Origin of the sequence: Streptomyces sp. Qhu_M48 (assembly GCF_051305195.1) — a bacterium.
Taxonomy (GTDB): Bacteria; Actinomycetota; Actinomycetes; order Streptomycetales; family Streptomycetaceae; genus Streptomyces.
Genome location: NZ_CP195432.1, coordinates 5,206,699 through 5,264,369, shown reverse-complemented (window position 1 = coordinate 5,264,369; position 57,671 = coordinate 5,206,699). Strand labels below are relative to the sequence as shown.

At 72.3% G+C, this 57,671-nt stretch carries 46 protein-coding genes, 1 tRNA gene, 1 pseudogene and 1 riboswitch (1 of these 49 running past the window's edge); of the genes and pseudogenes, 34 read left to right on the top strand and 14 right to left on the bottom strand.

Going from position 1 to position 57,671, the window contains the following annotated elements:
- Positions 1–7 precede the first annotated feature (7 nt).
- Together ACRRSS_RS23775 and ACRRSS_RS23770 are read left to right on the top strand one after the other, a co-directional pair.
- On the top strand, positions 8–718 hold the full coding sequence (locus tag ACRRSS_RS23775; RefSeq protein WP_435973148.1) for an HdeD family acid-resistance protein: 711 nt from the start codon (positions 8–10) through the stop codon (positions 716–718).
- Positions 719–812: 94 nt separating this feature from the next.
- Positions 813–1,370 (top strand): ATP-binding protein, encoded by a 558-nt coding sequence (locus ACRRSS_RS23770; protein WP_435973147.1) that lies wholly within the window; start codon positions 813–815, stop codon positions 1,368–1,370.
- On the opposite strand, the gene idi is transcribed toward ACRRSS_RS23770, so the two are convergent.
- The 3 genes from idi to ACRRSS_RS23755 all read right to left on the bottom strand — a co-directional run bounded on the left by idi (position 1,336) and on the right by ACRRSS_RS23755 (position 4,497).
- Positions 1,336–1,956, bottom strand: a complete 621-nt coding sequence (gene idi / locus ACRRSS_RS23765; protein ID WP_435973146.1) for an isopentenyl-diphosphate Delta-isomerase — start codon at positions 1,954–1,956, stop codon at positions 1,336–1,338. The genes ACRRSS_RS23770 and idi overlap by 35 nt on opposite strands.
- 152 nt (positions 1,957–2,108) lie before the next feature.
- Positions 2,109–3,356 carry a GNAT family N-acetyltransferase gene (locus ACRRSS_RS23760; RefSeq protein WP_435973145.1) on the bottom strand — a complete coding sequence of 416 codons (1,248 nt, stop codon included), beginning with the start codon at positions 3,354–3,356 and terminating at the stop codon, positions 2,109–2,111.
- Between the two features lie 199 nt (positions 3,357–3,555).
- On the bottom strand, positions 3,556–4,497 hold the full coding sequence (locus tag ACRRSS_RS23755; protein WP_435973144.1) for a cation diffusion facilitator family transporter: 942 nt from the start codon (positions 4,495–4,497) through the stop codon (positions 3,556–3,558).
- A gap of 416 nt (positions 4,498–4,913) precedes the next feature.
- Between ACRRSS_RS23755 and ACRRSS_RS23750 the strand changes: the two genes are divergently transcribed.
- The 18 genes from ACRRSS_RS23750 (at position 4,914) to ACRRSS_RS23665 (ending at position 23,696) form a co-directional block, all read left to right on the top strand.
- Positions 4,914–6,704 carry a DUF5941 domain-containing protein gene (locus ACRRSS_RS23750; protein WP_435975410.1) on the top strand — a complete coding sequence of 597 codons (1,791 nt, stop codon included), beginning with the start codon at positions 4,914–4,916 and terminating at the stop codon, positions 6,702–6,704.
- Positions 6,701–7,438, top strand: coding sequence for a sugar phosphate nucleotidyltransferase (locus tag ACRRSS_RS23745; RefSeq protein WP_435973143.1), 738 nt, complete (start codon positions 6,701–6,703; stop codon positions 7,436–7,438). Before ACRRSS_RS23750 ends, ACRRSS_RS23745 begins: the two co-directional genes overlap by 4 nt.
- Positions 7,426–8,487, top strand: coding sequence for an iron-containing alcohol dehydrogenase family protein (locus ACRRSS_RS23740; RefSeq protein WP_435973142.1), 1,062 nt, complete (start codon positions 7,426–7,428; stop codon positions 8,485–8,487). Before ACRRSS_RS23745 ends, ACRRSS_RS23740 begins: the two co-directional genes overlap by 13 nt.
- Positions 8,465–9,244 carry a CDP-alcohol phosphatidyltransferase family protein gene (locus ACRRSS_RS23735; RefSeq protein WP_435973141.1) on the top strand — a complete coding sequence of 260 codons (780 nt, stop codon included), beginning with the start codon at positions 8,465–8,467 and terminating at the stop codon, positions 9,242–9,244. Before ACRRSS_RS23740 ends, ACRRSS_RS23735 begins: the two co-directional genes overlap by 23 nt.
- A gap of 47 nt (positions 9,245–9,291) precedes the next feature.
- On the top strand, positions 9,292–10,137 hold the full coding sequence (locus tag ACRRSS_RS23730) for a glycosyltransferase family 2 protein (protein WP_435975409.1): 846 nt from the start codon (positions 9,292–9,294) through the stop codon (positions 10,135–10,137).
- A gap of 48 nt (positions 10,138–10,185) precedes the next feature.
- A complete protein-coding gene (locus ACRRSS_RS23725; RefSeq protein ID WP_351906089.1) occupies positions 10,186–11,115 on the top strand; it encodes an ABC transporter permease in 930 nt (309 codons plus the stop codon).
- Positions 11,108–11,893 carry an ABC transporter ATP-binding protein gene (locus ACRRSS_RS23720; protein ID WP_351906092.1) on the top strand — a complete coding sequence of 262 codons (786 nt, stop codon included), beginning with the start codon at positions 11,108–11,110 and terminating at the stop codon, positions 11,891–11,893. The genes ACRRSS_RS23725 and ACRRSS_RS23720 overlap by 8 nt, the downstream gene beginning before the upstream one ends.
- A gap of 109 nt (positions 11,894–12,002) precedes the next feature.
- Positions 12,003–12,662 (top strand): TetR/AcrR family transcriptional regulator, encoded by a 660-nt coding sequence (locus ACRRSS_RS23715; RefSeq protein ID WP_435973140.1) that lies wholly within the window; start codon positions 12,003–12,005, stop codon positions 12,660–12,662.
- A 313-nt stretch (positions 12,663–12,975) separates the two neighbouring features.
- Complete coding sequence (gene hpnC, locus ACRRSS_RS23710; RefSeq protein WP_435973139.1) at positions 12,976–13,887, top strand: squalene synthase HpnC; 912 nt, start codon at positions 12,976–12,978, stop codon at positions 13,885–13,887.
- A complete protein-coding gene (gene hpnD, locus ACRRSS_RS23705) occupies positions 13,884–14,834 on the top strand; it encodes a presqualene diphosphate synthase HpnD (protein ID WP_435973138.1) in 951 nt (316 codons plus the stop codon). The genes hpnC and hpnD overlap by 4 nt, the downstream gene beginning before the upstream one ends.
- A gap of 148 nt (positions 14,835–14,982) precedes the next feature.
- Positions 14,983–16,458 carry a hydroxysqualene dehydroxylase HpnE gene (gene hpnE / locus ACRRSS_RS23700; RefSeq protein ID WP_435975408.1) on the top strand — a complete coding sequence of 492 codons (1,476 nt, stop codon included), beginning with the start codon at positions 14,983–14,985 and terminating at the stop codon, positions 16,456–16,458.
- The gene (locus ACRRSS_RS23695; protein ID WP_435973137.1) at positions 16,455–17,555 is read left to right on the top strand and encodes a polyprenyl synthetase family protein; all 1,101 of its coding nucleotides are present in this window, start codon (positions 16,455–16,457) and stop codon (positions 17,553–17,555) included. The genes hpnE and ACRRSS_RS23695 overlap by 4 nt, the downstream gene beginning before the upstream one ends.
- A 107-nt stretch (positions 17,556–17,662) precedes the next feature.
- The gene (gene shc, locus ACRRSS_RS23690; protein WP_435973136.1) at positions 17,663–19,648 is read left to right on the top strand and encodes a squalene--hopene cyclase; all 1,986 of its coding nucleotides are present in this window, start codon (positions 17,663–17,665) and stop codon (positions 19,646–19,648) included.
- The gene (locus tag ACRRSS_RS23685; protein ID WP_435973135.1) at positions 19,648–20,319 is read left to right on the top strand and encodes a phosphorylase family protein; all 672 of its coding nucleotides are present in this window, start codon (positions 19,648–19,650) and stop codon (positions 20,317–20,319) included. The genes shc and ACRRSS_RS23685 overlap by 1 nt, the downstream gene beginning before the upstream one ends.
- 7 nt (positions 20,320–20,326) lie before the next feature.
- A complete protein-coding gene (gene hpnH, locus ACRRSS_RS23680) occupies positions 20,327–21,349 on the top strand; it encodes an adenosyl-hopene transferase HpnH (RefSeq protein WP_435973134.1) in 1,023 nt (340 codons plus the stop codon).
- A gap of 13 nt (positions 21,350–21,362) precedes the next feature.
- Entirely contained in the window at positions 21,363–22,748 is a 1,386-nt protein-coding gene (locus tag ACRRSS_RS23675; RefSeq protein ID WP_435973133.1) for an aspartate aminotransferase family protein, read from the top strand.
- 113 nt (positions 22,749–22,861) lie between these two features.
- Positions 22,862–23,491 carry a helix-turn-helix domain-containing protein gene (locus ACRRSS_RS23670; protein ID WP_435973132.1) on the top strand — a complete coding sequence of 210 codons (630 nt, stop codon included), beginning with the start codon at positions 22,862–22,864 and terminating at the stop codon, positions 23,489–23,491.
- A gap of 49 nt (positions 23,492–23,540) precedes the next feature.
- The gene (locus ACRRSS_RS23665; RefSeq protein ID WP_351906128.1) at positions 23,541–23,696 is read left to right on the top strand and encodes a DUF6126 family protein; all 156 of its coding nucleotides are present in this window, start codon (positions 23,541–23,543) and stop codon (positions 23,694–23,696) included.
- A 12-nt stretch (positions 23,697–23,708) separates the two neighbouring features.
- Here ACRRSS_RS23665 and ACRRSS_RS23660 read toward each other — a convergent pair whose 3' ends face one another.
- The gene (locus tag ACRRSS_RS23660; protein WP_435973131.1) at positions 23,709–24,530 is read right to left on the bottom strand and encodes a tyrosine-protein phosphatase; all 822 of its coding nucleotides are present in this window, start codon (positions 24,528–24,530) and stop codon (positions 23,709–23,711) included.
- A 389-nt stretch (positions 24,531–24,919) separates the two neighbouring features.
- Positions 24,920–25,079, top strand: a riboswitch (cyclic di-AMP (ydaO/yuaA leader).
- A gap of 4 nt (positions 25,080–25,083) precedes the next feature.
- Between ACRRSS_RS23660 and ACRRSS_RS23655 the strand changes: the two genes are divergently transcribed.
- Positions 25,084–26,076 (top strand): M23 family metallopeptidase, encoded by a 993-nt coding sequence (locus tag ACRRSS_RS23655; protein ID WP_435973130.1) that lies wholly within the window; start codon positions 25,084–25,086, stop codon positions 26,074–26,076.
- A 163-nt stretch (positions 26,077–26,239) separates the two neighbouring features.
- Positions 26,240–27,034: an SGNH/GDSL hydrolase family protein gene (locus ACRRSS_RS23650; protein ID WP_435973129.1), complete on the top strand. Its 795-nt coding sequence runs from the start codon at positions 26,240–26,242 to the stop codon at positions 27,032–27,034.
- Here ACRRSS_RS23650 and ACRRSS_RS23645 read toward each other — a convergent pair.
- The 5 genes from ACRRSS_RS23645 to ACRRSS_RS23625 are packed head-to-tail and all read right to left on the bottom strand — an operon-like array spanning position 27,021 to position 32,252.
- The gene (locus ACRRSS_RS23645; RefSeq protein WP_435973128.1) at positions 27,021–27,899 is read right to left on the bottom strand and encodes an STM4011 family radical SAM protein; all 879 of its coding nucleotides are present in this window, start codon (positions 27,897–27,899) and stop codon (positions 27,021–27,023) included. The genes ACRRSS_RS23650 and ACRRSS_RS23645 overlap by 14 nt on opposite strands.
- A gap of 9 nt (positions 27,900–27,908) precedes the next feature.
- Positions 27,909–29,243 carry an STM4012 family radical SAM protein gene (locus ACRRSS_RS23640; protein WP_435973127.1) on the bottom strand — a complete coding sequence of 445 codons (1,335 nt, stop codon included), beginning with the start codon at positions 29,241–29,243 and terminating at the stop codon, positions 27,909–27,911.
- Positions 29,240–30,061: an STM4013/SEN3800 family hydrolase gene (locus ACRRSS_RS23635; protein ID WP_435975407.1), complete on the bottom strand. Its 822-nt coding sequence runs from the start codon at positions 30,059–30,061 to the stop codon at positions 29,240–29,242. Before ACRRSS_RS23635 ends, ACRRSS_RS23640 begins: the two co-directional genes overlap by 4 nt.
- 11 nt (positions 30,062–30,072) lie before the next feature.
- Positions 30,073–31,296 carry an STM4014 family protein gene (locus ACRRSS_RS23630; RefSeq protein WP_435973126.1) on the bottom strand — a complete coding sequence of 408 codons (1,224 nt, stop codon included), beginning with the start codon at positions 31,294–31,296 and terminating at the stop codon, positions 30,073–30,075.
- Positions 31,293–32,252: an STM4015 family protein gene (locus ACRRSS_RS23625; protein ID WP_435973125.1), complete on the bottom strand. Its 960-nt coding sequence runs from the start codon at positions 32,250–32,252 to the stop codon at positions 31,293–31,295. The genes ACRRSS_RS23630 and ACRRSS_RS23625 overlap by 4 nt, the downstream gene beginning before the upstream one ends.
- Positions 32,253–32,450: 198 nt before the next feature.
- Between ACRRSS_RS23625 and ACRRSS_RS23620 the strand changes: the two genes are divergently transcribed.
- From ACRRSS_RS23620 to ACRRSS_RS23610, 3 genes are all read left to right on the top strand, one after another.
- Complete coding sequence (locus ACRRSS_RS23620) at positions 32,451–32,777, top strand: hypothetical protein (protein WP_435973124.1); 327 nt, start codon at positions 32,451–32,453, stop codon at positions 32,775–32,777.
- A gap of 25 nt (positions 32,778–32,802) precedes the next feature.
- Entirely contained in the window at positions 32,803–33,939 is a 1,137-nt protein-coding gene (locus ACRRSS_RS23615) for a DUF6745 domain-containing protein (RefSeq protein ID WP_435973123.1), read from the top strand.
- A gap of 145 nt (positions 33,940–34,084) precedes the next feature.
- Positions 34,085–34,858, top strand: coding sequence for an SIMPL domain-containing protein (locus tag ACRRSS_RS23610; RefSeq protein WP_435973122.1), 774 nt, complete (start codon positions 34,085–34,087; stop codon positions 34,856–34,858).
- 295 nt (positions 34,859–35,153) lie between these two features.
- On the opposite strand, the pseudogene ACRRSS_RS23605 reads toward ACRRSS_RS23610, so the two are convergent.
- Together ACRRSS_RS23605 and ACRRSS_RS23600 are read right to left on the bottom strand one after the other, a co-directional pair.
- Positions 35,154–35,759: pseudogene (locus tag ACRRSS_RS23605) on the bottom strand (TetR/AcrR family transcriptional regulator); the annotation flags it as partial.
- A 63-nt stretch (positions 35,760–35,822) separates the two neighbouring features.
- A complete protein-coding gene (locus ACRRSS_RS23600) occupies positions 35,823–37,001 on the bottom strand; it encodes a Glu/Leu/Phe/Val dehydrogenase dimerization domain-containing protein (RefSeq protein WP_435973121.1) in 1,179 nt (392 codons plus the stop codon).
- Positions 37,002–37,154: 153 nt separating this feature from the next.
- Here ACRRSS_RS23600 and ACRRSS_RS23595 point away from each other — a divergent pair, with 153 nt between their 5' ends.
- The 6 genes from ACRRSS_RS23595 to ACRRSS_RS23570 all read left to right on the top strand — a co-directional run bounded on the left by ACRRSS_RS23595 (position 37,155) and on the right by ACRRSS_RS23570 (position 42,727).
- Positions 37,155–38,438: an MBL fold metallo-hydrolase gene (locus ACRRSS_RS23595; protein WP_435973120.1), complete on the top strand. Its 1,284-nt coding sequence runs from the start codon at positions 37,155–37,157 to the stop codon at positions 38,436–38,438.
- Positions 38,439–38,827: 389 nt separating this feature from the next.
- Positions 38,828–40,744, top strand: coding sequence for an ATP-binding protein (locus tag ACRRSS_RS23590; protein WP_435973119.1), 1,917 nt, complete (start codon positions 38,828–38,830; stop codon positions 40,742–40,744).
- Between the two features lie 7 nt (positions 40,745–40,751).
- Complete coding sequence (locus tag ACRRSS_RS23585) at positions 40,752–41,186, top strand: roadblock/LC7 domain-containing protein (RefSeq protein WP_351906169.1); 435 nt, start codon at positions 40,752–40,754, stop codon at positions 41,184–41,186.
- Positions 41,186–41,557, top strand: a complete 372-nt coding sequence (locus ACRRSS_RS23580; protein ID WP_435973118.1) for a DUF742 domain-containing protein — start codon at positions 41,186–41,188, stop codon at positions 41,555–41,557. Before ACRRSS_RS23585 ends, ACRRSS_RS23580 begins: the two co-directional genes overlap by 1 nt.
- Positions 41,535–42,158 carry a GTP-binding protein gene (locus ACRRSS_RS23575; protein ID WP_435973117.1) on the top strand — a complete coding sequence of 208 codons (624 nt, stop codon included), beginning with the start codon at positions 41,535–41,537 and terminating at the stop codon, positions 42,156–42,158. The genes ACRRSS_RS23580 and ACRRSS_RS23575 overlap by 23 nt, the downstream gene beginning before the upstream one ends.
- Positions 42,155–42,727: a GAF domain-containing protein gene (locus tag ACRRSS_RS23570; RefSeq protein ID WP_351906178.1), complete on the top strand. Its 573-nt coding sequence runs from the start codon at positions 42,155–42,157 to the stop codon at positions 42,725–42,727. The genes ACRRSS_RS23575 and ACRRSS_RS23570 overlap by 4 nt, the downstream gene beginning before the upstream one ends.
- Positions 42,728–42,810: 83 nt before the next feature.
- Here the strand turns inward: ACRRSS_RS23570 and ACRRSS_RS23565 are convergent, their stop codons facing one another.
- Entirely contained in the window at positions 42,811–44,019 is a 1,209-nt protein-coding gene (locus ACRRSS_RS23565) for an acyl-CoA dehydrogenase family protein (RefSeq protein WP_435973116.1), read from the bottom strand.
- A gap of 575 nt (positions 44,020–44,594) precedes the next feature.
- Between ACRRSS_RS23565 and ACRRSS_RS23560 the strand changes: the two genes are divergently transcribed.
- From ACRRSS_RS23560 to ACRRSS_RS23550, 3 genes are all read left to right on the top strand, one after another.
- Positions 44,595–44,668, top strand: a tRNA-Pro gene (locus ACRRSS_RS23560).
- Positions 44,669–45,612: 944 nt separating this feature from the next.
- Positions 45,613–50,412, top strand: coding sequence for a DUF6531 domain-containing protein (locus ACRRSS_RS23555; protein ID WP_435973115.1), 4,800 nt, complete (start codon positions 45,613–45,615; stop codon positions 50,410–50,412).
- A 30-nt stretch (positions 50,413–50,442) separates the two neighbouring features.
- Positions 50,443–51,450, top strand: a complete 1,008-nt coding sequence (locus ACRRSS_RS23550; RefSeq protein ID WP_435973114.1) for a hypothetical protein — start codon at positions 50,443–50,445, stop codon at positions 51,448–51,450.
- A 541-nt stretch (positions 51,451–51,991) separates the two neighbouring features.
- On the opposite strand, the gene ACRRSS_RS23545 is transcribed toward ACRRSS_RS23550, so the two are convergent.
- Positions 51,992–53,707 (bottom strand): RICIN domain-containing protein, encoded by a 1,716-nt coding sequence (locus ACRRSS_RS23545; protein WP_435973113.1) that lies wholly within the window; start codon positions 53,705–53,707, stop codon positions 51,992–51,994.
- Between the two features lie 162 nt (positions 53,708–53,869).
- Positions 53,870–57,671, bottom strand: the 3' portion of a protein-coding gene (locus ACRRSS_RS23540; protein WP_435973112.1) for a non-ribosomal peptide synthetase/MFS transporter. 2,252 nt of this gene lie beyond the right edge of the window; 3,802 of the gene's 6,054 nt are visible here — the last part of the coding sequence; its start codon lies beyond the right edge, outside the window; it ends in the stop codon at positions 53,870–53,872.

Here is a 57,671-nt window from a genome sequence, read left to right as displayed (position 1 = left end):
GCACGGCATGGCCCAGGACGCCCGCGAGACGCACGAGGACCCGGACCCCCTCCGGGAGATGGCCCGCGAGGGGAAACGGCTCAACCGCAGCTTCGGCTGGCTCGCCGCGCTGGGCATCCTGCTCGTCATCGGCGGTGTCGTCGGTCTGGTCTACACGGGCCTCGCCACCCTGACCTCGATGCTGCTCTTCGGCTGGCTGCTGCTGATCGGCGGTGTCGTGGGGCTGCTCCAGGCGATCCAGTCGCGGGGCACCAGTTACTTCTGGCTCGCCGCGGTGGTGGCCGCCCTGAACATCGCCGCGGGCGTCGTGGTGATCCGTCACCCGGAGGGCTCGGCGGAGGCGCTGACGATGTTCGCCGCCCTGCTCTTCCTGACCGGTGGTGTCTTCCGGCTGGTCGGCAGCGTGGTGGTGCGCGGTCCGCAGTTCGGCTGGACGCTCCTGCAGGGGGCCTTCGGCCTGCTCCTCGGTCTGCTGGTCCTGTTCGACTGGCCGCACAGCAGTCAGTACGTCCTCGGGGTGTTCTTCTCGCTCGCGCTGCTCTTCGACGGCCTCGGCCTGATCGCTATCGGGGTGGGCGGCCGAAGGATCGTCAGCATGGTGGCCCCGGCAGCCCCGGCCTCGACCGCTGTGACACCCCCGGCCCCGGCCGCCCCGGCCCCGGGCTCCGTGGCGCCCCCGGAGGCCTCAGAAAGCGCGCCCGATCAGTCGAAGAACTGACATGGGCATACTCACCCGATCAGAAGGTGGCCGATAAGTGTCGACTTCTGGTCAGTAGGTCGGTCTGCCCACGCGTATTGCCAAGACTCGATCCGTGGCGAGAATCGAGCACGAGGGTGGGAACCGGACCGTGGAGAACCACGGGGGTGGCTCCGCCCGGCAACCGTCCTACGAAGGAGTCTGGCGCTTCACCGCTGCCGCGGTCGACGTCTCCGTCCCGCAGGCCCGGCACGCCGTACGCGACCTGCTGGTCCGCCAGGGCGTCCCGCTCCATGAGGAGATCATGGACGGCCTGCTCCTGATCGTCTCCGAGCTGGTCACCAACGCCGTGCGGCACGCGGCGCTGCTGTCCCCGGAGATAGCGGTGGAGGTGGCCATCGGCCCCGAGTGGATCAGGGTGTCCGTCGAGGACAACCACCCGTACCGCCCCAAGGCGCTCGAGGCGGACTACGGGCAGACGGGCGGGCGCGGACTGCTGCTGGTCCGCGAGATCGCCCAGGAGGCCGGCGGCGCCTGCGACGTCGAGCACACCGCGAGCGGCGGCAAGATCATCTGGGCGGCGCTGCCCCTGGCCCCGATGGCACCGGGGCCGGGAGCGGCGATCCACGCGCCGATGGTCACCAGCCCCCGGACGGACCCGTCAGCTCCCTGACGGCCGGACGCGCCGCGTCGAGCACCGTCATGAACCAGGCGGAGAACGGCGCGGCGGCGTGACGCTCGGCCAGTTCGGCGGCGGTCACGAAGGAGGTGTCCTCGATCTCCTCCGGGTCCGGCCGGGGCTCGGCCTGCACCAGGCCGACGAAGAGGTGGTTGAACTCCTGCTCCACCAGGCCCGAGGCCGGGTCCGGGTGGTTGTAGCGGACGGTGCCCGCCTCCGCGAGCAGCGTGGGCGAGACGCCGAGCTCCTCGAAGGTCCGACGGGCCGCGGCGGCGAACGGCGCCTCGCCCGGGTAGGGGTGGCCGCAGCAGGTGTTCGACCAGACGCCGGGGGAGTGGTACTTGCCGAGCGCGCGGCGCTGGAGCAGCATGCGGCCCGACTCGTCGAAGAGGAAGACGGAGAAGGCGCGGTGCAGCAGGCCGGGCGCCTGGTGGGCGGCGAGCTTCTCGGCCGTGCCGATGGTCGTCCCGTCCTCGTCGACCAGTTCGAGCATGATCGGCGCCGGGGCTCCGGACGGCTGGACACCGTTCGACGTGATCTCGGGCGAGATCTGAGCCGCGGTGGCTGGTGTGGTCGGCATACCCATCCTTCGCTTCGGTCCTCGCCCCGGTGGGGCCACCTCAGTCTGCCGTACAAAAGCGGCTTGTCCGTACTTCGGCGGCCGGACGTGGCCGCTCCCGCCGCACCGGAGTGTCTCCGGCGCGGCGGGAGCGGAAGGGCGGCGCGGGGTGGCTACACCCCGAAAGCCCCCGGATAGACGATCGTGCCGGACGGAACGGGCGCGGAGTCGTCCAGGACGAGGGCCATCACCGCCTCGTCCGGCACCTCGAAACCTGGCTTGATTCCGTACTCAGACGCACGTACGAACCCGAACCTCGGGTAGTACTCGGGATGGCCCAGGACGAGCACCAGCGGCTCGCCCCGCAGCCGCGCCGCGTCGAGGACCGCCCGGACGACGGCCTGTCCGGCCCCCGTCCGCTGGTGCCCGGGGGCCACCGCGACCGGGGCGAGCGCCGCCGCGGGGGCGCCGCCCACCCGGCAGCGGGTGATCAGGGCGTGCGCCACGACCGAGCCGTCGGGGGCCTCGGCCACGTACGACAGGCCGGGGAGCCAGGCGTCGGGGTCCCGCCGGAGCGCGTCGACCAGTTCCGCCTCCGCCTCCGATCCGAAGGCGGCCGCCACCAGCGACCGGATCACCGGCGCGTCCTCGGCGGTCTCGGGCCGGGTGCTCCGGCGCGGGTCGGCGGGCCGCAGGACGAATCCGGCGTACCCGTAGTCGGCACCGTGCTCGCGCCGCAGGGCGATCTCGGCGCGGGCCCCGGCCACCGCCTCGGCCATGCCGGGCCGGGTGGTGTCCGCCGCGTCGGCGCGGGCGGCGAGCGGACCGTAGTACTCGTCCCAGTCGCTCCTGGGCTGGCTGACGGTGCCCAGGACGTGGTAGCCGGCCGCGACCGCCGCCGCCGCGTTCCCGGTGACGGTACGGAGCGGGTAGTGCTCCTCCCAGAAGGCGCGGGCCACGGGGCCCGGCTCCTCGGTGGTCCAGACGCATTCGGTGAGCACCAGGGTGCCTCCGGGCGCGAGCAGCCTGCGCCACTCGGCGAGGGCCCGGTCGAAGCCGAGGACGAAGACCGAGCTCTCGGCCCAGACCAGGTCGAAGGAGCCATCCGGGAACGGCAGCGCGCCCATGTCGGCGCGGAGGGTGTGGATCGAGCCGTCGAGACCGCGGTCGGCGGCGGACCGCCGCAGCTCCGCGAGGAACGGTTCGTGGAGATCGACGGCGGTCACCTCGGCGCCCGCCTCGGCGGCCAGGAGCAGCGCCGAACGGCCGGGGCCGCAGCCCAGGTCGAGCACGCGCGGGCGCTCGGGGAGGGCTCCGCAGAGCGCGAGGAGCCGACGGGTGGTGGCGTCGGAGCCGGGACCCTGCCGCGGAAGACCGTGGTGCAGGGCGAAGAAGGAGTCGTGCGAGGCGTTGTCGGACAACGTGGGAGACCCTTTGTGAGAGGGCTCCGGCCGACGACGTGACGGACCGGTGGGAACCGGGATCAGGTCAGCCGGAGACCCGGAGGCTGAGGAAGGACCGGGTGCTGCCGCTCGGGGCAGCCTCCATCGCGACGGTCATCGACCTCAGCTCCTCTCTCCACACGTTCGTACGAAGAGACTAACAGTCGGGCCCCGGCCCTCACAGGCAGAGCTTCGCCTCGTGCTCCGCGTGCCCGACCGGCTCCAGCTGGAAGGTGCAGTGCTCCACGTCGAAGTGCGAGCCCAGGCAGCCCTGGAGGGCGTGCAGCGTCTTCTCGTGTCCGACCGAGTCGAGCGCGCCCTGGTCCACGACCACGTGCGCCGAGAGCACCGGCATCCCCGAGGTGATCGTCCAGGCGTGCAGGTCGTGCACGTCCTCGACCCCCGGCAGGGCCAGGATGTGTGCCCGTACCTCCGCCATGTCGACGCCCTTGGGGGCGGCCTCCAGGAGCACGTCCAGGGTCTCCCGCAGCAGCTTGACCGTGCGCGGGACGATCATCAGGCCGATCACGATCGAGGCGATCGGGTCGGCGTACTGCCAGCCCGTGGTCAGGATGATCGTGGCCGCGACGATCACCGTGACCGAGCCCAGCGCGTCCGCGAGCACCTCCAGGTACGCCCCGCGCACGTTGAGGCTCTCCTTCTGGCCCCGCATGAGCAGCGACAGCGAGACGATGTTGGCGACCAGACCGATCAGCGCGAAGGTGATCGCCAGACCGCCCTTGGTCTCGGCCGGCTCGACGAACCGCTGGATCGCCTCGTACAGCACGTATCCGCCGACGACGAGCAGCAGCAGACAGTTGGCGAGCGCCGCCAGTATCTCGGCCCGTGCGAACCCGAAGGTGCGGTTCCCCGAGGGCGGCCGGTTGGCGAAGTGGATCGCGAGCAGTGCCATCGCGAGGCCGACCGCGTCCGTCGCCATGTGCGTCGCGTCGGCGATCAGGGCGAGCGAGTCGGACACCAGGCCGCCGATGATCTCGATCACCATCACGGAGAGCGTGATGCCGAGCGCGATGCGCAACCTGTTCTTGTACGCGGCCCCGGCCGTGCCCGTCGGCGGCGGACCGCCGTGACGGTGTCCGTGGTCGTGTCCAGCCCCCATGGCATGGCCTCCAGATCGTGTCGTCCTCAGGTGCCCCGAGTGGCCAGTGAACTACGGGTGGGGGGTATGTGCAACACGGTACTGAACACCGTTGTCATATGCTCTGACCTGCGATGATGCGATCAGGCCCGACCGTGGCGAGCGGGCGCCGGCAGGAGCCCCCGGGGCGGCACCCGACCGTGGTTTGTGAGGGGGGCCGCCGATCACCCATGATGATCACCACCGGACGGGGCGCACCCGCGAGGACACAGGTGGGCCTGGGGGAGTCCTGCCCGCCAAGCCTCGGTGAACTCGCGCTCCTGTTCATCCGATAGCCTCAGCCGACGTGTCGCCGCCCGGTGCCGGGCCGCACCGCCGCGCCCGGGGCCGCCATGGGCCCCGCCGGCCCCTCCGTCAGCTCCAAGGAGTGAGTTCGTCTGTCGACCGCCATCCTCACCGGACCGCCGGCACCCGGATCCTCGCTCGACGGAGATCTCCGGTCGCTCGGCTTCGACGTCAGGGCCGCGTCCGGCCCCGACGAGGCCGGCGCCCTGCTGGCCGCCGTCCCGGCGGGCGAGCGCGTCGCGCTCGTCGACCCCCGGTTCGTCGGACACCTGCACGCGCTGCGCCTCACCCTCACCGACCCCCGGTTCCCCGCGGCCGCCGCACCCGGCGCGCTCACCGCGCAGGGCGAGGCCCGCCCCGCGCTCACCCGCGCCCTGACCGCCGCCGGGGCCCCCGGCGCCGCGGACGACCTCACCGGCACGCTCGCCGACGCCCTCGACGCCGACGGCGTCGCCGTGCACCGGCCGCAGCTCGGCACCCTCGTCGCCACCGTCCCCACCGACGCCGAGACCCGCCACGCGGCGCGCGCCGCCGTCGACGCCGTCGACGACGAGGCCGTCCGCCTGCGCTCGGCCGTCAAGGCCCACGACGGCTTCTTCACCACCTTCTTCATCAGCCCGTACTCGCGCTACATCGCCCGCTGGTGCGCGCGCCGCGGACTGACCCCCAACCAGGTCACCACCGCCTCGCTGCTCACCGCCCTGGTCGCGGCCGGCTTCGCGGCGACCGGGACCCGGGGCGGCTACGTCGCCGCGGGCGTCCTCCTGCTCGTCTCCTTCGTGCTCGACTGCACCGACGGCCAGCTCGCCCGGTACGCGCTGAAGTACTCGACGATGGGCGCCTGGCTCGACGCCACCTTCGACCGCGCCAAGGAGTACGCCTTCTACGCGGGCCTCGCCCTCGGCGCGGCCCGTGACGGCGACGACGTCTGGGCCCTGGCGCTGGGCGCCATGGTCCTGATGACCTGCCGGCACGTCGTGGACTTCTCGTTCAACGAGGCCAACCACGACGCCACCGCCAACACGAGCCCCACCGCGGCCCTCTCCGGCCGGCTCGACAGCCTCGGCTGGACCGTCTGGGCCCGCCGCATGATCATCCTGCCGATCGGCGAGCGCTGGGCGATGATCGCCGTCCTCACCGCCTGCACCACCCCCCGGATCGTCTTCTGGGCGCTGATCGTCGGCTGCGCCTTCGGCGCCTGCTACACCACGGCAGGCCGCGTCCTGCGCTCCCTGACCCGCAAGGCCAAGCGCACCGACCGGGCCGCCCAGGCCCTGGCGGACCTCGCGGACTCCGGCCCGCTCGCCGGGATCGTCGCCCGCGTCCTCGGCCGCGGCGGCCTGCGCGCCCCCGGTGTCGTGCTCGCGGCCGTCGCCACCGGCGCGCTCCTGGCCACGGTCCTGGCCCGGCCCTTCGGCGACCGCCAGACCGTGATCATCGCGGTCCTCTACGTGGTCCTGGCCGGCGCGGCCGTCGCCCGCCCCCTCAAGGGCGCCCTCGACTGGCTCGTGCCCCCGCTCTTCCGCGCCGCCGAGTACACCACCGTGCTCGTGCTCGCCGCCCGCTCGGACTCCCCGCACGCCCTTCCGGCGGCGTTCGGGCTGGTCGCGGCGGTCGCCTACCATCACTACGACACGGTGTACCGCATTCGCGGAGGCACCGGCGCGCCGCCCGCCTGGCTGGCGCGCGTCACCGGCGGACACGAGGGGCGCACGCTCCTGGTGACCGTCCTCGCCGCCACGCTGGCGGACCGCGGTGACGACTTCACCCTGGCACTGACCGCTCTCGCGGTGGCCGTCGCGCTCGTGGTGCTCGTGGAGTCCGTCCGCTTCTGGGTCTCCTCCGGAGCACCCGCCGTTCACGACGAAGGAGAAACAGCATGATCGGTCTCGTACTGGCAGCCGGTGCCGGACGGCGTCTGCGCCCCTACACCGACACCCTTCCGAAGGCCCTCGTCCCGGTCGACGGCGAGACCACGGTCCTCGACCTCACGCTGAAGAACTTCGCCGAGATCGGTCTCACCGAGGTCGCGATCGTCGTCGGCTACCGCAAGGAGGCCGTCTACGACCGCAAGGAGGCCCTGGAGGCGAAGTACGGGCTCAAGCTCACCCTCGTCGACAACGACAAGGCCGAGGAGTGGAACAACGCCTACTCCCTGTGGTGCGCCCGTGAGGTCCTCAAGCGCGGTGTGATCCTCGCCAACGGCGACACGGTGCACCCCGTCTCCGTCGAGAAGACGCTGCTCGCCGCCCGCGGCGACGGCAAGAAGATCATCCTCGCCCTCGACACGGTGAAGAGCCTCGCCGACGAGGAGATGAAGGTCATCACCGCCGAGGGCAAGGGCGTCCAGCGCATCACCAAGCTGATGGACCCGGCCACCGCCACCGGTGAGTACATCGGTGTCACCCTCATCGAGGCCGAGGCCGCCGAGGAGCTCGCGGACGCCCTCAAGGCCACCTTCGAGCGCGACCCCGACCTCTACTACGAGGACGGATACCAGGAGCTCGTCAACCGCGGCTTCACCGTCGACGTCGAGCCCATCGGCGACGTCACCTGGGTCGAGATCGACAACCACGACGACCTCGCGAAGGGCCGTGAGATCGCGTGCCAGTACTGACCCGGCTGATCCCCTCGCCGGTCGTCGTCGACATCCGCCGGGGAGCGCTGGACGACCTGTCCGCGCTCCTCGCGGACCAGCGGATCTCCAGCAACGGCAAGATCGCCGTCGCCATCAGCGGCGGCTCGGGCCTCAAGCTGCGTGACCACTTCGCCCCCGAGCTGCCCGGTGCCGACTGGTACCCGGTCGCCGGCGGCACCATCGACGAGGCCGTGAAGCTCGCCGACGCCATGCGCGGCAAGCGGTACGACGCCGTGGTCGCCCTCGGCGGCGGCAAGATCATCGACGTGACGAAGTACGCGGCGGCCCGGGTCGGGCTGCCGCTGGTGGCGATCGCCACCAACCTCTCGCACGACGGGATCTGCTCCCCGATCTCGACCCTGGACAACGACAACGGCCGGGGTTCGTACGGTGTGCCCACCCCGATCGCCCTCGTCATCGACCTGGACGTGATCAGGGACGCGCCGGTCCGCTTCGTGCGCTCCGGCATCGGCGACGCGATCTCCAACCTCTCCGCGATCGCCGACTGGGAGCTCTCCCACCAGGTGACCGGCGAGCCCGTCGACGGCCTCGCGGCCGCCATGGCCCGCAGCGCCGGCGAGGCCGTGCTCCGCCACCCCGGCGGCGTCGGGGACGACGACTTCCTCGTCACCCTCTCCGAGGGCCTGGTGATGTCCGGCATCGCCATGTCGATCAGCGGGGACAGCCGCCCCTCCTCGGGCGCCTGCCACGAGATCAGCCACGCCTTCGACCTGCTCTTCCCGGCCCGCGCCGCCAGCCACGGCGAGCAGTGCGGCCTCGGCGCGGCCTTCGCCATGCACCTGCGCGGCGCCCACGACGGCTCCGCCCAGATGGTCGAGACCCTGCGCCGGCACGGACTGCCCGTCCTGCCGGAGGAGATGGGCTTCACCGTGGACGAGTTCGTCCAGGCGGTGTCCTTCGCCCCGCAGACCCGGCCGGGCCGCTTCACCATCCTCGAACACCTCGACCTGTCCGACGACGAGATCAGGGACGCGTACGCCGACTATGCCAAAGCCATCCGTAGCTGAGCTCCGCCCGGTCGTCCACCCCCCGGGTGTGAAGGACCGGCGCAGCGGGGAGCACTGGGGCGGCCGCCTGTACATGCGGGAGATCTCGCTCAGGATCACCCGGCGGCTCGTCGGCACCAGGATCACGCCGAACCAGCTCACGTACGTGATGACCCTCGCGGGCGTCCTCGCGGCACCGGCCCTGCTGGTGCCCGGCATCCCCGGGGCGCTGCTCGGCGCGCTCATGGTCCAGCTCTACCTGCTGCTCGACTGCGTCGACGGCGAGGTGGCCCGCTGGAAGAAGCAGTTCTCGCTCGCCGGCGTCTACCTGGACCGGGTCGGCGCCTACCTGTGCGACGCGGCCGTGCTCGTCGGCTTCGGCCTGCGCGCCGCCGACCTGTGGGGCTCGGGCCGGGTCGACTGGCTCTGGGCCTTCCTCGGCACCCTCGCCGCCCTCGGCGCGATCCTGATCAAGGCCGAGACCGACCTCGTCGGTGTCGCCCGGCACCAGGGCGGACTGCCGCCGGTCAAGGAGGCCGCCTCCGAGCCGCGCTCCTCCGGCATGGCGCTGGCCCGCCGGGCCGCCGGGGCGCTCAAGTTCCACCGGCTCGTCCTCGGCATCGAGGCCTCGCTGCTGATCGTGCTCCTGGCCATCGCGGACCAGGTCAGGGGAGACCTGTTCTTCACCCGTCTCGGTGTCGCCGTCCTGGCCGGCATCGCGCTGCTCCAGACCGTGCTCCACCTGGTGTCGATCATGGTCTCCAGCAGGCTGAAGTGAGGCCGGCCGTGAGCGCGCCGCTCAAGGTGGGAGCCGTCGTCATCACGATGGGCGACCGCCCGGACGACCTGCGCGCGCTCATCGACTCGGTCGCCGAGCAGGAGGGCGACCGCGTCGAGGTCGTCGTCGTCGGACAGGGCACCCCGGTCACCGGGGTGCCCGCCTGGGTACGGACCGTCGACCTGCCGGAGAACGTCGGCATCCCGGCCGGGCGGAACGTCGGCATCGAGGCCTTCGGACCCGGCGGCACCGACGTCGACGTCCTGCTTTTCCTCGACGACGACGGTCTGCTGGCCCACCGGGACACCGCGGAGCTGGTCCGCCAGGCCTTCACCGCCGACCCGCGCCTCGGCATCATCACCTTCCGGATCGCCGACCCGGAGACCGGGGCCACCCAGCGGCGGCACGTGCCGCGGCTGCGCGCCTCCGACCCGATGCGCTCCTCGCGGGTGACCACCTTCCTCGGCGGCGCCAACGCCGTCCGCACCAAGGTGTTCGCCGAAGTCGGCGATCTGCCGGGCGAGTTCTTCTACGCGCACGAGGAGACCGACCTCGCCTGGCGCGCGCTCGACGCCGACTGGATGATCGACTACCGTTCCGACATGGTGCTGTTGCACCCCACCACAGCGCCCTCCCGGCACGCCTCGTACCACTTCAACGTGGCCCGCAACCGAGTCTGGCTGGCACGCCGCAATCTGCCCGCGCCCCTGGTGCCGGTGTATCTCGGTGTCTGGCTCCTGCTCACCCTGGCCCGTCGGCCCTCGCTCTCCGCGCTCAAGGCGTGGTGCGGCGGATTCCGGGCCGGCTGGACGACCCCCTGCGGACCGCGCCGCCCCATGAGGTGGCGTACGGTGTGGCGGCTGACCCGGCTGGGTCGCCCCCCGGTCGTCTGACATCGTGGTACCGACGTGCCGCGCATTTGAACACGAAAGTTTCGACTTGTGAGTGACACACAGCAGGGCGGGGCGGTCGCGACGAGCGCGCCCCCGTCCGTCGACGAGGGCCTGTCCTCGGCCGAGGTGGCCGCCAAGTACGGCCTCTCGGTCAGTGGCGCCAGGCCCGGCCTTGTCGAGTACGTCCGTGAGCTGTGGAGCCGCCGCCACTTCATCCTGGCCTTCTCCTCGGCCAAGCTGACCGCCCAGTACAGCCAGGCGAAGCTGGGCCAGGTGTGGCAGGTGGCGACCCCGCTGCTCAACGCCCTCGTCTACTACCTGATCTTCGGCCTCATCCTGGGTGCCGGGCAGGGGATGACCAAGGAGGTCTACATCCCCTTCCTGGTCACCGGCATCTTCGTGTTCACCTTCACCCAGAGCTCCGTCATGGCGGGCGTCCGGGCGATCTCGGGCAACCTCGGACTCGTCCGGGCCCTGCACTTCCCCCGCGCCACCCTCCCGATCTCCTTCTCTCTCCAGCAGCTCCAGCAGCTGCTGTTCTCGATGATCGTGCTCGTGGCGGTGGCGATCGCCTTCGGCAGCTACCCCTCGCTCCGCTGGCTGCTCGTGATCCCGGCGCTGTTCCTGCAGTTCGTGTTCAACGTGGGACTCGCCATGATCGTGGCCAGGATGGGCGCGAAGACGCCCGACCTCGCCCAGCTGATGCCGTTCGTCATGCGCACCTGGATGTACGCGTCCGGCGTGATGTTCTCGATCCCGGTGATGCTCTCCGACAAGCCGGCCTGGATCGCCGACATCCTCATGTACAACCCGGCGGCGGTCTACATGGACCTGATCCGCTTCGCCCTCATCGAGGGGTACAGCGCGCACAACCTGCCGGACCACGTCTGGATGACGGCCCTCGCCTGGGCCCTGATCTTCGGCATCGGCGGCTTCGTCTACTTCTGGAAGGCCGAGGAGAGGTACGGCCGTGGCTGACACCAACCGGTCCAACGTTCCCACCGTCATCTGCGACGACGTCCACATCGTCTACCGCGTCAACGCCGGCGGTGGCGGCAAGGGCAGCGCCACGGCGGCGCTCAGCCGGATCGTCGGCCGGGGCAAGGCCGAGGTCACCCGGGGCGTCCGCAAGGTCCACGCGGTCCGCGGCGTCACCTTCACCGCGTACCGCGGCGAGGCCATCGGCCTCATCGGCTCCAACGGCTCCGGCAAGTCCACGCTGCTGCGCGCCGTCGCCGGGCTGCTCCCCACCGAGAGCGGCAAGGTCTACACGGACGGCCAGCCCTCGCTCCTGGGCGTCAACGCGGCCCTCATGAACGACCTCACCGGTGAGCGCAACGTGATCCTGGGCGGCCTCGCGATGGGCATGAGCCGCGAGGAGGTGCGCTCGCGCTACGAGGGCATCGTCGACTTCTCCGGCATCAACGAGAAGGGCGACTTCATCAGCCTGCCCATGCGCACGTACTCCTCCGGCATGGGCGCCCGGCTCCGCTTCGCCATCGCGGCCGCCAAGAACCACGACGTCCTCCTCATCGACGAGGCGCTGGCGACGGGTGACCGCAAGTTCCAGATCCGCTCCGAGGAGCGCATCCGCGAGCTCCGCAAGGAGGCCGGCACGGTCTTCCTGGTGAGCCACAGCAACAAGTCCATCCGGGACACCTGCGACCGGGTGCTCTGGCTGGAGAAGGGCCAGCTCCTCATGGACGGGCCCACGGACGAGGTGCTCAAGGCGTACGAGCGGGAGACCGCCCGCTGACCCGCGCCGCCGCACACCGCCCCCACCCCCGGTGGGGGCGGTGTCGTTTTCCGCGCGTCGCGCCGCCGCCTGGAATGTTCATGCGGTCAACATCGGGCAGGATGAGCCCATGGCAGCGATCTCGGGGGGAAAGACCTACCACCACGGCGATCTGCGCAACGCGCTGATCTGCGCGGCCGTCGACCTCGCCACCGAGGGCGGGCCCGAGCGGGTCGTCCTGCGCGAGGCGGCGCGCCGGGTAGGCGTCTCACCCACCGCCGCCTACCGGCACTTCGACGGACGGGGAGAACTCCTCCGCACCGTCAGGACCCACGCCCAGCGGCTGCTCGCCGACGCCATGGAGCGGGCCGCCGGCCGCGAGCCCGGCGCCGACGACCCCGCCCTGGCCGCCGAGCGCCGGCTCGCCGCCCTCTGCCGGGCCTACGTCGGCTTCGCCGTCGACCAGCCGGGCCTCTACCGCGCCGCCTTCTGCGTCCCCCGCCCGACCGGGGCGGACGAGCCGGTGCCGGAACGGCAGACCCCCGAGCCCGAGGTCCGCGCCTTCACCCTGCTCCGCGAGGCCCTGGAGGCCCTCACCCGCGCCCGGACTCCCCTCCCGGACCCCCGGCCCGGCGCCCGTCCGGCGGCCGGTGCCGCAGCGTGGTCGGCGGTTCACGGACTGTCACTTCTGCTGCTCGAAGGCCCTCTTCGCCGCCTTCCCGCGCAGCGCAGGAACGCCGTCGTCGAGAGCACCCTCGCGATGGTGGTCTCCGGCACGCGCGGCCTCTGAACCCCCTGTCGCTCCGAACTCCCTTGCGGTACGCCGGGGTTGGTGACACGTACGGGTGAGCCCCGGGGCGCCGGACACCCCGGAATGGCGACGGCCGTCGTACAACGTAAGCTGGACCGGTCTGTTTCGCGGCAAGTGGGGCGATACCCCACGACCATCGGGCCTCCGGGCGGCGGCTCTCCGTGCAGGGGTCGGCGGCGTGTCCGAAATAGGATGGATTGGGTCGGCAGTGTAGAACGGGAGACGTGACGGCCATGACGCAGAATCTCCAGCTCCACGAGGGTCTCGCCGTCCCTCCGTCGGGCAGCGCCCTGTGACGGACACCCGGCAGGCGCGCCCCGACGCCTCCTCGCGCGCCACCCTCGGCAAGGCCGCGGACGAGAACTTCCCCGTGGCCCCCTTTTTCCTGCCCCGGGCCTGGCGGGACGACCTCATGGCCGTCTACGGATTCGCCCGGCTCGTCGACGACATCGGCGACGGCGACCTCGCCCCCGGCGGCGCCGACGCCCGCCACCTCGGCGTCGCCCCCGAGACCGCCGAGGACCGCCTCGCCCTCCTCGGCGCCTTCGAGGACGACCTCCGCCGCGTCTTCGACGGCACCCCCCGCCACCCCCTCCTGCGGGGCCTCCAGCCGACCGTGCGGCGCCACCGGCTCACCCCCGAGCCCTTCCTCGGCCTGATCGCCGCCAACCGCCAGGACCAGCAGGTGAGGCGGTACGAGACCTACGACGACCTCCTCGCGTACTGCGAACTCTCCGCCAACCCCGTCGGCCGGCTCGTCCTCGCGATCACCGGCACCGACACCCCCGAGCGGATCAGGCGCTCCGACGAGATCTGCACCGCCCTCCAGATCGTCGAGCACCTCCAGGACGTCGCGGAGGACCTCGGCAACGACCGGATCTACCTGCCCGCCGAGGACCTCAAGCGGTTCCACGTCACCGAGAGCGACCTCGCCCGGCCCACCGCCGGAGCCTCCGTGCGCGCCCTGATCGCCTTCGAGGCCGAGCGGGCCCGCGAACTGCTCCACGCGGGCACCCCGCTCGTCGGCAGTGTCCACGGCCGCCTGCGGCTCCTCCTGGCGGGATTCACCGCCGGAGGGCTCGCGGCGCTCGACGCGATCACCGACGCCGGATACGACGTGCTGACCGGCCCACCGAAGGCCACCAAGCCGAGCCTGATGCGCCAGGCGGGAGCGGTTCTGCTCCGGGCGCGGAGAGAGGGGTGAGCGTGACCGTGGAGGGACAGCCCCAGCCGTCCGCGCCGGTCCAGGCCGCCTACAGCTACTGCGAGGCGGTCACCGGACAGCAGGCGCGGAACTTCGCCTACGGGATCCGGCTGCTGCCGGCCGAGAAGCGTCAGGCGATGTCCGCGCTGTACGCGTTCTCCCGGCGCGTCGACGACATCGGCGACGGCACGCTCGCGCCCGAGGCCAAGCGGGAACGGCTGGAGGCCACCCGCGTCCTGCTCGACCGGATCCGCGCCGGTGAGATCGACGACGACGACACCGACCCGGTCGCCGTCGCCCTCGCCGACTCGGCCCGCCGCTTCCCGATCCCGCTCGGCGGCCTCGACGAACTCATCGACGGCGTCCTGATGGACGTGCACGGCGCCACCTACGAGACCTGGGACGACCTCAAGGTCTACTGCCGCTGCGTCGCCGGGGCGATCGGCCGGATCTCCCTCGGTGTCTTCGGCACCCAGCCCGGCGCCCAGGGCGCCGACCGCGCCCCCGAGTACGCCGACACCCTGGGCCTCGCGCTCCAACTCACCAACATCCTCAGGGACGTCCGCGAGGACGCCGGGAACGGGCGGACCTATCTGCCCGCCGACGACCTCGCCAAGTTCGGCTGCGGTGACGGCTTCGGCAGCGAGACCCCGCCCGACGGCGCCGACTTCGCCGGGCTCGTCCACTTCGAAGTACGCCGCGCCCGCGCCCTGTTCGCCGAGGGCTACCGGCTGCTGCCCATGCTCGACCGGCGCAGCGGCGCCTGCGTCGCCGCCATGGCCGGCATCTACCGCCGTCTCCTCGACCGGATCGAACGCGACCCCGAGGCCGTGCTGCGCGGCCGGGTCTCGCTGCCGGGCCGCGAGAAGGCGTACGTCGCGGTGCGCGGCCTCTCCGGCCTCGACACCCGCCACATCGCCCGGCGCACCGTCAGGAGGCGTGCCTGATGAGCCCGTGCGCCCCCGCCCACCGCGCAACCCCGGACGCCGCCCCGGCGTCCCTGCTCGGGGCGGCCGTGTCCGCGCCCGCCCGGCCCCCGGCCGTGACGACCCGAACGGAGGCCGTGTGACGACCGACGGAAGCGAGCGGAACACCGTGCCGGACACCGGCCGGGCCACCCGGACCGGCGCCGGTGACGCCACCGGCGGGGGACGGCGGCCCCACGCCGTCGTCGTCGGCGGCGGGCTCGCCGGCATCACCACCGCGCTCCGGCTCGCCGAGTCCGGCGTCGGCGTCACCCTCCTCGAAGGCCGGCCCCGGCTCGGCGGCCTCGCCTTCTCCTTCCGCCGCGGCGACCTCACCGTCGACAACGGCCAGCACGTGTACCTGCGCTGCTGCACCGCCTACCGGTGGTTCCTCGACCGGGTCGACGGCGCCCGGCTCGCCCCTCTCCAGGACCGGCTCGACGTGCCCGTCCTCGACGTCGCGCACCCCCGCGGCCCCCGGCTCGGCCGGATCCGCCGCGACGCCCTCCCCGTACCGCTGCACCTGGCGCGCAGCCTCGCCACGTACCCGCACCTCTCCCTCGCCGAGCGGGCCTCCGTCGGCCGGGCCGCGCTCGCCCTGAAGAAGCTCGACCCCGCCGACCCGGCGCTCGACGGCATCGACTTCGCCACCTGGCTCGGCCGGCACGGACAGTCCCCGCGGACCGTCGAGGCCCTCTGGGACCTGGTCGGCATCCCGACCCTCAACGCCCCCGCCCCGCAGGCCTCCATGGGGCTCGCCGCGATGGTCTTCAAGACCGGACTCCTCTCCGAGCCCGGCGCCGCCGACATCGGCTGGGCCCACGTCCCGCTCGGCGAACTCCACGACACCCGGGCCGCGAAGGAGCTCGACGCCCTCGGCGTCCGCACCGCGCTCCGCACCAAGGCCGAGCGGATCTCCCGCACCGACGACGGACGCTGGGCCGTCGACGTACCCGGCGAGACGATCACGGCGGACGCGGTCGTCCTCGCCGTACCGCAGCGGGAGACCCACGACCTGCTGCCCGAGGGCGCCCTCGACGACCCCGACCGGCTCCTCGACATCGCCACCGCCCCCATCCTCAACCTGCACGTGGTCTACGACCGCAAGGTGCTGAAGCGTCCCTTCTTCACCGCCCTCGGCTCCCCGGTGCAGTGGGTCTTCGACCGCACCGACTCCTCCGGACTACTGAGGGGCGGGCCCGAAGGGCACTCGGACAAGGGTGGTGGTGGGCGACGGGTGGGCGGCCAGTACCTCGCCGTCTCCCAGTCCGCCGCCCAGGACGAGATCGACGAACCCGTCGCCGCCCTGCGCGCGAAGTACCTCCCCGAACTGGAGCGGCTGCTGCCCGCCGCGCGCGGCGCCGGGATCCGCGACTTCTTCGTCACCAGGGAGCGGACGGCCACGTTCGCCCCCGCCCCGGGCGTCGGCCGGCTCCGCCCGGGCGCCCGCACCCAGGCACCGGGGCTCTTCCTGGCCGGGGCCTGGACCGCCACCGGCTGGCCCGCGACCATGGAGGGTGCCGTCCGCAGCGGATTCAGTGCCGCGGGCGCCGCGCTCTCCGCCCTCGGCCGCCGCCATGACCATCCGCTGCAGGAGGCGGTATGAGTGTGAGTACCGGAACAAGAGGAGAGACCGTGCCGACTGTGCCGCCGGGTAATCCGGCCGTCGACACCGCGGACGTGTCCGCACTGCTGGAGCGGGGGCGGACCCTGTCCACCCCCGTACTGCGGGCGGCCGTCGACCGCCTCGCGCCGCCCATGGACACCGTGGCCGCCTACCACTTCGGCTGGATCGACGCCCACGGCAACCCCGCCGACGGCGACGGCGGCAAGGCCGTCCGTCCCGCGCTCGCGCTGCTCTCGGCCGAGGCCGCGGGGGCCGCGCCCGAGGTCGGCGTCCCCGGCGCCGTCGCCGTGGAGCTCGTCCACAACTTCTCGCTGCTGCACGACGACCTGATGGACGGGGACGAGCAGCGCCGCCACCGTGACACCGTGTGGAAGGTGCACGGCCCCGCGCAGGCCATCCTGGTCGGCGACGCCCTCTTCGCCCTCGCCAACGAGCTGCTCCTGGAACTGGGCACCGTCGAGGCGGGGCGGGCCACCCGCCGGCTGACCACGGCCTCCCGCAAGCTCATCGACGGGCAGGCCCAGGACATCTCGTACGAGCACCGCGAGCGGGTCACCGTCGAGGAATGCCTGGAGATGGAGGGCAACAAGACGGGCGCCCTGCTCGCCTGCGCCGTCTCCATCGGCGCCGTCCTCGGCGGGGCCGACGACCGGACCGCCGACAAGCTGGAGGAGTACGGGTACCACCTCGGGCTCGCCTTCCAGGCTGTGGACGACCTGCTCGGCATCTGGGGAGACCCGGAGGCCACCGGCAAGCAGACCTGGAGCGACCTGCGCCAGCGCAAGAAGTCCCTCCCGGTCGTCGCCGCGCTCGCCGCCGGCGGGCCGGCCTCCGAGCGGCTCGGCGAGCTGCTCGCCGCGGACGCCAAGTCCAACGACTTCGACACCTTCTCCGAGGAGGAGTTCGCCGTCCGCGCGGCCCTCATCGAGGAGGCCGGAGGACGCGAGTGGACCTCCCAGGAGGCCCGCCGGCAGCACGCCGTCGCGATCGGGGCCCTGGACGAGGTGGACATGCCCGCCCGCGTGCGGGCGCAGCTCACCGCGCTCGCCGACTTCGTGGTCGTACGGAAGAGATGATCACCATCACCCTGATATGAGTTCGCGGTCGCCGGCCGGTGCCTCACGGCGCCGGCCGACGGCAGACCCGTAGAAGCAGAAGCAACCGACTGCGCAAAGGGGAAGCCATGACAGCGACGACCGACGGAAGCGCCGGGGCCGTGGGCCCCCGGGCGGCCGCGGCCAGCACGACGTACGACACCGACGCCTCCGCGTCGGCACTCGACACAGCCGCCGCGCGGGCCGCGGAACGGGCCGTCGAGCACCTGCTCGCCCTGCAGGACCCCGAGGGCTGGTGGAAGGGCGACCTGGAGACCAACGTCACCATGGACGCCGAGGACCTCCTCCTCCGCCAGTTCCTGGGCATCCTCGACGCCGACACCACCCGCGCCGCGGCCCTCCACATCCGCCGCGAACAGCGCGAGGACGGAGCCTGGGCCACCTTCTACGGCGGGCCCGGCGAGGTCTCCGCCACCGTCGAGGCCTATGTGGCCCTCCGGCTCGCCGGAGACCCGCCCGAGGCGCCGCACATGGCACGGGCCGCCGCCTGGGTCCGCGCCAGGGGCGGCATCGCCGCCGCCCGGGTCTTCACCCGGATCTGGCTCGCGCTCTTCGGCTGGTGGCGCTGGGAGGACCTGCCCGAGCTGCCCCCGGAGCTGCTCTTCCTCCCGAAGTGGTTCCCGCTCAACATCTACGACTTCGGCTGCTGGGCCCGGCAGACGATCGTGCCGCTCACCGTGGTCTCCGCGAAGCGCCCGGTCCGCCCCGCGCCCTTCCCCCTCGACGAGCTGCACACCGACCCCGCCCGCCCCAACCCGCCCACGCCGCTCGCCCCGGTCACCGGCTGGGACGGGCTCTTCCAGCGGCTCGACAAGGCGCTGCACGCCTACCACCGGGTCGCACCCCGCGCCCTGCGCAGGACCGCGATGAACCTCGCCGCGCGCTGGATCGTCGAACGCCAGGAGAACGACGGCTGCTGGGGCGGGATCCAGCCGCCCGCCGTCTACTCGGTCATCGCCCTCCACCTCCTCGGCTACGACCTCCAGCACCCCGTCATGCGCGCCGGCCTGGAGTCGCTCGACCGGTTCGCCGTGTGGCGCGAGGACGGCTCCCGGATGGTCGAGGCCTGCCAGTCGCCCGTCTGGGACACCTGCCTCGCCACGATCGCGCTCGCCGACGGGGGACTCCCAGCCGACCACCCGGCCCTGGTCAAGGCCGTCGACTGGATGCTCGACGAGGAGATCACCCGGACCGGGGACTGGGCGGTGCGACGGCCCGGACTGCCCCCGGGCGGCTGGGCGTTCGAGTTCCACAACGACAACTACCCCGACATCGACGACACCGCCGAGGTGGTGCTCGCCCTGCGCCGGGTCAGGCACCCCGACCCCGCCCGGGTGGAGGCGGCCGTCGCCCGGGGCGCGCGCTGGACGCTCGGCATGCAGTCCCGCAACGGTGCCTGGGGCGCCTTCGACGCCGACAACACCAGCCCCTTCCCCAACAAGTTGCCGTTCTGCGACTTCGGCGAGGTCGTCGACCCGCCCTCCGCCGACGTCACCGCCCACGTGGTGGAGATGCTGGCCCACGAGGGGCAGGCCCAGGACCCCCGGACCCGCAGGGGCGTCGAGTGGCTGCTCGCCCACCAGGAGCCGAACGGCGCCTGGTTCGGCCGCTGGGGCGTCAACCACGTGTACGGCACGGGCTCGGTGCTGCCGGCGCTCACCTCCGCGGGGCTGCCCGTCTCCCATCCGGCGATCCGGCGGGCCGTCCGCTGGCTCGGGACCGTACAGAACGAGGACGGCGGCTGGGGCGAGGACCTCCGCTCGTACCACGACGAGGAGTGGATCGGGCGCGGCGCCTCCACCGCCTCCCAGACCGCGTGGGCGCTGATCGCCCTCCTCGCGGCGGGCGAGCGCGAATCCGAGCCCGTCCGGCGGGGCGTCGGCTGGCTCGCCGGGACCCAGCGCGAGGACGGGTCCTGGGACGAGCCGTACTTCACGGGCACCGGCTTCCCCTGGGACTTCTCCATCAACTACCACCTCTACCGGCAGGTCTTCCCGCTCACGGCGCTCGGGCGCTATGTGTACGGGGAGCCCTCACCCGGCTCGGTGCGCTGATGGGCCGCGAGCCGGGCCCCGGCGCCCCACCGCCGCTGCTGATCGCCTGCGCGCTCGGCATCGAACGGTTCGCCCTGCGCGGCGGGGACCGGGGCGGCGCCCCCGGGCCGGTCACCGTCGTCCGTACGGGCATGGGGCCGGACCGGGCCCGCGACGCGGTCTCCCGAGCCCTCGGCGAGGAGGGGTGGCGGGACGCCGCCGTCATCGCCTCCGGCTTCTGCGCGGGGCTGGCCCCCGGTATGCACCCCGGGGACCTCGTCGTGGCCGACGAGACCCGGAGCCCCGACGGGACGACGTCCTGCGCCGGAACCGAGCTCCTGGTGAAGGCCCTGGTCAGGGCGGTGCCGGGGCGGGCCGTCCACACCGGGCCGCTGGTCGGCTCCGACCACGTCGTGCGCGGCCCCGAGCGGGCCGCCCTGCGGGCCACCGGGGCGATCGCCGTCGACATGGAGTCCGCGGCGACCCTGCGGACGGCCCGGGGCGTCCCGGGTCTCGTCGGCGGGCCGGACGCGCGCCCGGTTGCGGCCGTCCGGGTGGTCGTGGACGCTCCAGAACATGAGCTGGTCCGGATCGGCACGGTACGCGGGGGAATATCGGCGTTCCGAGTTCTCCGTGCCGTCCTTCCCGCTTTCTTCGAATGGCACCGTTCTTTGCTGCTCCCCAGGAGGTGAACGAGTTATGGCCATGCCGCTCCGTCAGTCCATCCGGGTCGGGACCTATCTCATCGAACAGAAGCTCCGCAAGCGCGAGAAGTTCCCGCTGATCGTCGAACTGGAGCCGCTGTTCGCCTGCAACCTCAAGTGCGAGGGCTGCGGGAAGATCCAGCACCCGGCGGGTGTCCTCAAGCAGCGCATGCCGGTCGCCCAGGCGGTCGGCGCCGTCCTGGAGTCCGGCGCCCCCATGGTGTCCATCGCGGGCGGCGAGCCCCTGATGCATCCCCAGATCCACGAGATCGTGCGCCAGCTGGTGGCCAAGCGGAAGTACGTCTTCCTCTGCACCAACGCGATGCTCCTCCGCAAGAAGCTGGAGGACTTCACACCCTCGCCGTACTTCGCCTTCGCCGTCCACATCGACGGCCTGCGCGAGCGGCACGACGAGTCCGTCGCCAAGGAGGGCGTGTTCGACGAGGCGGTGGCGGCCATCAAGGAGGCCAAGCGGCGCGGATTCCGCGTCACCACCAATTCGACCTTCTTCAACACCGACACCCCGCAGACGATCATCGAGGTGCTCAATTTCCTCAACGACGACCTCCAGGTCGACGAGATGATGATCTCTCCGGCGTACGCGTACGAGAAGGCCCCCGACCAGGAGCACTTCCTCGGCGTCGAGCAGACCCGCGAACTCTTCAAGAAGGCCTTCGCCGGAGGGAACCGCCGCCGCTGGCGCCTCAACCACTCGCCGCTCTTCCTGGACTTCCTGGAAGGAAAGGCGGATTTCCCCTGCACCGCCTGGGCCATTCCGAACTACTCGCTCTTCGGCTGGCAGCGGCCCTGCTATCTGATGAGCGACGGGTACGTCCCCACGTACCGCGAACTCGTCGAGGACACCGACTGGGACAAGTACGGCCGCGGCAAGGACCCGCGCTGCGCCAACTGCATGGCGCACTGCGGCTACGAGCCGACCGCCGTCCTCGCCACCATGGGCTCCCTCAAGGAATCCCTGCGCGCGGTCAGGGAGACCGTCTCGGGGAACAACGGGTGAGGACGGAGGAGCGATGAGCGGGGAGTTCGACCTGCGGGCCCTGCTCGCCGAGCGCGGCGGCGAGCGGTACGAACTGCACGCCCGCCACCTCAACCACCAGCTGCCGCGCATGCTCCACACCATCGGCTTCGACAAGGTCTACGAGCGGGCCGAGGGCGCCCACTTCTGGGACGCCGACGGCGTCGACCACCTCGACATGCTCGCCGGCTTCGGCGTGATGGGCCTCGGACGGCACCACCCCGTCGTCCGCAAGGCCCTCCACGACGTCCTGGACGCCCAGCTCGCCGACCTCACCCGCTTCGACTGCCAGCCGCTGCCCGGACTCCTCGCCGAACGGCTCCTCGCCCACAGCCCGCACCTCGACCGGGTCTTCTTCGGCAACAGCGGCACGGAGGCCGTGGAGACCGCCCTCAAGTTCGCCCGGTACGCCACCGGGCGGCCCAGGGTCCTCTACTGCTCCCACGCCTTCCACGGGCTCACCACCGGCTCCCTCTCCGTCAACGGCGAGAACGGCTTCCGGGACGGCTTCGCCCCGCTCCTGCCCGACACGGCGATCGAGCTCGGCGACCTCGACGCCCTGGAGCGGGAGCTGCGCCGGGGCGACGTGGCCGCCTTCGTCGTCGAGCCCATCCAGGGCAAGGGCGTCCACGCGGCCCCGCCGGGGTTCCTGCGCGCCGCGCAGGAGCTGCTCCACCGGCACGGCGCCCTGCTCATCGCCGACGAGGTCCAGACCGGCCTCGGCCGGACCGGTGACTTCTACGCCTACCAGCACGAGGAGGGGGTCGAACCGGACCTGGTCTGCGTCGCCAAGGCGCTCTCCGGCGGGTACGTGCCGGTGGGCGCCACCCTCGGCAAGGACTGGATCTTCAAGAAGGTCTACTCGTCGATGGACCGGGTCCTGGTCCACTCGGCGAGCTTCGGATCGAACGCCCAGGCCATGACCGCCGGGCTCGCGGTCCTCTCGGTCATGGAGAACGAGGGGACGGTCGCGCACGCCCGCCGGATCGGCGACCTGCTCTCCGGCCGCCTCAGGGAGCTCGTGCCCCGGTACGAGCTGCTCCACGAGGTCCGCGGGCGCGGCCTCATGATCGGGATCGAGTTCGGCCGGCCGTCCTCGCTGGGGCTGCGCGGTCGCTGGACGATGCTCCAGGCGGCCCGCAAGGGCCTCTTCGCCCAGATGGTCGTCGTCCCGCTGCTCCAGCGGCACCGGATCCTCACCCAGGTCTCCGGGGACCATCTGGAGGTGATCAAGCTGATCCCGCCGCTGATCATCGACGAGGCGGACGTGGACCGGTTCGTGACCGCCTTCACCGCGGTCATGGACGACGCCCACGGCGGCGGCGGGCTGATGTGGGACTTCGGGAGGACCCTGGTCAAGCAGGCGGTGGCCAAGGGCTGAGCCGCACGCGGCGGAGCGATGGCCCGGCACTGAGCCCGCCGTTTACGGCCGACCGTTTTTGCCTCTGGGGCAAGAAACTTGCCTCAGAGGCATAATCCTGGCGGAATGGACGCATGGACCACGTCCCCGGGGACAGCTTCCCGGACCCCGCCACCCCCGACATCCTGCCCGACGTCGCGCCCCAACTGCGGGCCCTGCGCCGCCGCCGGGGACTCACCCTGGAGGCCGCCGCCCAGCGGGCCGGCCTCTCGCCGGCCCACCTCTCCCGCCTGGAGACGGGCAACCGGCAGCCCTCGCTGCCGATGCTGCTCGCCCTCGCCCGCATCTACGGTACGACGGTCTCCGGGCTGCTCGGCGAGGCGCCCCCCGGGCGCGACCCCGTCGTCCGGGCCGGCCGCTCCGAACCCGTCGAGGCCGACGGCTGGATCTACCGCCAGGCCGGCGGCGCCGGACGCGCCCTCCAGTGCCTGCGGGTCCACGTGCCGTACGCCACCCCCGCCGACCTGGTGCGCGTCCATCCGGGCGAGGAGTGGATCCACGTCCTGGAGGGCCGGGTGCGGCTCGCGCTGGGTGAGGCCGTCCACGTCCTCGATCCCGGGGACGGCGCGCACTTCGACTCCCTGACGCCGCACCGGATCGGGGCCGCGACCCCCGGCGGGGCCGAGCTGCTCTTCGTCCACACACTGATGCAGAGCCCCGCGGCCGAACTGTGCCTCGGCGACGGCCCCCCGCACCGGCGCTGACCCCGTACCCCTCTCATACGTGCATCCCCTTCGAAAGAAAAGGACCGAGATGTCCGAGAAGTCACGACCTGTCACCGGCGAGGAGCGCGAGGAAGGCAAGTTCCCCAAAGGGCTGGTCCTCCGCCTCTTCGCGTACCTGGTCGCCGGGCACCTCTTCGCCGGCTTCCTCTACCTGCTCTTCATGCTGGGCGGGCAGAACCAGTAGTGCGCCGCGGGCTCACGCCTCCGTGAGCAGGCGCTCCCGCAGGCGCTCGCGGGTCTCCGGGGCCAGCTTCAGGCCCTCCGCGAGGTAGGCGTCCACCGAACCCCAGGTCGCCTCGATCATCTCGAAGGCGCCCCGCAGGTACTCCACCCGCGCGTCGAACAGCGGGCTCAGCAGCTCCATCACCTCGGGTGACATCGCGTCCGCGTCGGTGGAGCTGCGGCGCACCTTGTAGCGGCGGTGCGGGTCGTTCGACTTCACGTAGTCCGCCTCGATCGCCTCCCGCTCGACCCCGACGGCGAGCAGGGTGATCGCGATGGAGAGCCCGGCGCGGTCCTTTCCGGCCGCGCAGTGCATCAGCGCGGGGAGGCTGTCCTCCGCCAGGGCGTGCAGGATCCGGCTGTGCTCCGCGGTCCGCTCGACCACCATCTTCCGGTACGAGTCGGACATTCGGGCCGCGGCCTTGCCCTCGCCGAGGATCTCCCGCAGCTGCTCGATGTCGCCGTCGCGGACCAGCTTCCAGAACTCCTTGCCGTCGGCCGGGTCGTTGAGCGGTATGTTCACGTTCCGCACGCCGGGCAGGTCCACGTCAGGTCCCTCGACCTTCCGGTCCGCCAGGTTCCGGTAGTCGAAGACGGTGTGGAGTCCCAGCGAGTCGAGGAAGGCGACGTCCGCCTCGGTGGCGTGGGCGAGGTGGCCGCTGCGGTAGAGGCGGCCGGGGCGCACGGCGCGCCCGTCCGTCGTCGGGAGGCCGCCCACGTCCCGGAAGTTGCGGACCTCCGCCAGCTCGGGTTCGTTCGCCTCGACGGGCGGGACCTGCGGCAGCTGCTGCGTCACGGATGCTCCTGGTGATCGACGTTCGGGTGCCCCGACACGAGGTCGGTTCCAGGGGCAATCATCCAGCCGGGACGGTCTCGGCGCACCCCCCTGGATGGGAATGGGTGATCTGTCCGAATTGAGGCCTTGCGTATAACGCGCCCTGGTTACAGGCGAGATGAGCCGCGGCGCGTGAGCAGGGTCATAGAAGTGACGGATCGTGGCCGAAGGCCCGAAGCAATTGCCGTACGGAAAAAGGAAATCGAAGGACCGTCATCGACGGAGGGTGACCGGAATTCCGGGCGGAGGGGCGGGCGGGGAAAGCCGGCGGAAATCAGTGGCTTGTTCGCGCCGACCCCGCTCGTCTAGCGTCACCGTCAATCCGGTCGGACCGCCGAATCCTGCCACCGTCCGGAATTCCACTCATCCCATGCGTGGCAGGAGCGGGGGACCCAGGAAGTACGCCGGTCCCGCGAAGCAGGACGGCTCGGGGTGAAGCCGCGTGGACACGTGGCCGGGCATCTCCAGTCCGAACCCGACAGCTCACCTCGCAGGCGCCGGAGAGGAATTCGCCATGCCCGCGAAGGGTAAGCACCGCCGTACCAAGTCCAACCCCCTGACCCGCGGAATCGTCGCCGCCGGTACGGGAGGCGCCGTCGTCGCCCTCCCGCTCCTCGGTGCCACCGGGGCCCACGCCGCCACGCCGGCCGCCGCTCCCGGACAGGCCGTCACGGCCGCCGTCCAGGTGAAGGCGCCCGCCGCCGCCCAGGCCGCGCCCACCGCCAAGGCCAAGCCGAAGACGTACTCCGTCGTGAGCGGCGACTACCTGTCGAAGATCGCCGAGGAGCACCACCTCACCGGCGGCTGGCAGAAGCTGTACGCGGACAACCGCCAGGTCGTCGGCGAGAACCCCTCGCTCATCCTGCCCGGCATGAAGCTCACGCTCGGCGCGAAGAGCGCCGCCCCGGCCGCCGCACCGAAGAGCGCCGCGCCCAAGGCCGCCCCCAAGAGCTCCGCGAAGACCTCCGCCAAGAACAACGACGAGGCCCCCCGCGCCTCGCGTGGCGCCGAGCGCTCCGCCGCCCCGGCCGCGAGCACGGAGTCCTCGGGCTCCACCTCGACGTCCTCGGGCTCCTCCACCTCCGGCGCCTCGGCCTCCGCGTCCGGCTGGGTCGCCCCGGTCGGCGGCGGCGTCTCCACCCCGTACCGCGCCTCCGGCTCCATGTGGTCCTCCGGCTACCACACGGGTGCCGACTTCATCGCCTCCTCCGGTACCACCGTCCGCGCCGTCGGCGCCGGCACGGTCGTCTCGGCCGGCTGGAGCGGTTCGTACGGCAACGAGGTCGTCATCCAGCACGCCGACGGCAACTACTCCCAGTACGCCCACCTCTCCTCGCTCTCCGTCTCGTCCGGCCAGGCCGTCACCGGCGGCCAGCAGATCGGCCTCTCCGGTTCCACCGGCAACTCCACCGGTCCGCACCTGCACTTCGAGATCCGTACCTCGCCGAGCTACGGCTCCGACGTCGACCCGCTGGCCTACCTGCGCCAGCACGGCGTCTCCATCTGACGCACACCTGTCACCCGACTGGCCCGGCACCCCGTGCCGGGCCGCTCGGCGTGCCCAGGTCTATTCCGGCTTGGCAAATTCTTTATCGGTGGCATATGTCACCCAGCGTCAACCCCTCCTTACGGTCGCGTAGGTCACATCCGAAAGGGAAGGATGTGCTCCCGTGGCAGACGATTCGAGATCAAGAGACAAGAACGCATTCGGGTCGTACGCGGCGATCGGTGACAGCTTCACCGAGGGCGTCGGAGACCCCGGACCCGGCGGGACGTACGTCGGCTGGGCGGACCGCCTCGCGGTGCTGCTCGCCGACCAGTTGCCGGTGCACGACGCCTTCCGCTACGCCAACCTGGCCGTACGCGGGCGCCTCCTCGACCAGATCGTGGCGGAACAGGTCCCCCGGGCGAAGGAACTCGCCCCCGACCTGGTGACCTTCTGCGCCGGCGGGAACGACATCATCCGCCCCGGCTCGGACCCCGACGACGTCGCCGAGCGCTTCGAGCGCGCCGTCGCCGAACTGACCTCAGCCGTCGGCACCGTCATGGTGACCACCGGCTTCGACACCCGTGACGTGCCCGTGCTCCGGCACCTGCGCGGCAAGATCGCCACCTACACCGCCCACGTCCGGGCCATCGCCGACCGCTACGACTGCCCGGTCCTCGACCTGTGGTCCCTGAGGTCCGTCCAGGACCGGCGGGCCTGGGACAACGACCGGCTGCACCTCTCGGCCGAGGGGCACACCCGGGTGGCCCTGCGCGCCGCCCAGGTCCTCGGCCTGCCGGTGCCCGCCGACCCGGACCAGGCGTGGCCTCCGGTTCCGCCGCGCGGCACGCTGGAGGTGCGCCGCGACGACATCAACTGGGCCAAGGAGTACCTCGTGCCCTGGATCGGGCGCCGGCTGCGGGGCGAGAGCTCCGGCGACTACGTCGAGGCCAAGCGCCCCGACCTCATGCCCCTGTAGCACCGGGGGAGGCCGGCGGGTGGACGACGGCGGGGATCCGCTCCAGGACCCCGCCGGCGAACACGTCGTACAGCGGCAGCGTCTCCAGATGGACGTAGCCGATGTGGCAGTCGCAGACGCCGAGCGGGCAGGCGCGGGGCCGCAGGGCGGCGCGGTAGGAACCGTCGTACAGGTTCCCGAGCTCGGCCCTGACGAAGTGGCAGCGCCGCACCGTCCCCTCGCCGTCCACCGAGATCACCGACTCGCCGGTCCGGCAGGGCAGCCCCGCCGAGCGGTGCGGACGGCGGCTGTACGGGAAGAGCGGGTCGATCCCCGTCCACCCCGCCGCCTCCGCGTCGGTGTACGTGTGCCCCTCCGCCGCGTTCACCCAGAGGTAGACGTGCGGCGGCAGCGCGGCCCGCAGCCGACGGGCGTGCCCGGCGTGCTCGGGGAGCCCGACCACGCCGACGCTGAAGCGGACGCCCCGCTCCGTCAGCTCCCCGCACTTCGCGAGGAAGCGCTCGTACGGCGTCTGCCCCGGGTGGTACGTGCACCAGAGCGCCACCGTCTCCGGGTCCGCCTCCGCGAGCCAGTCGGTCCGGCAGCTCAGATTGGTCTGGATCGCCACCCGCTCGACGTGCGGGAGCCGGGACAGCTCGACGATCGCCCGCCGGTACCAGGAGCGGACCAGGCCCTCGCCCCACGGGGTGAAGAGGATCCGCAGCCGGTCGCCGCTCTGCCCGGCGGCCCAGCCGGTGAACCGTTCGAGCGCGGCCCGGTCGGCCCGCAGCTGCTCCCGGCTGTCCCGGCGCTTGGCGAAGGGGCAGTACGGGCAGTCGAAGTCGCAGGAGGAGAGCGGCCCGCGGTAGAGCAGTGTCAGGTCCATGACCGCCCGCTACTTCGGCTCGTACGCGGCCATCGCGGCCCGCACCGAGGGGGAGAACAGCTCGGGGCCGACACCGTCCGAGTGGGCGAGCCCCTCCGGCGACAGTCTCAGGAGCCCTCCCGGTGCCTCCCCGTCCAGCCAGCCGAGGGCCTCGAACCGGTCCAGCTCCTCCGCGAAGTCGGCGAACGGAGAGGAACCGAACCTCTCCTCGTACTCCGCGAGAGGCATGCCCCCGGCCTGGAGCAGCGACTGCAGCAGATGGCGGCGGCGAGCCTCCCCGGCGTCGACCCACCGGCCGACCTCGGCGCGCGAGAAGTCCGCGGTCTCCGTGTACGCGTCGATGATCGAGCGGATCTCCCGCATGTCCACCGCGTAGTCGAAGGAGTAGTGGAGGGCCGAGGTGTACGAGCGGGCCCCGCAGCCCAGTCCGATCATCCCGTCCGTCTGGCAGGCGTGGTCGTCCGGCCCCAGCGGTGCCGCGTCCGCCCGCCGGAACATCCGCATCGACACCTGCTCGTACCCGTGGGAGAGGAGATGGTCACGGCCGTACCGGTACAGGCGCAGCCTCCGCTCGTCCCACGCGCGGTCGGCGCCGGGGGAGATCCGGCCGAGGCCGGTGAGCGGCCGGACGTACAGCGGGTAGAGGTACAGCTCCTCGGGACGCCAGGCGAGGGCGGCGTCGAGCGAGGAGCGCCAGGTCTCCTCCGTCTGCCCGTCGATCCCGTAGATCAGGTCGATGTTCAGGACGGGGACGCCGGTGTCCCTGATCCGGCCGAGGGCCGACTCGACGTCCGCGCGGCGCTGCGGCCGGACGGCGGCGCGCGCCTCGGCCTCCACGAAGCTCTGCACCCCGATGCTGAGCCGGGTCGCGCCCCGCCCGGCGAGCACGGCGAGGCGGTCGGCGGTCGCCGTCGCGGGCGAGGTCTCCACGGAGAGCGGCACCGCCCGCAGGTCCACCCCCGTCCGCCGCTCGGCGATGTCGCAGAGCCGCTCCAGCTCGGCGGCGGTGAGGAAGGTGGGCGTGCCGCCGCCGAACGCGGCCGTAGCGAACCGCACCGGGTCGCTCTCCCCGAGGGCCTCGCGCACGGCCGCGGCCTGGCGGTCGAGGGCGTCGAGGTAGCGGGCGGTCAGCTCGTCGGGGGCGCCGATCCGGGTGAAGAGGTTGCAGAAGCCGCAGCGGACCTCGCAGAACGGTATGTGCGCGTAGAGGGAGAGCGCGTCCTTCGGCTCGTCCCGCCAGAGGGCGGCCAGCTCCGGACGCTCGGGCAGCCTCCGGTACGCCGTCTTGTGCGGGTAGGCGTAGACGTAGCTCCGGTACGGGCGCGGGGTGGCGTCGTCGCTCATGCCACGGCCTCCCGCTCCGGGCCCGCCAGCTCGAACTGCGCGTACGGGACGGTCCACACGACCTCGTGGCCGAGCCGGTGACCGGTGTGGCCGTCCTCCCCGTACGCCGTGCCGTGGTCGGAACAGACGATCGCGAAACACGGACGGCGGCTGCTCATCGCGGCGAAGAGCCGCCCGATGTGGCGGTCGACGTAGGTGAGGGCGGCCGCGTGGGTCTCCCGGGAGTCACCGGCCTCGTGGGTGGCGCCCGGCAGATGGAACCAGTTGGGCTGGTGCAGCGCGGACACGTTGACGAAGAGGAAGAGCCGCCGCTCGTGCGGGAGCCCGGCGACGACCTCCTCCGCGCGGGTGACCTGGGACTCGAAGGAGGTCGGGGAGGCGACGCCGAAGGAGGGCTCCCAGTGGCTCTCCTGGAACAGACCGGGGAGCACGGTGCCGAGGGGCGGCCGCCGGTTGAAGAAGCCGACTCCGCCGACGCAGACCGTGCGGTAGCCCTCGCCCGCGAGGGCCGACACGAAGTCCGGGGTGTCGTGGACGTAGGTGCCGTCGGCGGTGGTCTCGCTGCCCTCGAAACGCGCCGCGAAGAGGCGCGGGTGCGGACCGGGGGTGGCGGGGGTCGGCAGGAATCCGGCGAACATGGCCTGGTGGGAGGCGTAGGTGAAGCTGCCGGGCGCGTGCCGGCGCTCCCAGCCACCGGCGGGCAGATGCCGGGCCAGGTTCGGCAGGCGGCCGGCGGCCGCGAGTTCCGCGGCCACGTCGTACCGCAGCGTGTCGAGGGTGACCAGGAGCAGATCGTGGCTGCCGACGATCCTGTTCATGTCGGGCTGGTTCACGTGGTGCTCGTTCCTGTGGTGCGGGTGGCGCGGGTGGTGAGGTCGGGTCCGGTGTCGGTGGTGCGGTCGGGTCGGGCGGCGGTGGTGGTGCGGGCGGGGCGGGCGTCGGCGGCGCCGCGCGGGACCGGGACGTGGGCGGCGACCTGGGCCGCGTACGTGTCGAGGCCCTCGACGCCGCTGCCGGGCAGGCCCGTCAGCCCCGGCAGCAGATCCCCGAAGGCGTTCACCTCGCCCACCGCGAAGCGGCGCCAGCCCGAGGCGGGCAACAGGTCGACGCCCACGCACCGGGTGCCGGGGAACGCGGCGGCGGCCCGCTCGCACACGTCGACCGCGTCCGTCCACCGCCCGCCGGTCGCGGCGATCGCCGCGCGGGCCGCGTCCAGATCGCCGCGGGCGCCGCCCAGATGAAGATTGGTCATGGGGGAGCGGCTGGTGCGGAGCACGGCGTGGGTGGCCCGCCCGTCGACCACCACCACCCGCAGATCGGCCGCCCGGCCCCCTTGGGAGGCCTTGGGCAGCCAGCGCTCGACGTGCAGACCGTCGGGGGCGAGGGCGTCCACGATCGCGGCGACCTCGCGCTCGCTCGTGTAGCGCCGCACCCGCAGGGAGTTGAAGAGCAGCCCGCCGGCCGCGAGTTCCACCGAGGTGGTGGCCTGGACCCGGCCCGCGGCGTTCGTCTCGACCGCGAGCACCCCCGAAGCGGAGGAGCCGTGCGCGAGCTTCACGAAGGCCCGGCGCAGACCGGCCTCCGCCGTCAGCGACCTGAGGTGCTCCCAGCCCCGCACCGGCGGGGCGGAGGGACCCGAGGTGGGCGACTCGGGGACCGGGACGCCGGCCGCGCGCAGCAGGCCATGGCCGAGCCGCTTGTCGAACAGGACGGACAGCTCGGCCGGGTCGTCGACGAGCACGGCGCCCGCCTCGGCGACGGACCGGGCGAGGCCCGCCACGGCGGCCGTGAACCGCTCGTACCAGAGGCCGGTGCCCTCGACCCGGGCCGGATCGTCAAGCCCGCGCAGCAGCCGGTCGGCCTCCGCGTCCTCGCCGGGCGAGTCCAGGCGTACGGTCTCGCCCGCGGCGAACCGCGCCCGGCCGCGCAGCACCTCGGGCCAGGAGACCACCCGCGCCCCGGGCAGCCCGGCGGCCCGCAGCGCGTCCTGGAAGAACGCGACGCGGCGGCCCGCCGGATCGCCGACGACCACGAGGCGCGGGCCGGCGGTCACTCGGCGACCGCGACGTACCGGTAGACCCCGCCGTCACCGTCGTCCTCGGGCTCCTGCGCGCCGTCGAGGTCGACGGTCACGCCGTACGGGGTGAGCGCGGCGAGCACCCGCTCCCCCATGGCCTCGGACAGGAAGTGGTGCGAGAGGTCGAGGTGGACGAGATGGGTCAGCGGCTGCCCGTCGAGCAGGGCCGCCGCACCCTCGTCGGTGAGGACGCCCATGGACAGGTCGAGCCGCTCGATCCGGGCGACGACGGGGGCGCCCGCCACGGCGGCGGCGACGGCGTCCTGGATCACGCTGTTGCACAGGCCGAGACTGCGCAGCGCGGGGAACGACGAACCGGAGAGCAGCGGCGCCAGGTCCTCGGCGGTGCTGTCGCCGCCGTACTCGTCGGTGCCGAGCCAGAGTTCCAGCTTCTCCAGGGCCGGCAGGTCACTGCCCACGATCCCGCGCACGACCTCGGCACCCAGGCCGCCCGCCTCCACCACCAGGGTCTCCAGACCGGTGTGCCGGATCGAGGGGAAGACCAGGCCCGTGCCGCCGCGCACCGCGAACTCCCGCAGGGTCGGGTAGGCCGCGAGCAGCGGGGTCACGTCGGACTGGACGATCCACGAGATCTCGCAGTCCTCGGACCCCATGTCCCCGAGGAAGACCGCCTCCAGGCCGGTGAGCCGGTTGTTCGCGGCGATGAGGGCCGTGACGATGCCGGCCGACGAGGTCTCGTACGCCTCGTTCCAGCCGCCGACGACCACCGCGCGCACCCGACCCGTGTCCACCGTCTTCAGGAACCGCTCGAAGAGCGGCCCCCACTGCTCGTCCCCGGGGTCGCAGTAGGTCGGGGAGGAGATCCGCCAGGCGACGGCCGCCGCGTCGGGCAGTTCGACCCGCGCGTCCTCGGCCGGGAAGTCGAACACGGGCAGGCCGTGGAATTCCTGCAGGTGGTGGCCAACGGTCATGACTGCGCTCCCGGACGACGGACGGCGTGGATCAGCTGATGGCAAGAGTTCTACCAAGCGGCACCGACAGCGCTCCGCGGAGGGTCGGTGGCCGACGGCGCGGGCCGGGCGGGCGCCGGCGCGGGGCCGATTGTCAGACCCGGCCCCTAGCGTCGTTCCCGTGTCCGGCGTACCGCGCCGAACGGGGAGGGGAGAGCCATGTACCGGCAGGGAGACGTGCTGATCGCGCCCGTCGAGGAGACGGCCGTTCCGGAGCGCGCCAGGACCGTGGCGGGGGAGCCGAGGGACGCACGGGGCCGCCTGGTCCTCGCCCTCGGCGAGGTCACCGGGCACGCCCACGCGATCCCGGGGCCCGGCCGGCTCGTCCGGGAGGCGGGGCCCTACGGCCCGCTCCTGCTCCACCTTCCCGAGGGCGGCCGGGTGGTGCACGAGGAGCACGCCCCGATCCCGCTGCCCAAGGGCTGGTACCGGGTGGTGCGCCAGCGGGAGTACGTGCCCGGCGCCTACCGGATCGTGGCGGACTGACCGAGAGAGACCTGGGGGACACGACATGAACCACACCACCGCACAGGACAAGTGGCGGTCCGTCGCCGCGGCCACCGGGCCCGCCGACCGCGCCGCCGCGGAGGCCGGCGTCGGACTCGCCTACCGCACGGCGGGCCTCGCCGAGCCCGGCCGCGTGCTCTGGGCCGACTCGCCGCTCGCGGCTGTCACGCTCGTCAGGGGCCTGACGGAGCGGGGCCGTTCGGTACGGGACGAGGTGCGCACCCGGCCGTGGGCCGAGGAGCGCCGCCGCCTCCACGACCTGCTCGGCCCGGCGGGCTGGGCCGCCCACTGGCAGGCGACCGGCGCCCCGCTCTGGGATCTGACCCGTGGCCTCGCCGACCGGATACGGGCCGGGGTGACGGAGGCCGCCACGGGAGCGGCGGGCCCGGGCGACGCGGGTTATCCGGGCGGCTCCGGTGACGTGAGTGACCATCGTGGCGCGAGTGGCTCCCGTGGCTCCGGCGGCTCTGGTGCCTCGGGTGACGCCGACGGTTCCGCCGCTCCCGTGCGGGAGGCGACCGCCGTGCGGCTCGTGCTGCTCGACGCGGTGCTCGGCCAGCACGACGCCGCCTGGCTCGCGGCCTTCGACGGCCGCGGAGAGCGGCTCGCGGGGCTCGCCGCCGTCGCCGGACACGCGGGCTGGTGGTGGCCGTACGAGAACGTCGCCGTGGTCTGCGAGCGCCCCGTCGCCCTCCACCGGGACGAGGCCGGGCGGCTCGACCGGGGCGACGGCCCCGCACTGGCCTTCGCCGACGGATTCGCCCTCCACGCCTGGCGTGGCATGCCGGTGCCCGCCGCGTTCCTCGCCGGCCTCGCCGGTCTCACCCCCGAGCGGATACGGAAGGAGGAGAACGCCGAACTGCGCCGGGTGATGCTGGAGTACTACGGCTACGAGCGCTATCTCGCCGCCTCCGGCGCCCGGCACGAGCACCGCGACGAGACGGGTGTCCTCTGGCGGATCGCGCTGGCCGACGACGAGGACGTGGTGATGGTCGAGGTCGTCAACTCCACCCCCGAGCCGGACGGCAGCCACCGCACGTACTGGCTCCGGGTGCCGCCCACGACCCGGACCGCGCGGGAGGGCGTCGCCTGGACCTTCGGTCTCTCTTCCGACGCGTACCGGCCCCTCGTCCAGACCTGAGCGCCCCGCCCGGGCAGGGACGGGCCCGGCTGGTACGGAGAGGTGAAGGGAGCCGGTGGTCAGGAGTGGCGTACCGGAGGGGACGGCGCCGGGTGCTGGGATGTGCCCGCCGGAGCTCCGGCACCCACCATCGAAGGGACCGCCCGTGACGATCCGCCGGCCCAGCGCCGCAGCCCGTACCGCCCGTCTGCTCGCCGCCACCGCCGTGCTCGGCGGCCTCCTCGCCGGTACCTCGGCCCCCGCGCTGGCCGCCGCGCCCGAGCGGACGGCCCCGCGCACGGCCGGCCGGGCGGAGGAGCCCGCGACGGTCTCCGTCAGCGGCAGCGGCCGCGCCGCCGCCGCGCCCGACCTGGCGATCGTGGCCGTCGGGGTCGAGGCCTCGCGCCGGACCGCGAAGGAGGCGATGGCCGCGCAGAGCACCGCCGCGAAGTCGCTCCTCGACGTGCTGCGCGGGCAGGGCATCGCCGAACGGGACATCCGCACCGACAGCCTGTCGCTCTCCCCGGTCTACACCCAGAACACCGCGGGCGAGAGCAAGGTGACCGCGTACCAGGCCGGGCAGTCCTTCTCCGTGAAGGTCCGGGACCTCGACAGGACCGGGCAGGTCATCGGCGCCGTCAACGACACCACCGGGGACGCGGGCCGGGTCAACGGCGTCGTCTTCGACGTCGCCGACCCCTCGGCCCTGCGGGTGAAGGCGCGGGAGGCCGCCTACCGGGACGCGTACGACAAGGCGGCGCAGCACGCCCGGCTCAGCGGCCACCGGCTCGGCCGGCTCGTCTCGCTGAGCGAGGGCGAGTCCGTGCGCCCCGGTCCCGGTGCGGCGCCCGGGATCTCCGCGGACGAGGCGAGCGTTCCGCTGGCCCCGGGCGAGATCGAGGAGCAGGTCACCGTCTCGGCGGTGTTCGAGCTGCTCTGACCGGGCGGGCGTCCGGGGCGGCGGGCTCGGAGCGCGCGGTGGCCGGGCCGGGCCGGGCCGCGGGTCGCACGGCGTCGGCGCCGGCGGACGACCCGTCGGGCATGCCCACCTCCGCGTCCGGATCCCGGTCCGTCGCTTCCTGGTCCGTCGCTTCCCGGTCCGTCGCCTCTTGGTCCGTCGTCTTGCGGTCCGTCGTCTCCTGGCCCTCCGTCTCTCCGTCCCGAGCCGATCCGTCCCGAGCCGCCCTGTCCCGGGTCTCTCCGTCCCGGGCCTCCCCGTCCGGGGCCTCCGCGTCCGTCGCCTCCTCGGCCGGCAGGTCCAGCTCGCGGGCGAGGGCCGTGTCCGCCCAGCGGAGCATCGCGGTGCGGGAGAGGGAGCCGGCGTAGGCCGTCGTCTGGACCGCCAGGCCGTCGAGGAACGCGGTGAGCCGCCAGGCCGCCGCGGCCGGGTCCGGGCAGCGGAACTCCCCGGCGGCCGCGCCCTCCGCGATCACCCGGGTCAGCGCGGCCTTCCACTCCCGGTCGAGCGAGGCGGCGACCCGGCGCAGCCCGGGGTCCCGCAGGGAGGCCGCCCAGCCCTCGATCCACAGCCGCCAGCCCTTGGCCTGACCGGTCGGGGCGTACCAGCGCACGGCGGCCCGCAGGCGGCGCACCGCCGTGGAGCGGCGCCCGAGGAGCCGCCTCAGATGGGCGAGATCGGCCTCGGCGGCGTGCGCGAAGGCGGCCGCGACCAGTTGTTCCTTGGACGAGAAGTGGTAGAGCACCAGCGCGTTGCTCACTCCGAGCGCGGCGGCGACGTCCGAGATCCGGACGGCGGCGACGCCGCGCGCCTCGATCTGCTCGACGGCGGCCCGGAGGAGTTCCTCCCGCCGCTCGGTCACGCTCAACCGCACTCTCGCCACGCCCGGCAGCCTACACAGCACATGACGCGGGCATGATCGTCAACGGTCCGGCGGGTGGCCGGCTCAGTACCAGCCGTAGCGTTCGGCGATCACCGGCAGCCGCTCCGCCACCAGCGCGTGCGCCGCGGCGCGCGGGCTGGTGCCGTCCGCCGCCGCCCGGTCGAGCATCCCGCCGACGAGCGTCCGCATCGCCCCGCGCACCCGGTCGAAGGCCTGGTCGGTGTCGGCCTCGATGTCGCCGAAGAGCGTCCACCACCACCAGGCGTTGGTGCACGAGTTCACCACCACGTCCGGCAGCACGGTGACCCCGCGGGCACGGAGCGCCTCCTCGGCCTCCGGCAGGACCGGCATGTTGGCGGCCTCAGCGATCCAGCGGGCCGTGATCCGCCCCTGGTTCCCGGCGTCGATCGCGTACGAGACGGCCGCCGGGACCAGGACCTCCGCCTCGGCGGCGAGCCAGGCGTCCCCGGGCTCCTCCCGGTCCCCGGGGCGCAGGGCGGAGCGGTCGACGGTCCCGTGGGCGTCGCGGGCGGCGAGCAGCGCCTCGACGTCGAGGCCGTCGGGGTGGGTGATCGTGCCCCGGACGTCGGCGACGGCCACCACCCGCAGTCCGGCCCGTGCCAGGAACCGGGCGGTCGCCCCGCCCATGGTGCCGAGCCCCTGCACCGACACCCGGGTCCCGGCGTGTTCCCGGCCGGCCCGGTCGAGGGCGACGAGCACGGACTCGGCGACCCCGAGGCCGCCGACCAGCTCGTCGAGGCCGATGCCGTCGACCTCGATCGCGAAGGCGTCGGCGAGCCGCTTCCGGGCCGCCGCCTCGTCGTCCAGGAGCGGGTAGACGGCCTGCACCGACGAGACGAGGCCCACCTCGGCCACGGCGCGGTCCACCAGGTCCTGGGTGAGCCCCAGGTCCTCCCCGGTGGTCCAGAACCGCTCGACGTACGGCCGCATCGCGCGCAGGTAGCGCACCAGGACGCCGTGCGCCTCGGGGGAGCGGGGGTCGCAGTCGATGCCGCCCTTGGCACCGCCCAGCGGCACGTACCGGGCCGTCGGGTCGTAGTGCAGGGCCTCCTTCATGGTCATGCCGCGGGCGAGCCCGGCGACCTCCTCCGCCGTGCACCCCTCCCGCATCCGCAGACCGCCGCTGGCCACGCCCCGTACCAGCCGGTCGACGACCAGATGGCCCCGGCGGCCGGTCACATGGTCGGTCCAGCCGACGGAAAGCAGGGGGGCGGGGGTCATCGTGCGTCTCCTGGGAGGGGCGGGGCGGCCGGGCCGTCGTACCGGTCGGCCGGGGTGGCCATACTGAACAGTGGTTCAGTATGGCGGACCTTCCCGACCGTTCGCGGCGCGGGCCGCCCATAATGGAACGACCCCCAGAGATCAGGAGGTCCTGTGACCGGTACCGGCTCCGACCGTTCGCCGCGGGCCCGGCTGCGCGCGCTGCGCCCCGAGTCCTTCGGGGCGGATCCCACGGGTGAGCGCCTCGCCCGTATCCACCGCTCGCCGAACTTCGCGGACGGGATCTTCCAGAACCCCGAACAGGCCCGACGCGGCCCCTCCGGCTCCAGCGTCGAGTTCGCCAAGATCTACTTCGACAAGGAGGGGCGCTCGCGCCGAGCCCCCACCGGCACGATCCCCGTCCACCCCACCACCGTCGCCGACCTGGCCCGCCCGCCGGTCACCGGTCTCCGTCTGACATGGATGGGTCACTCCGGCGTCCTCGCGGAGATCGACGGCCACCGGGTCCTCTTCGACCCCGTCTGGGGCGAGCGCTGCTCCCCCTTCCCCTTCGCGGGGCCCAAGCGCCTCCATCCGGTGCCCGCGCCGCTCGCCGCGCTCGGCCCGGTCGACGTCGTCGTGATCTCGCACGACCACTACGACCACCTCGACCTGCCGACGATCAAGGCGCTCGCCACCACCGGCACCCTCTTCGCGGTGCCGCTGGGCGTCGGCGCGCACCTGGAGCGCTGGGGGGTGCCCGCCTCCCGCCTGCGCGAGCTGGACTGGAACGAGTCCACCGAGATCGGCGAGCTGAGCCTGACGGCCACCCCCGCCCGGCACTTCTGCGGCCGCGGCCTGCGCAACCGGCAGATGACGCTCTGGGCGTCCTGGGTGGTCACCGGACCCGCCCACCGGATCTTCCACAGCGGGGACACCGGCTACTTCACCGGCTTCAAGGACATCGGCGCCGCCCACGGCCCCTTCGACGCCACCATGATCCAGATCGGCGCCTACTCGGAGTTCTGGACCGACATCCACATGACCCCCGCGGAGGGCATGCGCGCCCACCTGGACCTCCAGGGCGGCGCTCCGGCCGGTGTGATGCTGCCGATCCACTGGGGCACCTTCAACCTCGCGCCGCACCCGTGGGCCGAGCCGGGGGAGGGGACCGTCGAGGCCGCCACCGGTGTCGCCCAGCGGATCGCCCTGCCCGTCCCCGGCGAGCCCTTCGAACCGGGCGCCGAGCGGATCCCCGAGAGCCCGTGGTGGCGCCGGGTCGCCCGCGCCCCCGTCGGCGGCTGGGCGGGCGCGTCTCTCACCGAGGGTGACCGGTCGTTCACGTCCGCGTCCGGCATGGATGCGGACGCGAAGACGGAAGCGATCGCCGGAGGGACGTCCGGCGAGCCCGGCCCGGACGCCGGCCGGGGTGCGCCGGAGGCCGCGCGGACTCCCTAGCCGCGATGCGGACCGCCTGGTCCGCAGCCGCCCGCCGGGGATTCCGGTCGGGACGATTTCCGCAGAGGGCGGAGGTGTGAGAACGCCTCCGCCCTCTTCCGTTCCCGTTCCCCAACAGCCCTTCCGCGCCATGTCGTCGACTTTCGGCCGATGGATATCGGCCTGTCGCGCCGGCGGTGATACCAGAGGGGCCCGCTCAACGGGTAAGTTTGCCAACTGCGCACCGCACATGAATGGTTGACGACTACAGTGTGTGGTTGGTGATCATCGATAGGCTCGGTCCCTCCTTGTCGTCCACCTCCTGAACCACCCCCTGAATCCCCCGAAGTCCACCTCCTCCGCTCCCCGCAGTACGCCGATTCCTGGGCACGTACGTACCAAGGACACTCATGTCTCAACTTCGCGCACCCGCCTCGCGGTCCGATCGACGCGAGGGCGGGCGGCACGGCCGGTCAGGCGCCCGCTCAGCCCCCGGCGCCGGCGGCAACCCCCCGGCGCAGCCCCCCGCGCCGCACACGACGGAAGCCCGCATACGCCCCCAACTCCTGCGCAGCTCCGTGCTCCCCGCCGTCGCGGTGGCACTGGGCGGGGCCGCGGCCGTGCTCTTCACCATCCGCTCCACCGGCGCCACCCCGACGCCCGGACTCTGGGCCGCGCTCACCGGCGCCGCCGCCCTCACGGTCGCCTCCGTGACGGCCGCCGCGCTCGGCGCGGACCGGGCCGCCAAGGCGGTCCTCGACCGGTGCAACGCGCTGCGTCGCTCCAGCGCCCGCAGTCAGAGCGAACTCCGTACGATCCTCGAACAGTTGCGCAAGGGGGAGGGCATCGCACCCCGCCCCGCCCCGCCGACGACCGCCGCCTCCGGGGACGAGTTCGACCTGCTCTCCCAGGAGCTGACGCGCTCTCACGAGGGCGCCGTGGCAGCCGTCGTGCAGGCGTCCCGGCTCTCCAGCAGCGTCGGCAACGAACAGAAGGTCGAGGTCTTCGTCAACCTCGCCCGGCGCCTGCAGTCCCTGGTCCACCGCGAGATCCAGCTCCTCGACGAACTGGAGAACGAGGTCGAGGACCCGGAGCTGCTCAAGGGCCTGTTCCACGTCGACCACCTGGCCACCCGCATCCGCCGCCACGCCGAGAACCTCGCCGTCCTCGGCGGCGCGATCTCCCGCCGCCAGTGGTCGAACCCGGTCACCATGACCGAGGTGCTGCGCTCCTCCATCGCCGAGGTCGAGCAGTACCCGCGCGTCAAGCTCGTACCGCCGATCGACGGCACGCTCCGGGGCCACGCCGTCGCCGACGTCATCCACCTCCTCGCCGAACTCGTCGAGAACGCCACGCTGTTCTCCGCGCCGCACACCACCGTGCTGCTCCGCGCGCAGTACGTGACGGCCGGACTCGCGATCGAGGTCGAGGACCGCGGCCTCGGCATGCCGGTCACCGAGCAGAACAAGATGAACGCCCTGCTCGCCGACCCCGACCAGGTCAATGTCGCGCACCTGCTCCAGGACGGCCGCATCGGACTCTTCGTCGTCTCGGCGCTGGCCCGCCGGCACGGCATCGCCGTACGCCTCCAGTCCAACATCTACGGCGGAGTCCAGGCCGTCCTCGTGCTGCCGCAGGGTCTCCTCGGCGCCGACCCCGAGGGGCTGGCCCACCACGAGCGCCAGGCCGCCGCGACCGCCGGTTCCACCGCGGTCCCGCCGAACCAGGTGCAACTGCAGCCCCAGCCGACGCAGCAGCCGCAGGGACACGCGCCGGCGCAGCCCGCGCCCGTCGTCCCGATGCCCGCCCCGGTCCAGGCCCCCATGCCGATGCCGATGACGGCACCGGCGCCGGTCCACCCCCAGGCGCCCGCGCCGATGGCCATGAACACGACGGCCGACACCGGACCCGTTCCGTACGCGGTGGCCTCCCCCGAGCGGACCGCCGTCCGCCACGAGGAGCCCCCGGCCCTCCACCCGCTCGCCCACCCCCGTACCGGCGAGCCGTCGAACGGGTACGCGGACTCCGGTCGCACCCCCGCCGCACCGGCCCGGTCGGCCGGCGCGGAACACACCGGCCCGCCGGCCTCCCTCATGTCGCCGCTCCCCCCGGCGCCCGAGGCCAACGGCCGGCCGCTGCTCCCCAAGCGGCGCGCCCAGGAGCACATCGTCCCGCAGCTGCGCGACGAGCCCGCGGTCCGCAAGCCCGAGGAGCACGCCCTGCACGACCCCGGCTTGATGGCCGCGTTCCAGCGCGGCATCGGTCTCGCCGAGTCCCAGTCCGCCCCCCATGAATCGCCGCGTCCCGGCGACGCGCACAAGGAGTAGATGCACCATGGCGAGCAATGTGCCGACCGGCCATTCCTCGGACCTCGACTGGCTGCTGAGCGGACTGGTCCAGCGGGTCCCCTACACCCGCAACGCGGTCCTGCTCTCCTCCGACGGCCTCGTGAAATCCGTCCACGGCCTCGACCCCGACGCGGCCGACCACATGGCGGCCCTCGCCTCCGGGCTCTACTCGCTCGGGCGCAGCGCCGGCGCCCGGTTCGGCGACGGCGGCGAGGTCCGTCAGGTGGTCGTGGAGCTCGACTCCACCCTCCTCTTCGTCTCCACCGCGGGCTCCGGCACCTGCCTGGCGGTCCTCGCCGGGCGCGAGGCGGACGCCGCGGTCCTCGGGTACGAGATGGCGATGCTCGTCAAGAGCGTCAGGCCGTACCTGGTCACCCCCGCCCGGCAGGCCGCCGGCGTGGTGGGTGGCATCGGGCAGTGATGACGTCACCCCAGGAAGGGCCCTGGCTCGACGACGCGGCCGGCCGGCTGATCCGCCCGTACACCGTCAGCGGTGGCCGGACCAGGCCGACGACCGCGCTGGACCTGCTGTCGATGGTGATGGCGACCGGATCGTCCCCCCAGACACACATGGGTCCCGAGCACAGCCTGGCCCTGGGGCTGTGCGACGGCCCCACCTCGGTGGCCGAGATCGCGGCGCACCTACGGCTCCCGGCCGTGGTCACCAAGGTCCTGCTCTCCGACCTCGTGGACTGCGGGGCGCTCACCGCCCGCGCGCCCCGCTTCCATGCCAACCCAACCGACCGTTCCTTGCTGGAGGCAGTGCTCGATGGCCTACGACAACGGCTCTGAGCGCCACGACGGCTTCGCGACCGACCCGTTCCCCACCGCTCTCAAGATCCTGGTGGCGGGCGGTTTCGGCGTGGGCAAGACGACCCTCGTGGGCGCGGTCAGCGAGATCGAACCACTCAGCACCGAAGAGCTGCTGACCTCGGTCAGCGCGGCCACCGACAGCCTGGAGGGCGTGGAGTCCAAGACCACGACCACGGTCGCCATGGACTTCGGCCGCATCACGCTCGACGACCGCCATGTGCTCTACCTCTTCGGCACCCCGGGCCAGGAACGCTTCTGGTTCATGTGGGACGAGCTCTCCGAAGGGGCGCTCGGGGCGGTCGTCCTCGCCGACACCCGCAGGCTCCAGGAGTGCTTCTCCGCCGTCGACTTCTTCGAACGGCGGGGCATCCGCTTCGTCGTGGCGGTCAACGAGTTCGACGGCGCCTTCCGCTACGAACCGGACGAGATCCGGTCCGCGCTCGACCTCAAGCCGGACGTTCCGGTCGTCCTCTGCGACGCCCGCATCTCCAGCTCGGGCATCCGCACCCTGCTGACCCTCGTCCAGCATCTGCTCACCACCATCCCGGACACCGTGCCGAGCTACGGAGCCACGCCATGACCTACGACCCGACCGGTCACCTCCTGCTGACCCCCATCGACAAGGAAGCGCCCGTCCGCGCGCAGCGCCTGCGCGAGCTGGGCCTCGGGGAGCGGCCGGAGCCGGCGTTCGACGAGTTCGCCCACCGCCTGGCGGACGTGACCGGGGCCCCGTTCTCGATGGTGAACTTCATCGACGAGAACCGGCAGTTCTTCGCGGGCCTGCACACCCCCGAGGGCACCCACTCGGGCAGCGACCTCGGTGCTGCCGCCGCGGGCTCCGGCGGCGTCGGCCGTTTCATGGCCCGCGACCACGGCTACTGCCCGCACGTGGTCGTACGGCGCAAGGCCCTCGTCCTGGAGGACGTCTGCGACTACCCGCGCTTCGCGGGGAACCCGGTCGTGGACGAGATCGGCATCCGCTCCTACATGGGAGCGCCGCTGATCGACCGCACCGGTGTGGCCCTCGGCACCATCTGCGTGGTCGACACCGACGTCCGGCCGTGGGGGCGCGCCGGTCTGGAGACGATCAAGGCGATGGCGGCCGAGCTGGTGGAGCAGATCCACCGGCGCGAGGACGGGATGTTCTGACGGACGCCGTCCGTCCGATCGGACACGTGGGGAGCCCCGGTACGGCCGTCGCCGTGCCGGGGCTCCTTCCGTACCGGGGTGCGTCAGGCGTGCGCCGGCTCCGGTTCCGGCGTGCGGACCAGCTCGGAGAGGCGCTCCGACCAGCTGCCCTTGTCCTGGCCGAGGGCGACCTCGGCCAGTCGTAGGAGCTGGATGTCGGAGGTGCCGGCCGGCGCGAAGATGTGGTGCGCGTCACGGAGGTACCGCTCGATGGCCCGGTCCGTGAAGAGGCCGGCGGCGGCGTGGATCTCCATGGCGTTGCGCCCGGAGTCGATCGCCGACTCGACGTTGACGAGCTTGGCGTTCATCAGCTCGGTGTCACAGGAGAGTCCCTGGTCGAGCAGGTGGACGGCGTGGTACGCGGCGAGCCGGGCGGTCATGAGCCGGGACTGCATCTGGCCCAGCTTGAGCTTGACCGTGGGGAGGTCGTGGAGCGGCTTGCCGTACCGGATGCGCTCGGAGGCGAACCGGGTGGTCTCCTCCAGGATCGCCTGGTGGATGCCGAGCGAGACGGCGGTGAGATTGGCCCGCCCGTAGAGCACGCTGGAGGAGTACGCGACGGAGAGGCCGTCGCCCTCGTCGCCGAGCCGGTTGGAGGCCGGGACCCGGCAGTTCTCGAAGATCAGCTCGCCGAAACTGAAGCCGTGGAGCCCCATGGCGGGCTGCTGCGGACCGGTCCTGAACCCCGGACGATCGGATTCGACCAGGAAGGCGGTGAGTCCCTTCGAGCCGGGCCCGGTCCTGACCACGACACCGTGCAGATCGCCGACGTGGCTGTTGCCGACGTAGACCTTGCTGCCGTTGAGGATGTAGTCGTCGCCGTCCCGGACCGCGCTGGCGCTCATGCCCAGCACATGGCCGCCGGACTCGGGCTCGGTGACCGCGATGGTCGGCAGGCACTCACCGGCGGCGATCGCCGGGAGCCAGGTCTTGCGCTGCTCGTCGCTGCCGAAGTGGACGATCTTGGCCGTGCCCAGCTGGGAGGCCTGGACCATGGCACCCATGGCGCCGCTGACCCGGGACAGCTCTTCGATGATGATGGTCTTGGCCAGGTGGCCGGCGCCCATGCCGCCGTACTCCTGGTGGATGGTCGCCCCCAGCCAGCCCTGCTCGGCGATCAGCCGGGACAGCTCGTGGTGGACCGTGCGGTTCGCCTCCATCTCGGCTATCCGCGGCCGGACCTCACGCTCCGCGAACTCCCGGACCGTCTCCCTGAGCTGATGATGCAGTCGACTGCTGAAGTAGCCGTCCATCCGGAGTTCCTCCCCTGCGAAACGCCTGATCGGTTGTCCGGTCAGGTGGTGCATCGGCAGTGGTCCCGTCCCGAACAGGCCGACCACCTCATGGTGTTGATCTTTCGGAGATGGATCAATATCGCCACGAGATTTGTCCGAAACCCGAGCGGTTGACGATTGATTCCGACTGTGTTTCTGGTGGTCTCGGCATGATCGCCCTCGTCCGCCGGACATTCCTCGGGGGCGGCTTTCTGCCACATGCCAGCGGCAACGGGGGCCCTGGCATATGGCCACGAGGTCGGCCCGTTCGGCACATGAGCACCTTCGTTCTCAGAGGGGCGGAATTCTGGCCCCCTTCCGACCGCCCTCCTGCCCGGACGACCCGCCCCCAACGACCCTCCGGACCCGTGTTCGAACCCCCGGAGGTGGCGCGCCAGTGCGCACGCCGGCGCCCGGCGCGTCACGGAGAGTGAACGCCCGACTCCGTGCGCCCCTGTCTCCGGGTGCCGGGAAAGGGTTCGTGACCACCAGCGAAAGTGCGGTATTGTTCTCATGCGCGTCCAGCCGGGGGAAACCCCAGGTCAGACGGGCAACGGGACGTGGCGCAGCTTGGTAGCGCACTTGACTGGGGGTCAAGGGGTCGCAGGTTCAAATCCTGTCGTCCCGACTTTTCGAAGTCGCAGATCAGGGGCCGTTTCAGGGGAATCTGAAACGGCCCCTTGATCGTTTTTGGGGACTACACGGGGACCAGCGCACTTGACCGGGGGAAGCGCACCTCGACTTGGTCACGGTGTGCTGCTGGCTTCCCGGGTGGCTCAGGTGCGTCACGCCGAAGCGGAGGGATGCAGCGCCGCTCAGTGGCCAGGGTCTCGCGCTTGCCGGGGGCACGGCTCCAACGCGCTGCTGTTCGTCGGTCCGACCCGCCCTCGGGTGCCGGAGCCGTGTGCCGTTCGGCGACGACGACCAGGGTCCAGGGCAGGACGAGAGGCAGGCCGCCGACCTGGGGGGAATGCGAGGGCGGTCCCGGCTCCAGGCCGTCGCTCTCACCGAGCCTCAGGGTCGGTGAGAGCGCCTTGGGGGCATTGGCGGTGCCTCGGTGCTGTGGGGCAGCACCGTCCCGGCGCAGGTCGGTTTCGCCTCTGCCCCGCGCCCGTTTCCCGCTGCCGAACGCGCTCGTGAACACACATGTATCGCACAGCGCCTGAAGCGTTGGTCCTGACTGGAAGTCAGGGCCATGACTGGGTAGTTGGAGTCTTTGCTCCGGCCTCGCAGGCCCGAGCCGATCGCCGTTCCTTGCGCCACATGATTCGCAAGAACACTCTCGGCTTTCCGCCTCGGACGGATTGGTGCATCTAGAGGCCGACGGACGAGTCGCTCTTCGAGCTCTGCGGGGCCCTGTCCTCCGCCCCCGAAACTCAGTCGCATTTGCGACGAAGTCAACTGTTCGCTGCGTATGTCTCCTTGGACACAGGCGCTTGACCTGCGGCGTTCACCAGACCGTCGACACTTTCGTCAAGGATCCAGACAGGTTGCTGCAGCGCATTACGCCTCGTCAAGACACCGTGGTAGGACTGTGTGGCTGACTGATCATCGTATGGGGGATTTTCGATCATGGCTGTCACGGTGCCGGACTGGGCGGATACGCTGCTGGATCTGGTGGGGGTGAACTGGCCCAACGTGGACGAGGACGCCTACCGGGAGATGGCGGACGCGCTGCGGGAGTTCGCGGATGACCTCGCCGACGACGGTCAGCTCGCCAACAACCACATGGAGCGCCTGCTGTCGTCGGGTCACGGCGAGGCCATGGACGCGCTGAACGAGCACTGGGGCAAGGTCAAGGGCAAACACCTGAAGGACATGGTGTCCGCGGCCCGGACGATCGCGGGCGCACTCGACATGGCGGCCGGTGCGATCGAGGGCATGAAGTGGAAGGCGGTCGCCGAGCTCGGGATCCTCGCCGGGCAGACCGGGCTCGCCATGGCGCTGATCCCGGTGACCGGTGGCCTCTCCGCCCTGCTCGGTGCCGGAGCGATCGCCTTCACGAAGAAGCAGTTGCTGAAGCTCATCACCGGTGCCATGGAGGAGGCGGTCGGACACATCGTCGGGGTGATGACCGAACCGGCCGTCTCCGCGCTGGAGAACATGGCGGCGGACCTCGTGGTCCAGATCGGCATGGACGCCCTGGGCGTCCAGAGCGGTGTGAACCTCGACCAGACCAAGCAGGCCGGCAAGGACGGCTTCGACGAGGGGGTGCAGGGCGCGAAGGACGGCCTGAACCTCGCCTCGGCCGGAGGCAGCGGCGCTCGGCCCGGGGGCAAGGGCTTCCACATCGAGCACGACGAGCACGACAACGCCGGCACGAAGCTCAACGGCGTCAGCGTCGGCATCCACGGCAAGACCGCCGGCAAACTCACCAAGGCGAAGACCGCGCAGGGCCGCAACAAGGGCCGCGACGACATCGCCGACGCCCTCGACCCGGTCATCGAGAAGGCGATGGGCGCCCTGGTGAAGTCCGCCAAGGCCATGGGCGACCATGTCGGCAGGACGCTGCCGAAGGCCGTGAAGCAGATATCCGTCGACCACAAGAACAACGACGACGCCATCCGCGACCGCCTCGCGCGGCAGCGCAAGGGCGACCATGACGACACCAACGGCGGCAACGGCAACGGCGGGTCTCAGCAGCGCAGAGCCCCCGGCCCCCACGCCCACACAAGGCCCAATTCCGTCAGCGATGCCAAGGGCGATCCCCGCGCCAACAGCGTGTCCCTGGAGAAGACCGTCTGCAAAAACGATCCGGTCGACGTCGCCACGGGCAAGATGTTGCTCCCGCAGACGGACCTCGTCCTGCCTGGAGTGCTCCCGCTCACGCTGCGCCGAACCCATGTATCGACCTACCGCTACGGTCAGTGGTTCGGACCCAGTTGGGCGTCTACCCTCGACGAACGTATCGAGGTCGACGTGTTCGGCGGCGGAGCCATCTGGGCTCGTGAGGACGGCTCTCTGCTCATCTATCCGCGCCTGCCTCGCCCCGGCGGCGAGCAGGTCTTCCCTCTGGAGGGCGACCGGCTTCCCCTGGTCCATGGCGGCGTCGACGGTGACGCGACCACGTACGAGGTGCGCGACCCTCACGGGGGCCCGGTCCGGAGCTTCACCGGCAACCCCTACCGGGCCTCGACCGCCTACTGGTTGTCCGCGGTCGAGGACCGAAATGGCAACCGCGTCGACTTCGCGCGCCGCGGCGACGGTGCCCCGACCGCCGTGACCCACTCGGGCGGATACGTCGTTCAGATCACCGCGACCGAGACCCGGGTGACAGACCTGGCTGTCCGTGGCCCTGGAGGCCCGACCACGGTCGTCGGCTACGGCTACGACCAGGCTGGTCACCTCACCGCTCTGACCGGCCCGGATGGTACCGACGGCCCCGTCATGTCCTTCACGTACGACGGCGATGGCCGCGTCACCTCGTGGACCGACCGCAACGCCTTCACCTTCCGCTACGTGTATGACACCGAGGGCCGGGTCGCCGGCACGGTCGGCCCCGAAGGCACCCTCTCATCGACGTTCAACTACGACGTCCACCCTGAGACCGGACACCGTGTAACCCACTACACCGACTCCACCGGCGCCACCACCGTTCTCCACCTCAACGACCGCTTGCAGGTCGTCGCCGAGACCAACCCGCTCGGCCACACCACATACCTGACCTGGGACGCGTACGACCGCCCGCTCACCCGCACCGACGCCCTCGGCCACACCACGGAACTCACCTGGAGTGAGGAAGGCAACCTGGTCGGGGTACGGCTGCCCGACGGCACCACGGCCACGGCTCGCTACGACGGGCGGAACATGCCCGTGGAGATCACGGGGGTAGACGGGACCGTGTGGCGGCAGACCTTCGACGGCCTGGGCAACTGCACCGGCGTCCAGGCTCCCGACGGGACGGTGAAGCGTTTCACCCACGACCGCACCGGTGCCATCGCGACCATGACCGATGCCCTCGGCGGCACAGTCCGCTTCACCTCCGACGCCGCCGGCCTCACCCTGGAGGTCAGCGACGACGAGCACGGCGTGACGCGCGTGCAGCGGGACCACCGGGGACGCCCCCTCCGCATCGTCGACCCGGTTGGCCAGGCGCAGGAGTTCGTGTGGGACAACGACGACCGCCTGCTCGCCCGAACCGCGACGGACGGAGCCCGTGAGAGCTGGGCCTGGGACGACGAAGGCAACTGCACGGCGTACACAGACGCCGTCGGCGCCATCTGGGGCACTGCGTACGGCCCCTTCGACAAGCCCCTGGTCCGACTCGACCCGGACGGCGCCCGGCACCAACTGCGCTACGACACCGAACTGCGCCTCGTCGAAGTCACCAACCCGCTCGGGCAGAGCTGGAACTACACCTACGACGCCGCCGGCAACATGGCCGCCGAGACCGACTTCGAGGGACGCACCAGCCACTACCACTACGACGCGGCCAACCGGATCACGCGACGCGTCAACCCCGCCGGACAGACCGTCACCTACACCTGGGACGCCATGGGCCGGCTGACCTCAGACGACGCAGACGGCGCCCTCACCAGCTACGTGTACGACACCGCCGGTGCGCTCGTCGAAGCCCGCACCGCGACCTCCACGCTGAGTATCGTGCGCGACGGCATGGGCCGACCGCTCATCGAGCGCATCGACGGGCGGACTCTCCGGTACGCGTACGACCCGGCCGGACGCCGCATCGCGCGCACCACACCCACCGGCGCCGTCACCAGCCTCGCCTACGACCCCGCAGGCCGGTGCTCCTCGGTGGCCGTGGACGGGCACGCCCTCACCTTCGGACACGACATCCTCGGTCGCGAGGTCTCCCGCGTCTGGGGCGATCCATCCACCCCGGTATGCCTGTCAACCACCTGGGACGCCGCCGGCAGGCCGACGGCCCAGAGCCTCGCCGCCGGAACCGGCCCCATACCCCTTGTCACACGCGACTACTCCTACCGTGCCGACGGCTTCCCCGTCGCCATCGGCGAACAGACCGCAGGCGCGGACCGACGCGTCAAGCAGATCACCCTCGACCCGATGGGCCGGCCCCTCACCGTCGCCGACGACGGCTGGACGGAGCAGTACGCCTACGACCGAGCAGGCAATCAGGACGCAGCGCAGTGGCCCACCCGAGCCGGGCGTGGCGAGGCCCGCGGCCCGAGAACCTACGCCGGCACCCGCCTCCTCACTGCCGGAGCCGTCCACTACACACACGACGCAGCGGGCCGGGTCGTCGAACGCCGCCGTACCCGCCCCTCACGCAAGCCCGACCTCTGGCGCTACACCTACGACGCACGGGACCGTCTCACCTCCTGCACCACACCCGACGGCACCCTGTGGACCTACACCTACGACCCCCTCGGCCGCCGCACCGCCAAGCACCGAATGGCAGACGACGGGCGAACCACGGTGGAGACCATCCGCTACACCTGGGACGGAACCGTCCTCGCCGAACAGGTCGACGAGGCCACCGCCACCGTTCTGACCTGGGAATACGATGGACACCGCCCGCTCGTCCAGTACGAACGCAGACTCCTCGACGACGCCGAGACCGACGCGCGTTTCTTCGCCATCGTCACCGACCTCGCCGGCACCCCCACCGAACTCGTCTCCACCACCGGCGAGACGGCCTGGCGCAGCCGAGCGACCACCTGGGGGACCACAGGGTGGAACCGCGACGCCACCGCCTACACCCCGCTCCGCTTCCCCGGACAGTACGCCGACCCTGAAACTGGCCTCCACTACAACTTCCACCGCCACTACGACCCCGACACCGCCCGCTACACCACACTCGACCCCCTCGGTCTCGCTCCCGCGCCCAACCCGGCCACCTACGTCGCCAATCCCTGGGCGTCCACCGACCCACTGGGGCTCGCCCCCAAGCGCTGCAGCTTCGACGCCTACGACTGGGGCGACTCGACGAGCGGGTTCGGCGGCAGCGTCCGCTACGGGCGCCTCGACCACCTGGGCCGCCCCACAGGTGTCTACGCCTCCATACGGCCCGAGATGCTCAACAAGGGAACCGAGGCCGGCACCCTGCGGACCCCCGGCTGGCGCGGCAACGGCAACGACTTCAACGAGGCCCGTGGCCACCTCTACGCCAACCGCCTCGGCGGTCACGGAACGGGAAAGTTCGCCCATCAGAATTTGGTGACCGAGACGCAGACCCCCACCAACACGCCCGAACAGCGGCTGTCGGTAGAGGCGGTGATCTATGACCAGGTCAAGAACAATGACGAGGTCGTCCAGTACAACGTGGTCCCCAAGTACGCGGGAAGCAACCCGATCCCGCACGAAATCCACTTCACGGCGTACGGCAGCAAGGGTTTCACCTTCACCTACATTCTTGAGAACCCCGCCGCGTACGTCAGAACCGGCGTCTAGCGCTCACGACGAATCGTTCCGGAGAAACGCATGCCCCGCACCACACCCTCGCGTCCAGCCGATGTCGAGGAGCTCTTTCCCGGCCTCGCCGAGTTCCGGCGGACAGCGACGCGACTTCACCCGCGCCCGGGTGACCCGAAGGCACAGGACAGCTCTGTCGCAGGCCCCATGCTGTGGCCGGCCGACGAGCCCTGGCCGATGTGCACCGCCGTCCACCCCAAGGGAACCGGGCACCTGCTGGCCGACGTCCGACTCGCACGCCGTATCCACGCCGCTTCGGAAGGGCGGAAGAAGACCGAAGAGGAGACCGCTCTCCTCGCCACCCTCCGGGACGGGCTGCACGACCCCGGCATCGGCGACGCGGACCCCATCCCCATGCTGGCCGCCGCGCAGCTGTGGGCACGTGACATCCCCGACCTCACCGGGCCCCAGGGGCACGACCTCCTCCAGGTCTTCTGGTGCCCGTTCGAGGTACACGGCCCCGACGCGAGCGTCGATGTCGTCTTGAAGTGGCGCCGCAGCCGGGACATCGGTGCGGTACTCAGCGAACAGCCGGAGCCGCTTGTCGTCGGCGCACCCGAGTGCGTTCCCCAGCCCTGCGAGCTCCACCCCGAGCAAATCGTCGAACACGAATACCTCGGCCTGCTCCCCGAGGATCTGCAGGAAGCCATCGCGACGTGGGAGGAGGAGCTCCTCGAAGAGGACGAGCAGGAAGCGGAAGCGGACTTCCCCACCGAGTACTCCAGCGACCTGTCCCTCGCCCCGGGCTGGAAGGTCGGCGGCTTCGCCACCTGGCACCTCACCGACCCGCGCCCGGTCGACTGCACCGTGTGCGGCACCTCCATGCCGCCGCTCCTCACCGCCCACTATGTCGAGTGGGACCCCGCCTCGGAGAGCTGGGCTCCCCTGGAAGACCGCCGTCCCGATCTGTACCGGCACGTCATCACCCCCACGGGCGTGTATCTGGGGCGCGGTTACCTGCGTGTCCACACCTGCCCCACAGACGCGTTCCACCCCCATCAACTGAGCTTCCAGTAGCAGTGGGAGAGGCCTCCGACTCAACGACGTCCTCAGCCCGGTCGACGCCGGCTCCGCGCTGCTCGACCGGTTCGGGCGCGAGCGGCTTCGGGCCGCGTCCGATATCCACGCGCAGGCCGGGCGCATCAGAAGCTGCCTGGAGGCCCTCGCCGTGCCGGCGCCCGGCCAGTAGCCGGCAGCCGGGAGGCGATCTCGCCGGCTCTGGCGCCGAATGTCGGGCCGTCGTGGCGGGGGACTACGTGGCGGGCAGGGCGCTCGGTAGCGGCGGGGTGCTGTCAACGGACCGCTCGCCCGGCCTCGCTGGTGGGCGACCCGGTGGCCAGGAAGCCGATGAGGCCGCAGCGGGCCCAAGGCTGGGATCGACGTTGCTCGGGTCGGAGGTCGTTCTCTCATTCATGAGAGGGCGGCCTTTCATGCGTCCGGGGGCGTGGTGCACGCGGTCGCGCCCGTGGGGGTGGGCGTCGCCGGTGTCGGAGGGCGCGACGGCGAGGGGCCGGCCCTGGTGGCCGGCCCCTCGGTGGTGTCGGGGAGGGAGCGGGGGCTAGAAGCCCTTCACCACCCAGTCCTGGACGTCGGAGGTGGGGCTGCCCTTGGTCCACAGGGTCAGCCAGACGCCGTTGCCCAGGGAGTTGCCCTTCGGCGTGATGGCCTTGCCGTAGGCGTTGACGGCGCTGCCGTCGGCCGACGGGGAGAAGCGCTGGACGTCACTGGCGGGGTTGCACGTCCACAGGGTCAGCAGGGCGCCGTTGGTGTTGGCGCCGTTGGCCTCGGGAGTCATGCACTTGCCGCTCGGCTTGTGGACGATCAGGCCGTTCTCGTACTTCCAGCGCTGGGTCTCCGCTCCCGTGCAGGTCCACACGGTGATCGGGGTGCCGTTGGCGGTGCCGTTGCCCTGGGGCGTCGCGCAGACGGAGCCCGCCACGTGGAAGTTGGTGAGCCAGCTCCAGCCGTCGACGGGCTTGCCGGCGTCGGGCTGGATGTTGAACACGACCCTGCGCGGTCCGCTGGCGTCCACCAGTGCCTCGTTGGCGCCCCAGAGCCGCTTGGCGAGGGGGTCCCAGGAGAGGCCCTGGGTCAGCTGGGGCGCCTGGGTGAGGACGTGCGGCGCCTCGCCGGGCTTGGCCACGTGGACGCAGGAGTAGAGCTCGGTGCCGCCCGGCCAGTACGTGGGGCAGGTGCCGCTCATGTAGTAGCTGGTGCCGTCCGTGGCCGCGCCCTGGATGCCCCACACGGGAGAGGTGTAGCCCGTGGTCTCCGAGGCGACCGTGGCGGGAAGTCCGGTGCCGAGGGCCGACAGCGGCCAGCGGACGATGCGGGCGCCCGCGCCGCTCCTGTTCTCCACCGAGACGAGGGCCGGTGTCGCGCCGGAGCGGTCGACGCTCAGGCTGCTCAGGCACAGCTCGTTGTTGACGGACGGGCCGCAGGCGCGGGGGCTGTTGTTGAGCCAGGCCGTACCGGCGTTGTCGACCGCGGCGCTGCTGATGGTGCTGTAGCGGGCGACCAGCGGCATGGCCCAGAGGTGGTAGCGGGCGGAGGTCTTGCCCGCGTTCAGTCGGGTGAGGGCGCTCGTGGTGTCGTTCATGCGCCACATGCGGGTCAGGTCGAAGACCTGGAGCTCCGCGCCGTTGGCGACGAACAGCCGGTTGCCGTACCAGGCGACGCCGTCCGAGTGCGAGATGTACTGGAGGGGCTTGAAGTTGCCGTCGACCGGTTCGACGAGCGCGATGTGCCCGTACTTGACCTGGCCGCCGGCCGACTCCGCGATCGTGACCCGCGCGTAGTCCTCCACCGTGGTCGGAACGCGGTCCTTCACGTAGGTGCCGTGGTACCAGGAGGTGGCGGTGAGGGAGCGGCCCGCGTACAGCCCGTCGGCGGTGGCGGCATGCGAACCCGCGAAGCCCTGCGGCATCCAGCCACCGCCGCCGTCCGCGTAGTTGGACCGGTCGTCCTCGTCGTCCCAGCAGAACCCGTCGGGCTTGAGGGCGCCGTTCAGCGCGGTGGCGTGACACAGCCCCGGACGTCCCGTACGAGTGCCCAGGACGTCGGTGACGGAGGCCCTGGCGACTCCGGCGGCCTCGGCGGAGTCGATGAGGGCGGTCTTGTCCCCGTCGACACGGGTGAGCTTGAAGTTGGCGGTGAACGGGTCCAGGCCGGAGGCGGCCTGGGCGGGCTGGGCGGGTAGCAGGAGGGAGGCTGCCAGGGCCGCGCCCAGCGCGAGCGGGGCGAGGCGGTTTCTTCGTCCGAACATGAGTCTCATTCGGGCAGGCTAAACCACGCCCGCTTCTCATGATCATCTTCTTCGCCAGGTCTTCACGCAGGTCACAGGGTCTGCACAGGGGGTACGGAGGGCGGGCCCTCCGTCCCGCACACGGTCCGATCGGCGTCTCTCGTACGTTCGAACCCCGTGCGGGACGCCCGTTCAGACGATCCGTGGGGGCCGGGGGACGGCGGGGCGGTCGGAGGTGAGGGCGGCCAGGCCCACCAGGTCGTCCGCCTGCGCGTCCGGTACCTCCCGGTCGAACCGGGCCAGTACCCGAACCCGGAGCGAGATCGCCCCCAGAAGCAGGATCGCGGCCCCCAGCAGGACGTAGAGCAGGCCGATTCCCCGGCCCTCGCCCGTACCCAGGACGGCGCCCACGGTGTCGGCGAGGCCGCCGCCGGAGGCCATCAGGGGCTCCAGGAACCGGCTGCCGAACGGTGCGATCAACAGGAAGCCGACCGGCAGGGTGGACCACGCGACGAGCTGGTTCAGCGCCATCACCCGGCCGTGGAACCGCTGCGGCACCTTCACCTGGACGATCGTCAGATAGATGCCGTTGAGCAGGGAGAGCGACGCCGACATACCGAACACCCCGGCGCAGACCACCAGTACGTCGGGGCGCGAGCCGGTCACGACGGAGAAGAACGCCAGCACCGGCACCACGAGCAGCATCCCGCGCATCCGGCGGTGGCGCGGCCCGCCCCAGACGCCCATCGCCAGACCGCCGGTGATCGCGCCGAGCCCGCCCGCCAGGGAGACCGTCGCCACCGTGCCCAGCCCGGAGAACCCGAGCACCAGCGGGGAGACGAGCTGGAAGAGGACCGGCAGGAAGAGGTTGAGCACGGCGAAGAAGAACAGCATCGCCCGGAAGCCCCGCCGCCGCCAGACCAGCCGGAACCCGGCCGCGATCTCCTGCTTCAGGGTCTCGCGCCGCCGGGCGCCCAGCGTCTGCGGGAAGCGGACGGTCAGCAGGACCAGCGCCGCCACCGCGTAACTGACCACGTCGATCAGCAGCACGCCGCCCAGACCGATGACGGCGAGCAGACCGACCGCCGCCAGTGGCGCGACGACCTGGGCGATGCCGCCGGATACCTGGACGACACCGTTGGCGTGGCCCAGATAGCGCTTCGGCACGAGCTGCGGGATCGACGACTGGAAGGCGAGCCGTTGCCCGGTCAGGGAGACCGAGAGGATCGCCATCAGCACCCCGACATGCCAGGACCGCAGACTCCCCGACGCATGGAGCAGCGCCAGCACCGCCTCGGAGGAGCCGCAGACCAGGGTCGAGGCCAGCATCACCCGGCGGCGGTCGACCCGGTCCACCAGGCTGCCGAGGACGGGGGCGGCCAGCAGCCCCGGCACGATCCCGAGGACGGCGAAGAGGCCGAACCAGGCGATCGAGTCCGTCGACAGGTAGATCCACAGCGGCAGGGCGAACTCGGTCAGCGCCGAACCGGTCTGCGAGATCGTCTGGGAGGCGGCGACGGCCACGAACCGGCGGGTGTCGCGGCGGGTCGCCGGGGCGGCCGGGCGCTCACCCGCGGCGGGCGCGTGATGGACGCCGTCCAGCCACCAGGTGGCGCGCGCGGGGCGCCGGGCACGGGTGAGGGCGAGGACGTCGGGGTGTTCGGGGAGTCCGGTGCTGTCGGGCTTCGGGACCGCCGCGCCGGGGTGTTCGGGATGTCCGGTGCTGTCGGGCGCCGGGACCGCCGCGGCCCTCTCGGCCTTCACGGCCTCCGTGGCCGCGGAGGGTCCGGACACGTACTCCGGGCCCGTTCCGGCGCGCGAGGCCACGACCGCCGGGTGGACGGTGGTGACGATCTCGGCCAGTTCCCCGGCGCGGTGCTTGAGGAAGTAGTGGCCGCCCTCGTCGAGTACGGCCACGGCGGTGGTGGAACCGACGAAACCCCACTCCCGGTACCGCTCGCGGTGGAACTCGGTCCCCGGGTCGGCGGAGCCGACCACCGAGACCACCGGGGACGCCAGCGTGGGGGCGGGCCGCGCCAGCCGCTCCGTGAAGTACGCCTCGGCCGCGCGGGAGTCCTCCCGCACGTTCCGCACGATCGTCGCCAACTGCTCCGGGTCCAGGCCCTCCAGGTCGGCGCCCATCGAGCGGAGCCAGTTCAGATGGAGCCGTCCGCTGCGCCGCCGGTCGAGCACGGAGAAACGGGCGAGGAGGCCGAGCAGGCCCTCGGTGGGCCGGGCGAAGGGGAAGATCCCGCCCAGGTAGAGGGCGGTGGGCTCCCGGCCGGCGGCCGCCAGCCGGTGGGCCAGTTCGACGCCGAGCGCCGCGCCCACCCCGCAGTGCCCGTACACCGCCACCGGTCCGGCCACCCCGCCCAGCACCTCCTCGGCGCAGCGGCGGGCCACCTCCTCCAGCGGCAGCGACTCCTCGGACATGCCGAGGTCGTGCCCGGGAACGGCGACGGCGTGCAGGGCGACGCCGGGCGGCAGGGCGTCCGCGAGCGGCTGGTACACGACGGCGCTGCCGCCGCCGTACGGCAGGCAGACGAGGGAGAGCGTGACGCGGTCGGCGGGCTGACGTGGAGTCAGCTCGTGGAGCAGGCGGCTCGGTCCGCGTTCGGAGCCGGAGCGGTCGGCCAGCGCGGCGAGCGCGGCGACGGTCCGTTCCCGGAAGACGTCCATGAGGGTGATCCGGGCCTCGGGGCCGAGCGCCTTGCGCAGCCCCGCCACCATCCGGATGGCCAGCAGGGAGTGACCGCCGAGGTCGAAGAAGTCGTCCTGCGCGCCGACCCGTTCGAGACCGAGGAGGGCGGCCCAGCAGGCGGCGACGGCCTCCTCCGTGGGGGTGGCGGGGGCCGTCCAGACGGCGCCCTCGCCGGGCCCGGGCGCGCCGGGTTCGGGAAGGGCCCGCCGGTCGACCTTGCCGTGGGCCTGCCGGGGCAGGTCGGGCAGGACGACGAAGCGGGAGGGGACGAGATAGTCGGGCAGCTTCTCGGCCAGCAGGCGGCGCACTTCGGCGACCGGCGGCGGAGCCTCGTCCGCTGAGGGGACGAGATAGCCGACGAGGACGAGTTCGCCGGCGGGGCCCCGGGCGGCGGCGACGGCCTGGGCGACCCCGGGGAGCCGGGCGAGATGGGCCTCCACCTCACCGAGTTCGACCCGGTAGCCACGGATCTTCACCTGGTGGTCGTCGCGGCCGAGGAACTCGATCGTGCCGTCGGAGCGGTGCCGGGCGAGGTCCCCGGTGCGGTACATCCGAGGCGTACCGGCGCCGCCCCCGGCCTGACCGGCGGGGGCGAACGGGTCGGCGCGGAAGCGGTCGGCCGTCAGCTCCGGCAGCCCCAGGTAGCCGCGCGCCAGCCGGTCGCCGCCGATCCACAGTTCCCCCGGCACCCCCGCGGGCACCGGCTGCCGACGGGCGTCGAGCAGATAGACCCGGGCGCCCGGCAGCGGCCGCCCGATCGGGGTGGTGGGTCCCGCCGCCGGCCGGTCCGGGTCCACGAGGTGGGTGGTGGCGCCCACGGTGGCCTCGGTCGGTCCGTAGTGGTTGACCACCCGGCAGCCGGTACGGGCTCCCGCCGCGGCGAGCCGGCGCGCCCACTCCCAGCCGGAGGCCTCGCCGCCGAGGACGAGCAGCCGCCGGGGCAGCAGCTCCGCCGGGTCGTCCACCTCGGCGCTCAGCGCGGCCAGATGGGAGGGGGTGAGCTTGACGCAGTCGACGCGCCGCTCCGCGAGGTAGGCGGCCAGCTCGGGGCCGGGGGTGCGCGGGGGCAGCAGATGCAGGGCGCCGCCGGTGGTGAGCGCCAGGTAGAGGGTGGTCAGGCCGAAGTCGAAGGCGAGTGACTGGAGCAGGACGTAGCGGGCGCCGTCCGGCAGCCCCGCCTCCGCGAAGCGCCGGCGTACCCCGGCGAGGTAGGTGAGCACCTGCCGGTGCTGCACGGCCACCCCCTTGGGGGTGCCGGTGGAGCCCGAGGTGTAGATCACGTACGCGAGGTCG

Coding starts and splice junctions, on each gene's coding strand:
- ACRRSS_RS23775 (WP_435973148.1), top strand. CDS start 8: ATGGCCCAGGACGCCCGCGAGACGCACGAGGACCCGGACCCCCTCCGG.
- ACRRSS_RS23620 (WP_435973124.1), top strand. CDS start 32,451: ATGTACCGGCAGGGAGACGTGCTGATCGCGCCCGTCGAGGAGACGGCC.
- ACRRSS_RS23655 (WP_435973130.1), top strand. CDS start 25,084: ATGCCCGCGAAGGGTAAGCACCGCCGTACCAAGTCCAACCCCCTGACC.
- ACRRSS_RS23600 (WP_435973121.1), bottom strand. CDS start 37,001: ATGACCCCCGCCCCCCTGCTTTCCGTCGGCTGGACCGACCATGTGACC.
- ACRRSS_RS23580 (WP_435973118.1), top strand. CDS start 41,186: ATGACGTCACCCCAGGAAGGGCCCTGGCTCGACGACGCGGCCGGCCGG.
- ACRRSS_RS23545 (WP_435973113.1), bottom strand. CDS start 53,707: ATGAGACTCATGTTCGGACGAAGAAACCGCCTCGCCCCGCTCGCGCTG.
- ACRRSS_RS23675 (WP_435973133.1), top strand. CDS start 21,363: ATGAGCGGGGAGTTCGACCTGCGGGCCCTGCTCGCCGAGCGCGGCGGC.
- ACRRSS_RS23730 (WP_435975409.1), top strand. CDS start 9,292: ATGGGCGACCGCCCGGACGACCTGCGCGCGCTCATCGACTCGGTCGCC.
- ACRRSS_RS23615 (WP_435973123.1), top strand. CDS start 32,803: ATGAACCACACCACCGCACAGGACAAGTGGCGGTCCGTCGCCGCGGCC.
- ACRRSS_RS23665 (WP_351906128.1), top strand. CDS start 23,541: ATGTCCGAGAAGTCACGACCTGTCACCGGCGAGGAGCGCGAGGAAGGC.
- ACRRSS_RS23745 (WP_435973143.1), top strand. CDS start 6,701: ATGATCGGTCTCGTACTGGCAGCCGGTGCCGGACGGCGTCTGCGCCCC.
- ACRRSS_RS23635 (WP_435975407.1), bottom strand. CDS start 30,061: ATGAACAGGATCGTCGGCAGCCACGATCTGCTCCTGGTCACCCTCGAC.
- ACRRSS_RS23685 (WP_435973135.1), top strand. CDS start 19,648: ATGGGCCGCGAGCCGGGCCCCGGCGCCCCACCGCCGCTGCTGATCGCC.
- ACRRSS_RS23670 (WP_435973132.1), top strand. CDS start 22,862: ATGGACCACGTCCCCGGGGACAGCTTCCCGGACCCCGCCACCCCCGAC.
- ACRRSS_RS23585 (WP_351906169.1), top strand. CDS start 40,752: ATGGCGAGCAATGTGCCGACCGGCCATTCCTCGGACCTCGACTGGCTG.
- ACRRSS_RS23565 (WP_435973116.1), bottom strand. CDS start 44,019: ATGGACGGCTACTTCAGCAGTCGACTGCATCATCAGCTCAGGGAGACG.
- hpnH (WP_435973134.1), top strand. CDS start 20,327: ATGGCCATGCCGCTCCGTCAGTCCATCCGGGTCGGGACCTATCTCATC.
- ACRRSS_RS23695 (WP_435973137.1), top strand. CDS start 16,455: ATGAGTGTGAGTACCGGAACAAGAGGAGAGACCGTGCCGACTGTGCCG.
- ACRRSS_RS23550 (WP_435973114.1), top strand. CDS start 50,443: ATGCCCCGCACCACACCCTCGCGTCCAGCCGATGTCGAGGAGCTCTTT.
- ACRRSS_RS23590 (WP_435973119.1), top strand. CDS start 38,828: ATGTCTCAACTTCGCGCACCCGCCTCGCGGTCCGATCGACGCGAGGGC.
- ACRRSS_RS23570 (WP_351906178.1), top strand. CDS start 42,155: ATGACCTACGACCCGACCGGTCACCTCCTGCTGACCCCCATCGACAAG.
- ACRRSS_RS23755 (WP_435973144.1), bottom strand. CDS start 4,497: ATGGGGGCTGGACACGACCACGGACACCGTCACGGCGGTCCGCCGCCG.
- ACRRSS_RS23645 (WP_435973128.1), bottom strand. CDS start 27,899: ATGGACCTGACACTGCTCTACCGCGGGCCGCTCTCCTCCTGCGACTTC.
- ACRRSS_RS23625 (WP_435973125.1), bottom strand. CDS start 32,252: ATGACCGTTGGCCACCACCTGCAGGAATTCCACGGCCTGCCCGTGTTC.
- ACRRSS_RS23555 (WP_435973115.1), top strand. CDS start 45,613: ATGGCTGTCACGGTGCCGGACTGGGCGGATACGCTGCTGGATCTGGTG.
- ACRRSS_RS23735 (WP_435973141.1), top strand. CDS start 8,465: ATGCCAAAGCCATCCGTAGCTGAGCTCCGCCCGGTCGTCCACCCCCCG.
- ACRRSS_RS23575 (WP_435973117.1), top strand. CDS start 41,535: ATGGCCTACGACAACGGCTCTGAGCGCCACGACGGCTTCGCGACCGAC.
- ACRRSS_RS23715 (WP_435973140.1), top strand. CDS start 12,003: ATGGCAGCGATCTCGGGGGGAAAGACCTACCACCACGGCGATCTGCGC.
- idi (WP_435973146.1), bottom strand. CDS start 1,956: ATGCCGACCACACCAGCCACCGCGGCTCAGATCTCGCCCGAGATCACG.
- ACRRSS_RS23640 (WP_435973127.1), bottom strand. CDS start 29,243: ATGAGCGACGACGCCACCCCGCGCCCGTACCGGAGCTACGTCTACGCC.
- shc (WP_435973136.1), top strand. CDS start 17,663: ATGACAGCGACGACCGACGGAAGCGCCGGGGCCGTGGGCCCCCGGGCG.